The sequence below is a fragment of the Methylophaga sp. UBA3603 genome, from assembly GCF_002375335.1.
In the GTDB taxonomy this organism is placed as follows: Bacteria; Pseudomonadota; Gammaproteobacteria; order Nitrosococcales; family Methylophagaceae; genus Methylophaga.
In genome coordinates this window covers 207675-265120 of sequence record NZ_DFMC01000007.1, presented here as the reverse complement: position 1 = coordinate 265120, position 57446 = coordinate 207675, and the positions used below count along the sequence as shown (strand labels likewise).

Genomic DNA, 57446 nt, shown 5'->3' with positions numbered 1-57446 from the left:
TTCGCTAATATCGTAAAAAATGGTGATAAAGACATCGGCCTGACCATCATTAATTGCGGTGCTGGAAATTATCACTTGTTTGGCTTGTTGTTGCTGGGTCATCACTTTCACTTCAACCGCCTCACCACGATAGGGCAGTGGATGCTGCTCTGCCTGAGCTACAAAAGTCTCCCAAGCCAGTTTGCTGCGTTGACGATAGTTTGGATCGGGATAGGCTTTTTCCAGCCAGACCTTATGGCTGGGTAAGTCTTCCAGGTTATAGCCAAAGCTATCAACAAAGGCTTTGTTGAGATATTGAATCCTGCCTTTGCCGTCACTTAACATGTGCGGAATAGGAGAGGCATTAACAATACTGCGTAATTTGGATTCGTTTCGCGCTAATACCTGACCCGACTGTTTCAGTCTGAACACCCAGAATACAAACAGCAGAATAATCACGGCTATCGTCAGCAGTATTTTGAGCAGGGTTGACTGCGAAACGCCATTATTGATGGTTAGCCCCATCCAGGTCTGCTCAATTCGCTGACGTTCATCAGCTGATATATTGCTTAATACCTTGTTAATGATGGATTGCAGCTGAGGATGAGAAGGGTTTATCCCCATCCTGTATGCATTATATTGCTGAGTTTGTCCGGAAAATTGCAAGTTAATCAGGTTGGCTTGTTTGATGGCATAGTTGGCATATGCAGCATCTCCCACATAAGCATCGGCTTCGCCGGTACTGACCTTTTTTAAAGCTTCGAGTGTGGTTTCAGTGAATATAAGTTTTATATCAGGATGATTCCGGGCCAGATTTTCCTGAACATGGTAACTTTTTTCCACTGCGACAGTTTTGCCTCTCAGATTGTCCAGGTGACCGATATAGCCGAAGCGATTCGCATTGACGATGACCACTGGATTAGTGATATACGGCTGACTGAATAATAAATACTCTGAACGTTCGGGACTCATGTGCAAACAGGAAAGCATATCCAGCTCACCCCGTTGTGCCATTGCGAGAATTTCATGCCAGGGTTTATCGTCTATGATGTCAAATTCCACGCCAAGCTTGGCCTGTAATAGCTGAATATATTCAGCTGCCAAGCCTTGATAATTCCCTTTGCTGTTAATCCATTCGTAAGGTGCAAAATCCCGATCAATGCCGAGTTTGATGACAGGGTTATCCTCCAGCCATGATTGTTCTTCTGGGGTCAGTCGCAATGCAGCATTGGATTGATATATAAAGCCCTCTAATTGGGCCTCGGAGAGTGGTGGTGCAATATTCAGCCGTTCATATATCTGAGCACTGCGGCGAAGACGAGCCGGATCCAATTGGCCCAAAGGAATCAGGTCAGGCAATATCAGTTTCTGAATTTCTCTGGCTTCATGTTGTAGCTGTTCGCGACTGGCCTGGCTGTCATACTGATTGATTATCACATCAATAATTTCTTCAGGATTTTCCAGTGCGTAGCGCCAGCCTTTTAACGAAGCCCGTCGAAACCGCTCAGCGCGACCTGGATTATTGCGAAGCTCTCTATCCCCGGTAAACAAAATGTCACCATAAAAATCAAAACCATAGCTTTGGGGATTAATGATATTGACCTTAACGCCCAGCTGTTCCAATGTGAAAAGCTGATCAGTTCGATAAATTGAGATTGCATCAACCCGGTCATTGATAAAACTATCAAGTTGCAGATCCTGCGGGATGAGTTTGTAATCCTGTGGGGAAATACCGGCATCAGCAAACATAGCGAGGAAAACAGCATCGTTGCCGGCCGAATCGTCAAACATGATGCGTTTATCAAGCATTTCATACGGGCTGACAATGCCAGACTGGGTTTTGCTGACCAGCACTAATGCATCATGCTGAAAAATGGCAGCCAAGGCTCTAATGGGTGAGCCAGCAGCATATTCTGCCAGTAGTCCGATACCACCAATGCCATAATCTGCACGGCCACTGGTGACTTCATTGATAACATTAATACCGGGTTGGCGTTCTCGCAGCGTAACCTGCAAATCTTCCTGTTGGAAATAACCTTGCTGAATAGCGGCGTAATAACCGGCAAACTGAAATTGATGTCGCCATTTAAGTTGCAGCGTAACAGATTCCGTCGATGCAGCCTTGGCCTGGCCAAATAGACATACAAGCAGAATAAACAGCAGAAAAAAAGTAAACCTGTGAGGTATAACGTGCATGGGATCCGTTTTCGAATTGCTTGCCGATAATAGCAAGAATTTCAATTTGTTGGCGGATTATTGGCGAGCTGATGAGTGATTCAACAGATGGATTAGATTTAACCTGAGTTAAGAGGTATGCGCTCGTTGATGTTTGGTTTGAGTAAGTTTTTTTTACGGGAAAAAATATTTTCAGGCAGATAGGCCAGAAATAATAAAAACAGCGACACACTTGCCGGAATAAAACTTAAATCGGTTTTCCGAATATGCCGTTGGGAGAAATCGTCGTGCATTAGCGCAGTCAATAATGCCGTTGATGTTTGTAAATGATGGTAGTGAAATTTGGCCGGTTCCGCCAGTGATTTCAGATAGTCTTCTTTTACACTGGAAAGGTGTTCATTCCCAGCACGACTTTGATTTCCCCACGGGGCATTCCGAGGGACATAGCCTTCAATTTTGCTGGGATCTTCCGGTAAACCAAAAGTCGTTCCCTGTGGTACATCCTCCGCCGTATAGAAGCCAATCTGGATTCCATCTTCATCATATTTTGGGATCCGGCTTAATGCATGATCACCGGTACCCACTATGAGACCACTAATTGGCTGTTGATCATTATTCTCAGCAGATTGTAATTCTCCAAGATCCGGCGCATAACGCGAGTTCATTGGTGGTGCTTCCTGCCCATCGGTAAAAAAAACCAACGTGGCATCGGTTAATTCAACAGTGCGCATCAACTCCAACGTGTTGGCAAATGCCTGAATAATATTACTGTCGGCGACCCAGGCCATTCTCCAGTCAATACGTCTGATGCTCTCCCGGATTTCAGGATAGTCTGAACACACTTCCATGGGGGTATAGAGCAGCGTCGGCATACGTTCAGTAAACACGCCCAGCCCAACTCGTGAACCACAGGGAAGTTGTTGTATGGCAGCTAAAGCATCCGCTTTGACTTTTTCCAGCCGGCTAATCGGATCACCGTTATTATCACGATAATCTTCTACATTCATGCTGCGGGTGATATCTACCATAAAAAAATAATCATATTTTTTACTGGGAAATGGCAGGTTAGGTATTAAAACCGCAATAATCAGTAGAACTGCAGAGCTGCCCAGCAACCAGATAGATTTCATCAGACAATCCCTTAGGGTAAACCAATGGGAAAGCCGGGCATTGCCGACCATAACTCGGTACTGGCATCCTGAGACTCTTCACTGATGGTGACATCACCCAGTGGCAAATCCCGCGACAGACGTTGCGCAGCTTCCAGATTGTATTTAGCCTCCCAGAAGGAGGGCTGGTTTTTCAGTGCAGAGCGATAAAAGTCCTTTGCCACATCGGCCATCGCCACCGCCCGATCAACAGAAAGATTTTCTGCCAAATCGATAGCCTGAACCAAATAAAGATTGCCAAGGTTATAGTGGATATGGACAAGTTGCTGCTGATTAGCCAGCCGCTCAGTGCCGCTATAGGTTTCTACTGCTTCATCAAATAAGTTCAATTTACCTTGCAGATAGGCATAAGCGATTCTGACTTCAGGCGATTGCATATTCAATTTTTCATGATCAACCAGCTCACCTTTATTCAGCAGGAGGATTTGTTGGTTGATTTGCTGCTGTTGTTGCAAGGTATAGATACTGAATATCAGTGCTGTGATAACCGCCAATGCCAACAGGCTGATCAGATAAATAAAATTATTTCGCTTCAAAAACATCATTTTGCCTCCAGCGCTTTGATGCCCAGTAAAATAAGAACGGCAAGCAGGGCAGTCAAAAAACATAAGCGCGTCATATCGTTGCGGGGTATCAATTCGTTATAAACCAGTGGCAAGCTTTCCAGATTATCCAGCTGGTGAATGGCTGCTTCCATAGATTCCGGTGTATCCACCTCATAAGCGTGATATGGGATCGGCAGGGTACGGAAAAACTGATCAAGATAACGCTCTGGCATCACCCGGGGATTATCATCTCGAGCTGATTCAGGCTCAGAGGTGATACCTAATCCATTTTCGGTACGCAGAAAAAACCAATATAAACTTACCTGATAACGCTCAAACCACTCACGCAACACCCGCTGCGCACGATGATCAAGTGTTGCTGCGCCATCAGAGACCAATACAATGACGCGGGAACCGGTATGCGGTTGATCCTGAAAGTAACTCAGGCCCATGCCGAGCCCTTTGGCTACATTGGTAAATGCCAAGCCGGGACTGGTGAGACTGTTTATCGCTGCTTGAGTGGCGGACTTGTGCTCTGTGAGCGGGCTGATAAAAAAAGGTTGCGTACTAAACCCGACGACGCCAAATAAGTCGTGCGGCCTATTATTAACAAATTCGGACAATAAACGACGTGCAACCTGACTTTTGGCAGGCGTAGCATTATCGGGTACCTTACCGCCAAATGTTTCATTCATGCTGGCACTTCGATCGAGAACAAACACGATGTGCGCGCCAGTACCTGTTCGGGTAAAAGTTTTTTCCGTTTGGTAAAGTCCGGCTAACCCCAGCACGATGCTGATAAATGCCAGTACCCCTAAAAGTTTAATGAGTCGATTAATCCATCGAGTTGTATTGGATGGTGGAATTAGCCGATTCCAACTGGTGAGTCGTTTATTGAATATACCTGCGATAAATGGCAACAAGGCTAATACTAATAAAACGAGCACCCATGGATGGGCAAATGCGATGTTCATGATTTTTTCAGCGCCAGTTTTTCCGCACCAGCCAATTGTTTGCAGAGCTTCAGTAATTGGTCAAAGTCTCTCTCTGACGCTACCTTTTGCTCGGAGTAGAGCGCTTCAGTGGATAACTGGTAAAAACTATCAATTTGATCCTGATAGCCAGAAAACTCGTTATGTTTATCAATAAACTGATCTGTTTGGTGAGCAAACAATGCATGGCCAGCCAATCTGTTAAAAGCCCTATGTACCGCTTGTAAGGCATGATTAAATGCCGACTCGTCGTTATGGTGTTTGCGTAGCTTTTTGACCTGATGATAAGCCTGCTGAAACGGTGATCGTGTCAGTACAAACAGATATCCCTTAAGGCTTAACCATAAGATCGCCAGAATCAGTAGCGTAATCGCCAGTACCCAGATTTGTTGCTGCAAATCTTTGGTAGGGATAGTTGAGGGAGGTAAATCTGCCTTCATAAAGGCATTTTGGTTGGAGTCTTTGGCTACACCACGAGGCGCAATTTCTTTCAGCGGAGACATGGTGAAGTTCCAGGCCGGTATGGTGAGCGGCTCGGTTTTATCGCCAGTGTTAAAACTTACCGTTAATGGAGGCGTTGCTAATGCTCGGACATCCAGTGGGGCATAAAATGTCTGAAACGTGAAATGCAGTCTGTATTGACGTAACTCAGCACTTTCGCTGATGAGTTCATAGTCGCTGTCGAGTAATAACAACCAATAATCCAACTCCCCGTCGGGAGGAAGTGAGGCTGGCGTTAAGCTAAATTCTGCTGGTACCTGAACAATATAATAATGTTCAATAACATCACCGACCAGAATACCAAAATCTCTTCCCAATGATTGCTGCACAATGCCGGTACGGACTTGGTCAGCATACAAAGCTGTGTTGCAAAAAACAGCTAACAGAACAGCCATAAACATCGGCATGCACACTTTTTGTTTTAATCGCTTATGAATGGCCATGAAAGAATTCGCTTAATTGTTGTGCTGAAAATTGATCAATCATCCAAAACGCTCTGCAATTGTGCTTTTGAAATTGATTATTAAGAAAAATCTTCCGATCAGCGAAAGTCGATTCGATCAGTTTTTTCTGCTTGGGCGTCACAAAAATCAAACTGTTTTCACCCGTCTCAGCATCGTTGATCTGAACAAAGCGCCATAGTGGGTAGTCGTTGTATTCGGCAGAACGCCAGATAACAATCGGCACCAGATAGTGGCCTGATAAGCTATTGAGAATCCGGTAGAGTTTTTCATTACTCCAGTGAAAATCAGAAAGCAAAAATATTAAACAACGACGAGCGGGTAACAACCGCTCTATATCGTTAAAAGCCTCAGCTTCATTATGGTTTGCAGCCTGTCTGGTAGCAGACTCAAAATGCTGTGGCAGTATTTCGGCATTGGTAATGGACTGTATGGAATGACTCAACAAATAACTTTGATAATTATCATTTCTGGCCGCCACTGAATAAGCAATACTCTGTTCAGTTAAGCTGAGCAGTGGTGCTTTATCCTGAACAGTCATGGAATCAGATCCATCTACCAAAGTCATTACGTCCAGTTTGCTGCGTTGACGAAAGGTTTTGACGTAAATCGATTCAAACGGATCGGTCACGCTCATTGCAAGATCAATACGCGCAGGATTCGGGTCAGCTAAAAAGGGAGACTTTTTATAAAAATCACTGCCGGGCCCCTGACGTTTGCTTTTATGCTCACTTTCACGCAGTGCATTCAGCAGAAAGGGTGATCTGTAATCAAAGATCAGGTGTTGAATTTCGTGCTGATTCATGGGGATGGAATAGTATTCAGTACACCACTAATCAGTTCTTCGATAATCGCTTCACCGTTATAGTTGTAAACAGGGTTGATAAAAATACGATGTTTACTGATGGCGCGAATAACCGCATGGAAATCCTCTGGGGTAACGCTATTACGTTGATTGAGCCATGCATGAGCACGAGCACTTCTGGCAAGATAACTTATGCCACGTGGTCCCATACCTCCAAGTACTAACTTTTCTGTGTCGATATCGCTGATCTGGATACCATAATCCTGTGGTCTTCGAAGTGCCTGACACAGGTGAAAACCATAATCCTGAATAGTGTCACTGGAATGGATCTGAGACTGAATAGCCACAGCGATATCATTGAGCTGATGAAACGGCAGTACCGCTTTGTCAGCACTGTCGATGAGCTTGTCTGCATCATAATATCGGGTATTGAACATCAACTCTTTAAGCTGTGCTTCTGCTGTAGGTTGTTTTATGTGCAGTTCCATCATAAAACGATCCCGGGCAGCTGCCGGTAGTTCAAAGGTTTCGTCTTTTTCAATGCGGTTACGATCAGCAAAAACCTGCAGATGAGGAAAAAAGAACGTTTTATTAAAAGCGCTGACGCTACGTTCAGCCATTACCCGAAGTAGCAATGAATGTACTTGAGGTCTGGCACGATTGATTTCATTAAAGAAGAAGATCGATAAATTTTCGCCATGTTTGAGTAAAGGTCCTTCACTCACAGCCGGTTTACCATCATTGGCAATATGGGTGTAATAGACCAGGTCATGTGGCATTAAATCAATGGTGCCTTCAATACGCTCAAAATTGCCACCCAGACTTTCTGCCGTTGCTCTAAGCAAGGTCGTTTTACCGACGCCAACATCACCTTCAAGCAGGATATGGCCACGACAGAAAATAGCCACAACCATTAAATCAATGATGTGTTCCTGACCTAATATTGTCTGATTGATATTTTTTTGCAGGGTGATGGCTTGTTGATGCCAGTCGGTTAAAAGATTTTCGGAATTTTCAGCGACATTGCTCATGTGATGTATGCCCAAACTGACTCGCAGGTCAGAAACAAAACAAAAAAAGAGGCCAGTCGTTAAAACTGGCCTCAGCTTGGGTTTAGTAAGACCACTTACCCGTTTTTTTGAAGTTTTCTACGCGTTTAGCGTTACGAGCTTCCATTGCTTCCATTGCACTGTCTTGCTTATCCAGTTCAGTTTGGCTATGTTTTGGATCATATTTAGATCCTTTGATTTTTTCAGGAAACCCTGGTTTGGCTTCCCAGCATTTTCCTGCCTCTTGGCATTTTGTTCCGTCGTAAGCCATTGCTGACATACCAACAGATAACAATAGTGCTGTAGCGCCGGTTACGGCAAGTGTTTTAATTTTCTTCATATTTCTCTCCTTTTGGTTTTGACAACATAATGCTTGGTAACGTGGTTCCCTATGCTGGCTATGGCCACGCTACCAATCACTAATCTTTATAATCTGCCATTAGCATTTCTAAACTTGCTTAATTAATGGGTCTTATTGAAATTTTCTAATGCTTCTTTGAAATCTTCAGGTATTTCTGCAGGAACCAGATTGGCGCGTTCCTCTTCTGATAACCATAAGGCTTTTTCTGGTTCTCCCCAGTAAATACTGCGTACATACGCCATAACATGCAGTATTTCATCAATGCTTAAATTATTGCGTTGGGGACCCATCATTGAGCGGGCGCCGTCATAAATAATTTCAAAAAAACCTTTATCGTATCGTCCTGCAGGGTAAGTCCAATATGAATCCCCCAGAGCTGGTCCGAGTTTGCCTTCAGCATGGTGACCATGGCAGCCAGAACAGGCAGTCATAAATAAATTTTCACCCACTTTGATGGCTTCTTCATCTTGGTTATATTTATTTTCTGCTGTTTCCATAAAATGTTTTACGGCTTCAGTTTCTTCACCTTTTTTGCCAAAAGAGAAGTCGATTAATGCCCCGGTCGTTGCATTGCGAAATTGCACTTGAGCTTCCGCTGTCATTGGTGTCATGCTGACAGCTGTCAACATAGATAATCCTAGTAAACATGCTGTTTTACGACTAAAAAGTTTTACATTGCTAATCATAGTTTTTGTATAATCCTGTTTAATTAAAAGAGACTGCATGACAAGCTATCAAAGCAGCGGAATCCCTTCTTTTTTGAGGATGGCCGTTATCTTAGGTGCCGCATCTGCCAGGCCCTTATTAATGGCATCAAGCAAGGCTTTATCACCTTCACGCACCGCTACAGATTGATCGTAGTGCTGCACAATACCTTCACCACCTTCAATTTCTCCGAATTCAGGAGATAACACCATTTCTAATGGCGTATCTGAATCACGCACATAACGGGCTACTTCTGGAGCCCATAGATGAGCGATATCACCTTTACCTGAGGTCACTTCGCCGATCAGTTTTTTTGGTTCCAGACGAATATATTTATTGCGTGGGGATTTGAAACCTGACAGAGATTTGGTGTAATTGAAGTTGCCTTCATATTTACCCACTTCCCGTAACATCACTTCTGATGGGCTACCTGGCACTACTACAAAACGATTCAGTTTTTGAATGTCAGGACTATCCCAGTTACTGATGTCCAGATTTTTATCGGCGCGATAGACAAATACATAGCCGGACTTGTAGTAAGGGTCGCTGGTGGCAACACGAGGATCATCGCTATCAACCCCCATAACCACATCACATTCATTTTTTAATAAATGTTCGGTCACTAAAAAAATCGCTGCTTTGTCTGACCAGACAAATTCCAATGGCATATCCATGCTCTGTGCGAGCGTTTCGGCGATTTCATTTTCGAAACCTTGCTGCTGTTTGTTTGAGTAGGGCATTTCATTCGCCGCTGCACAGACTTTTAAGGTTTCCGGTAATCCGTTGTTTGCATGTGCTGGCGTCAGTACAGTCAACAGTGAAGCCATTATCAGGCTGCATTGCGTTAAACGTTTTGAACTGACTGCTTTGTTATTGGTTTTAGTATGGTTGTTTAACATGTCTTACACTCTCAGAAGGGGCTGGCAACACAGTCTTTGTGTTGCCAGCCGGATTGAATACGACGATATAACTTGATGAACTAAGCTATATTGCGAGTCAGTGATTACATTTCGTATTCACCAATACTCAGATCGTCGTAAGGTCCTTTACCATCCAGAGCAAAGACCATCAGACCACCACCCATTTGAGTGTTACGTGCCAGTTCTTTAAAGGCACCTACAGCACCCAGACCAGCTGATGGGTCATTCAAGTCAAACACCAGACCAACTGCAGGCCAACCACCTACACCATAATTAATGGCAACATATTGAATACCATCATGGGTGTAAGTCATTGGATGACCGATAGCGCCTGAAGGCAGTTTGAATTTCCACAACAGATCACCGTTGTCTGCATCACGAGCTTTGATGAAGCCATCGAGTGTGCCGTAGAATACCAAGCCACCAGCTGTGGCCATGGTTCCACCCCAGATTGAGAATTTCTCCATTTTCTCCCAAGCAAATTCACCAGTAATGGCGTTGTATGCTTTAACCTGGCCTGAACCAATACCACGTTGACGATCACCTTTAGGTCCTGGATAACTCCATACGTTTGCACCTACGAAGAATTGACCTGCACGGTAAGGCAGCATGAACGGTTCCCAATCCATACAAAGATGGTTGATACCTAAGTAGAAGTTTTGTCTTTCAGGATCGTATGAATCCATACCCTGGTTGTGGAAACCCATGGCTGAAGGACAGATATCGCGTGAACGATGACCCATTCTGGTACTGAATTCCGGGTCACGAATTGGCAGACCTGTTTCCAGATCCACTTTTTTCACCCAGTTTGCCGTTTCATCCATTTTGTCGGCAGAAACCAAATCACCAGTTTCACGATCCAGCGTATAGATAATGCCGTTACGATCAGGGTGAGTCAGCAATTTACGCATTTTGCCGTTTTTGTCTTTTTGCTCAGAAAGCATCATGACGTTAACGCCAGCGTAGTCCCATTCATCATGAGGTGTTTTTTGATAACCGAATTTGGCTAAACCCGTATCAGCATCACGACCCCAGATAGTCATAGTCCATTTGTTATCACCAGGACGCATGGTTTCGTTCCAAGGCGCAGGATTACCTGAACCGTAGTAGAACATTTCTAAATCAGGGTCATAGGCATACCAACCCCAGTTAGTACCACCACCAATTTTCCAGGCTTCGTCTTCCCAGGTTTTCAGACCCAGATCTTTTTGGCCGTAATGTGGGTTAGCACTGTTAAAGTCTTTCGCCAGGCCAATTTCTGAATCAGGGCCTGTTGCATACCAACGCCAAGCCATTTCACCAGTGTGAATGTCAAAGGCGGTAACATAACCACGAACACCCAGCTCAGCACCAGAAGAACCCTGGATGACAAGGTCTTTTACAACGAATGGTGCTTGTGTTTGGGTTTGACCAACACTGATATCACCATTCTCGACTTGCCAATGTAGCTCACCAGTTTCAGCATTTAATGCCACAACATGACCATCCAGCTGACTTTTTACGATCATTGCCGGAGTTTTATCATCGCCAGGCCAGTAAGCCAGACCACGGTTTACGACGTCACAACATGCAACTGCGCGAGCAGCAGGATCTTGTTTTGGCTTATGCTCCCAGACGATGGTGCCAGGATCATTCAGGTTAATCGCAAAAGTGTTGTTTGGAAAAGGTGAATGGATATACATCATGTCACCAATAACCAAAGGCGCACCTTCATGACCATTCAGCACACCAGTGGAGAATGTCCAAGATGGTGATAATTTGCTGACGTTCTTTTTGTTGATTTGTTTTGAAGTACTGTAATGATCTGCAGAATAGTTCTTACCCTGCATAACCCAGTTAGCTTCATCCTTTTGAAGTTCAACCAGCTTGTCATTGGCGAATGCAGCGCCTACTGTCATCATACCGATGACAGAGCTGACCAATGCAGCTGAACCGGTTTTTGTTAACCGGCTTAGTTTTTTCTCTCTCATATATCCTCCTATTTTAACTGGATGTCAGCTTTCGCTGACCCTGTGTCTCAGCACACATTCAAAATGCGGCTGTGCACCGTTGATATCATCAGTTTTTAGTAGGGGTATGGGATAGAGAGCCTTGCCACCTCTGTTATAGGGAAGTCATCACATAATTGTCAGGGTGATAAACTTTTGCCTTGATGTAAGGCCATTTTACGAAGTTATTGATTATTGGGTGGGTGGATCAAACCAATTTTCTGGGCCAGGAAAATAATATCTGCGAGCTTGGTTGTGCCAAGTTTACGCATCATATTGGTTTTATAATTTGATACCGTTTTAGGAGCCAAAGTAAGACTTTTTGAAATTTCCTCAATACTCATACCTTCAGCAACCATCCTGAAAACAGCAAATTCCTGATGTGACAGGGAATCAATTTTCTGATCCGTTTTAATCAATTTTTCCATTGCAATAGAACGTGCAACTTCGGCACCGAGATAATGACGTTTTTCTGCAACGGATTTTACCGCTTCAATCAGCACATCAGATGAGCATGATTTGGTGATGTAGCCAATCGCACCAAGCTCCAGGGCACGCATGGCCAAAGTGGTTTCTTCATGCATGCTGCAGACCAGAATACGGGCATCTTTATCTCGGTTACAGATCCTTCTGACACACTCTAAACCTCCGGTGCCTGGCATGGTTAAATCTATAATGCAGACTTTAGGTTGCAAAGCAATAAACGCCTGATACCCCTCTTCAGCATTTCCGGATTGTCCAATCACCTCGAAACCGGCCGACTCGAGTAATTGCTGATAGCCTTCTCTGAGAATGGCATGATCGTCTATTAATAGTATGGTGGTACGTTGTTTGTTCATTTCTTCTGATACCTCATTATTAGCATGTATTTTTTACGGTAAATTTTCATAACGGAATATGGAGTGCTAAAACTGTGCCTTTAGGATCTGCTGGATGCAGATTGAACTGGCCATTTAAAGCATGTACCCGCTCACGTATACCAATCAGTCCAAGTCCATTACCCATACCTTCATTGGGATCAAACCCTATTCCGTTGTCACGGATGGTCAGACTGATATCGTTACGTTGGGCTGATTTATTTTGGGTAATTAAATCGATATGAATTGAGCTGGCTTCTGCATGACGGGTAATATTGGTTAACGCTTCCTGCAGGCTGCGATAAATAGTTAATGCGGTGTCATAGTCAACAAGCTGATCATCTACTTCAATAGCGATATTGATCTCGTAATCTGGAAACGACATTTGCCATTGCCCAATCAGATCTTCAATGGCTGCTGAAAGTCCCACGGTTTCAAGGCCAGGAGGTTTTAAGCTGCGTAACTGTGAACGGGTAACGTTACGCAGAAAGCTTGCGCTGTCCTGGATGGTCTTGAGGATTGCTTGAAGTTTAGGATCTTCCGTTTTGTATTTGATGGCAACGGAAGCATTTACATCAATTGCGGCAAGATATTGTCCGAATACATCATGTAATTCTGAGGCAAGGTGATTACGTTCTGCTTCCCTGACCTGGGTAATATGTTTGATAAGAGCACGGTTTTGTAACAGTAACTTTGCATTATCAGCATTTTGCATTTCAAGTTTGGTTTTAATTTCAAGATTACGCTTCAGGGTGTCTTGCATTTCGATATAACGTCTTCGGCCAAACCACATCAATCCAATACTGAATACCAGCAACACAAAAATAATTTCATCCAGTTGATAAAACTCTCCTAATGCTGCCCAGTTAATCCAGCGTTCAGCCAAATCGAAATATCCAGCAACAAAATAGGTCAGTAGCGACGCGCCCACAATGACAACCAAATCAATTTTGCCCCTGTTGCTTTTATCGCCAGGGGATAATTTAGGTGACATCATGTAATTTCGCCCATATTTAATTTTGAGATAAACGACTATTTTATGACGATTATTTTTGATATGTATATGCCAATAATGATGAAAATTATAAAAAAATAAAAAACAGGAAAAAGTCATAACAATAACCGTGACATATTCCCTAATTGATGTGAGTCATCTGCTCTATTTTGCTAATGCAGACAATCTGTACGATAAGTCGAGATTTTATTGGAGCAAAATTTAATGAAAAAATTTTTAAAAACCGTTGTTATTTCTGCATTCATTGCCCTGTTCTCTCTGAACATTGCCTATTCTGAAGAGGCGTTAGCGTTACCTGTAGGTGAATTTGAGTTTGTGAAAATGTTTTCAGGTAAAGATTCTGGTTTTGTAAGAGAAAAACTGGGAGAGCCTGCAGAGATAGTGAAGCGAGAAAATGAAAGTGGAACGGTAGAGTTCTGGATTTATAAAAATATAGTTAAAGTTGGCAATACTGATAAAACATATAAATACACACAGGTTGGAATTATAAATAATTATATTGAGACTCTAGGTAATACAAACAGAAGTCCTAAGTAAATTTATTTTTTGATGAAAAAAGGTTAGAACGTGAATAAAATGATTAATAAACTATCGCTGGCAAGTTTGGGTTTAGTGCTCTTAAGCAGCAGTGTCTTCGCTCATGGACCAACGCCACAAAGGGTTGATGAACACATTACTATTGATGCAGAGGTTGCCACTGTCTGGCAAAAAGTTAATGCTTTTGACCAATTGGATAAATGGCATCCGGCAGTGGAATCAATCACCATGCAGGATGAAACGACAAGAATCGTGACCTTAAAGTCCGGCGGTGAAATTACCGAAAGTCTTGATGAATCAGATGCGGATCGTCATTACATCGGATACCGTTTATTAAAGGAAAATATTGAAGCCATGCCTGTCAGCTTTTATACGATTGGTATCGAAGTAGAGCCAAATGACACCGGAAGTAAAGTAAGTTGGAGTGGTCGTTTCTATCGTGCTGATACCGGCAATTTTCCGCCGGAAAATCTGAATGATGAAGCCGCTGTTAAAGCCATGACAGAATACGCAAAGACAGGGCTGGAAGGTTTAAAAGCCAGCTTGGAAAAATAATCAGTGATGTCCATTAAACCAATTGTTTTTTGCCTGGGAATATTCCCTGCTGTAGCACTGGCTGACGATTTTTATATCAGCAGCCAGTCCGGGAATCATCTTTCTCTATTTGATTCAAAAACAGATGAAATAACAAAAGCGGTAGAGGTTTCTAGTGGTCCGGTAATGGTTGCTGTCGATAAATCCAATGACGCTATTTATCTCTCACATCCTGAGCAAGGCAAATTGTCAGTAATTGATTTGAATAGTTTTGAATTGATCCATGAGATAAAAACAGGTGGTCAGCCTTTTGCTATGGTGCTTGATAGCCAAAAGTCTCAACTTTTTGTGACGGACTGGTCCAGAAATGCATTATTAGTGATTAACACTACCAGCAGGCAATTGGTGGACCTACTTGCGGTTGGGGAGAGCCCTGCCGGGATCGCAATAGATCCCGATGGACGCAAGGTGTTTGTGGCAAACCGTGAAAGCAATTCTGTAATGGTGCTTGATGCTGATACGCCGGACCTGCATGCAACCATAGAAACGGGTGAGCGTCCTTATGCAGTTGCCTTTAATCCAATTAATGGTCATCTGTACGTTACTTGCGTGAAAGATAATTCGCTGACAGTAATTGACACGAAAACCTATGAAAAAATTGCTGATCTCCAACCGGGTAAAGCGCCGTATGGTGTTACGGTGAGCGATGACGGAAAGCAGTTTTATGTTGTGAATCAGAATGACAACACGCTGGTGGAGTTTGATGCGGTAAGTCTGCAAATAACGCAGACGATCAAAACCGAAAAAATGCCGGAAAGTGTTGAGCTATCAAAGGATCAACAGCATGCTTACATCATTAATTGGTTTAGTAACTCATTATCGATTATTGATTTACAGCAAGGAAAACAAACCAGCTCAATCCCACTTAAGGAAGGGCCACGCAAGATTAGTCCGGCTCAATAGAAAATAGAAATCTAAAATCAGGAGCGGTATTTTATACCGCTCCGTTATAGTCCAGCTGTCGCCAGGCTTCATACAGAATAATGGCCGTAGCATTGGAAAGATTCAGGCTGCGGCTTTCTGGATACATCGGGATCCGAATTTTCTGCCTATCAGGCAAGTTGTCCAATAGCGTTGCTGGCAATCCACGTGACTCGGGACCAAACAGCAGAATACTTTCATCGATAAAGGTTGCCTGATGGTGAAACTGTTTCGCCTTAGTGGTGCAGGCAAACAAAGGTCGATTTTGCTGCCATTGTTGAAATGCTGCAAAATCAGCATGCACTTTTACCGGTGCAAATTCATGATAGTCCAGTCCTGCTCTTCTCAGACGTTTATCATCCAAAACAAAAGCCAGTGGCTCAATCAGATGCAGTTGTGCACCTGTGTTGGCGCATAGTCGGATAATATTACCGGTATTGGGCGGGATTTCAGGCTCATAGAGCGCGATGTGTAACACGATTAACTATGGCTGATCTGGATAGTTGGATCGACGTACAAGGTCAGTTTTTGTCCTGGCTGCAATAAAGTGCGATCACTTAAACCATTCCATTCCTTAACTTTATCCACCGTAACATTAAACTTACGTGAAATGGTCCAAAGTGAGTCACCATTACGAATAGTGTAATTGATGGCTTTTAGCTTAGAAACAGTTTGAGTGGGTTGCCAGATAATCAATTGCTGGCCTGAATGTAAAACATCCGAAGGGGTTTTTTTATTCCATTGGGTTAATTCAAACACATCAACAGTATGCGCTTTGGCAATGTTCCACCAGGTATCACCCGCTTTGACCGAATAATTAAATTTTTTCCCCTGCTGCAATTTCTGTTTCGCCAGAGCATTTGCCTCAGCTTCATCAGCCAGAGCAGTGGAAACAGGTATTAACAGGTGAGCTCCAGCACGGATAAAATTGCTGTTAATTTTATTCGCTTTTTTCAGCTCAGCAACCGTCGTGTGATGCATTGCGGCGATTTTGCTCAGTGACTCTCCGGGTTTTACTTCATGGCGTTTCCAGCGTAGCAGATCTTTTTCCGGAATATCCATTAATGCTGTTTCAAATGCACTTGCTTTGGTCGAAGGCAGTACCAGTTCATGGGGGCCTTGTGGTGCCGTTGCCCAGCGATTAAAGCCCGGGTTTAACAGATAAAGCTCATCAAGTGTGATATCTGCCAGATTGGCAGCGAGAGATAAATCAATCTGGCTACCGACATTTACTACGCTCAAATAGGGTTTGTTGGCCACTGGCGACAGTTGTAAGTCATATTGAGCAGGTTGTTTTACCAATTCTGCTACGGCCAATAATTTAGGTACATAAGCTGTGGTTTCTGCAGGCAACTCCAGCGACCAGAAGTCAGTCGGTAAACCGGCTTCTCTGTTACGTTTGATGGCACGACCTACTGTACCTTCACCGGCATTGTAAGCGGCTATGGCAAGTTCCCAATCGTTAAAGTCGTTATGTAACTTTTGCAGATAGTCCAGGGCCGCATTGGTGGATTGAATAACATCACGGCGACCGTCATACCACCAGTTCTGTTCCAGTCCAAATACACGGCCAGTAGCCGGAATAAATTGCCAGATACCGGCCGCTTGTCCAGATGAGAGTGCAAAAGGCTGGTAACCGCTTTCAATAATTGGCAATAAAGCAATTTCCAACGGCATATCGCGACTTTCAAGTTCTTCAACAATGTAAAAAAGATAGGGTCGAGCACGTTCGACAACTTTGTTGAAATAATCTGGATGGTTGGCAAACCAGGTAAGGCGACTTTGAGTTTCCGGATCCAGATCCTGATATTCAGCCAGTTGATAACCATTACGAATACGTTGCCAGACATCAGTGACTTTAGGATCAATTTCCGAATCTTCAAGCACCGATAAATCCAAATCCAGTGGACTCAGCTGTGTCAGCTGATTTTTTTTCCAGTTGGTGTGTTTTGTTAATGGACCATGAGAGGTTTTCTGAGACGGTTCTGCGCTGACAGTTTCAGTATGTTTGGGGGTTGTGCTACAGCCAGCGAAGAGTACCGAAAGCACTGCAAACAGGGGCCATAGACGATTTTTAGTTTTTAACATAAAGGTTTATCATAATGTCGTAAGCACATAATTGTGCTCAATATATACCGGAATAAACGGTTAAAGACCAGTCTTTAACTGCCCGGTTGTTTCTGCCCGCACCTGAATTCTCCTTATTTCAACGTCAATTCCTGAGTGCTTGTTTATTTTTCAAAGCTACTTCTGCTAAAGCGCAATAACATTTATAGAACAGTGATGAATTGAGCCTTTTGAATAAATACCTGACAGTGGATAGGTCTGGCTGTCCTGCTACGTTAAACTATCCTCTAATTTGAAATTAAAGGTTTCGCTACGTGACAGAATTTGCAGGACAACTAAACAAGATGCAGGCGACCCTGCCGGAAACTGATGGGCCAGTAAATTATCAAATGATTTTGGGTGAACATCAGATCCCGATGAATCCACTTATTGGAACGAATATACAGCTGATTTATGCGGGTGAGATTCGTTGCCAGAACTGCCAGCGAATGACCAAGAAAAGCTATAGTGGTGGGTTCTGTTTTCCCTGCTCACAAAAACTGGCGCAATGTGATTTATGCTTTATGAAACCTGAGTTATGTCACTTTGCTCAAGGGACCTGTCGTGAACCTGAGTGGGGTGTTCAGGTGTGTATGCAGGACCATATTGTTTATCTGGCGAATAGTTCAGGGATCAAAGTGGGTATTACCCGAATTTCGCAAATGCCGACACGCTGGCTGGATCAGGGAGCAACCCAGGCGTTGCCCATTTTTCGAGTGAGTAGCCGTTATCATTCCGGTTTGGTTGAAGTCCTGTTTAAAAATCATGTTTCGGATCGCACTGACTGGCGAAAAATGTTGCGCGGCCCTGCTGACACAATTGATCTGGCAGAGCAGCGTGATCAATTACAGGCTGAATGTGCCGATCAAATCCGGCTTTTACAGCAGGAGTTGGGTGAGGATGCCATCACCACACTGACAGATGGAAAAACCCTGGAAATAAGCTACCCTGTGCAGCAATATCCAGAAAAAGTCAGTTCTATGAATTTTGATAAAACACCTGAAATTGCCGGTAAATTATTAGGCATAAAAGGGCAATATCTGATTATGGATAAAGGCGTTTTAAATATCCGTAAATTTACGGGCTACCAAATAACAATGAAGGCTTGATTTGTATGTATCCGCTGCTACGAAATTTGATGTTTAAACTGGATGCTGAAACATCACATCATCTGGGCATGAACAGCCTGAAGTGGATGGAAATGTCTGGATTGTTGAGGCTGCTAATGCCCAAAATGCCGACGGTACCGGTGCATGTAATGGGATTACGTTTTCCTAATCCAGTGGGGTTAGCTGCAGGTCTTGATAAAAACGCTGACTACCTGGAAGCTTTATCTGTATTAGGTTTTGGTTTTATTGAAGTGGGTACTGTGACACCTCGACCTCAACCGGGTAATGCCAAACCCAGACTTTTTCGACTTCCAGAAGCACAGGCGATTATTAACCGAATGGGCTTTAATAACCTTGGTGTAGATCATTTACTGGAACAAGTTCAGGCCGCTCAAACTGATGCAATTATTGGTATCAATATTGGCAAAAACGTTGATACGCCGGTTGATAAAGCGCTGAATGACTATTTGATAGGATTGGAAAAATCTTATCCTCATGCCGATTACATCACTATCAATATCTCATCTCCTAATACTCCCGGTTTACGTAATCTGCAATTTGGCGAAGCACTGGATAATCTTCTGAGCGCTTTGAAAAATCGTCAGGCGGAACTTGCGGAAGAATTTCAGCGTTATGTGCCGATGGCGGTCAAAGTTGCACCGGATTTAACCCTGGAAGAAGTTCAGCAACTGTCTGAATGTTTCAGCCGGGTCGGGATTGATGCCGTGATTGCCACCAATACAACGCTTTCCCGCGAAGCTGTCGCAGGCTTGGCTCACGCTGATGAAGCTGGTGGCTTGAGTGGTAAACCGGTATTTGCCAAATCGACAGAAATTGTTCGACAATTCCGACAGGCTTTACCGGCTGATATGCCGATCATTGCTGCTGGTGGCATTATGAGCGCAGAAGATGCGATGCAAAAGCTGGAAGCGGGTGCTCAACTGATACAAATTTATAGTGGTCTGATTTATCAGGGACCAAAATTAATTCAAGATATCGTCAAAACCATTCAAAAGAGGAGATAACATGGAAACCGGAACAGGCAGCGTCATTGGTGACATTCTGCTGAATATTTTCTTTGCCGCTGTCATTGTCATTGTGGGTCGCACAGTGGTTAGCTGGTTAGTGAAGCTGTCTCGAAAAATTATGGTCCGGGCCAATATTGATCCGATCCTGATTAATTTTTCCAGCTCGATCATTAATATCCTATTGTTGCTGTTTGTGTTGATTGCGGCCTTGGATCAATTGGGTGTAAACACCACCTCGATGATAGCCGTACTGGGTGCTGCCGGCTTAGCTGTGGGATTGGCGCTAAAGGATTCATTACAGAATTTTGCTGCCGGCGTAATGTTGATCATGTATCGACCATTCAGAATTGGTCACTTTGTAGAGGTTGCTGGCGTACTCGGTATTGTTGAGCAAATCACTATCTTCAACACTGTGATGCGAACACCGGATAACCGTGAAGTGATTGTGCCCAATGGCAATATCTATGCAGGTGTTATTACCAACTACTCAGCCCGAGATACCCGCCGCATTGATATGGTGTTTGGTATCGGATATGACGATGATTTGCTCAAAGCCAAACAAATCATCACCGATATCGTCACGGGGCATGAATTGGTGCTTAACGATCCCGAGCCGATTATCCGTGTGGCCGAACTGGGCGATAGCAGCATTACTTTCAATGTCTGGCCATGGGTTAACGCATCGGATCTGGCCACAGTAAGAGCAGATCTGATCGAAACCATCAAACTGGCGTTTGATGCAAACGGCATCAGTATTCCCTATCCACAAATGGATGTGCATTTTAATAATGTAGATGCTGCCAATGAATCAAGCCAGACTAAAAAAGATGAATCAGCCTAGAAATCATCCTTCCAGGCGCGTAATACCTTAAATACCGCCAAAGGCGAATCAAGCGGCTGATCAGCGTAAGCTTCAGCCGCTTTTTTTATTGCGGCATCATCACACCGCAAAAATGGATTGGTGCGTTTTTCCACTTTTAGCTCTGATGGTACGGTGGCGATCTGCTGTTCTCTTAACGCTTCCGTTTTGGTTAAGCGTTCAAGCAGGTCGTTATTTGTGGGATCAACAGCTGTGGCAAACTGCAGATTGGCCAGCGTATATTCATGCGCACAATAAATGCGCGTATCGTCAGGTAATTGTTTTATTTTTTGCAGTGAATCAAATAGTTGTTCTGCTGTACCTCCAAGCAGGCGACCACAACCACCAGCAAATAATGTGTCGCCACAGAACAGGTTATCATCTACCAGATAGCTGATATGACCTGGAGTGTGTCCAGGAGTATCGATTACTCTGAAGTGCGGAAAAGATGAATGCAATTGTTGGTCAGCCTGGGCGTACAAAGGTGTATCGACTGTTTTGATGTGTTCACGTTGCGGTCCAAAAACGGGCAGATCATACAGGTCGTCGAGGCGACGGATACCGCCAACATGATCGTTATGATGATGGGTGACTAAGATGGCCGCAGGATGCAGATCGTTTTTTTCTACAAAGTTAATCACTGGACCCGCATCGCCCGGATCAACAATTAATACATCCTGATTCTCGGCTGACTGAATCAACCATATATAATTATCATTAAATGCCTTTACGGCATGAATTTGTAACATTATCTAACTCCGCCGGAATGGCCTATGTGTAATTATAAAGAGCAAGACCGCGAGATGACACAATGGTGGCAATCTTCGCTTGCCCGTTATATACAAAGCCAGGAACAGCAATGGCTAAAGTATCAACAGGCAAAGCTGCATGGTTTTTTTCAGCTGCAGCTTGGTGGACAAAGCCTTATTCTACCGACTTCCTTACGACCTTGTTATCAGGCATTAATGGGAAGCAGCGGACAATTTCATGCGCAAAGTGAGCAACTTCCATTTAAGTCTGACAGTGTTGATGTGATGCTGTTGCAGCATGTGGTGGAATTTTCCCGCCAACCGCATCAATTATTACGTGAAGCCGACAGAGTGTTAAACGAAGATGGCACACTGGTGGTGCTATGTTTTAATCCGTTTAGTGTATGGGGTTTACGTCGATTGTTTTCCTGGCAGGATAGTTTGCCGTGGCGGGGACAGTTTTTTTCACGTCAGCGCTTAAAAGACTGGCTGTCATTGTTGGATTTTGATGTAGTGGAAGCCCGATCGATCATTTATTGTCCCCCATGGCAAAATGAACGCTGGATAAAACGTGGTGGTTTTCTGGAAAGATGGGGGCGACGTCTCTGGCCATATCTTGGTGGCGTCACTGCAATTGTCGCAAAAAAACGCACTTTTCTGGTGACCCCATTACAAAGCCGGTGGCAAAATAGAAAATTATTTCCCAGACCACAACTGGTGAATCCCTCAGCAACACGAAAAGAGCATTAATGGAACACGTTGAAATTTTTACCGATGGTGCCTGCAGTGGTAATCCGGGGCCGGGAGGTTGGGGAACCATACTCCGTGCCAAAGATAACGAAAAGGAGTTATCTGGCGGTGAAAAACTGACCACCAATAATCGGATGGAGATGATGGCAGTCATAGCCGGTCTGGAAGCATTGAAAAGGCCTTGTCATGTCACCATTACCACTGACTCACAATATGTGATGAAAGGGATGACCGAATGGTTGAAAGGCTGGAAAGCCAAAAACTGGCGAACCGCCGCCCGGCAACCAGTGAAAAATGCCGATTTATGGCAACGCATGGATGCGGCCTCCCAGCCACATAAATTATCCTGGCAATGGGTTCGGGGTCATGATGGTCATCCGGAAAATGAACGTGCCGATCAGCTGGCGGTAGCAGCACGTACTCAAATCGCATTACAGGACTAACCGATGGCAGAGCAAACCAGTCAACGACAAATTGTTTTAGATACCGAAACCACTGGCCTCAGTACAGCAGATGATCATCGCATTATTGAAATCGGCTGCGTTGAATTAGTGAATCGACGGCTGACCGGTGAGACGTTTCATCAATATATAAATCCACAACGTGAAATCGATGCCGGAGCGATAGAGGTTCATGGCATTACCAATGAATCATTAGCCGATAAACCGTTATTTGCAGATATTGCTGCAGATTTTCTGCGGTTTATCGAAGGTGCTGAATTGATTATTCATAACGCCGCATTTGACGTTGGATTCTTAAATCACGAGTTAACCAAGTTAGGTCACACCGCCAAAATTGACGATATTTGTTCAGTGATGGACACGTTAAAACTGGCGCGGGATAAACATCCGGGTCAGAAAAACAATCTGGATGCGTTATGTAAACGCTATGGGGTGGATAATTCCAACCGGGAGTTACATGGCGCCTTATTAGACGCCGAAATTCTGGCAGACGTCTATCTGATGATGACGGGTGGACAGGTCAGCTTGTCACTGGCGGCAGAGCAATTCGAACCGCAACACGATGCTGAGAAAAATGAGATCACGACAATTGAACGTCCTCGTTCAGCATTAAAGGTCATTGAGGCTGACGCAACCGAGTTGGCAGCACATCAGGTGATGCTGGAAAAATTACAGGCCAGCAGTGATGGAAATTGTGTGTGGCTTAAATAAAGTTGAATTTGTTTTCACAAAAAGTTCTGTTCGCCGCTTGAAATCAGATTTTTGACCCCCAAATAGCAGCTTTGTGTTGAGCAAAGCGGAATCTGATTAATCATGAGCAACGAAGAAATCGAAAAGTCGACGGCGGAATCTGAGCCGGTCGAAACCTCACCCGAAACAGCTGAGTCAGCTCAGCCAGCGGAATCTGAAGCAGATGTTGTAAAACAGCTGGAAGATGCCCGCAACAAAGCCGATGAACATTGGAATGAATTATTGCGTGCCAGAGCCGATCTGGAAAATATGCGTCGCAGACACAGCCGTGATCTGGAAAACGCTCACAAACATGCGCTGGACAAATTCGTAACAGAGCTATTGCCTATCTGCGACAGCCTGGAGTTTGGTCTCAACGCAGCAAAAAATGAAGATGCCAAGCTTGAAACAGTGCGAGATGGCATGGAAATGACACTCAAAATGTTCATGAGCTCGATCGGTAAATTCGGTCTTGAACAACTTAATCCTGAGGGCGAGGCTTTCGATCCTGATCTGCATCAGGCCATGGCAATGCAGCCTGCAGAAGGCGTAGAAGCTAACCAGGTATTGAATGTCATGCAGAAAGGCTACCGTTTCAATGGGCGTCTGTTACGTCCTGCCATGGTAGTGGTTTCTCAATAACCGGACGAAATTTAAGGGCTTGAAATCAAAATTTCCTGCCCCATCTATTATCACAACGGCTGGAATAGCCAGACGAACTTAGTACGATGGAGAAAAGATTATGGGTAGAATTATTGGTATTGACTTGGGTACGACCAACTCATGTGTAGCGGTGATGGAAGACGGCAAAGCCCGTGTCATCGAAAACAGTGAAGGTGATCGCACAACCCCGTCAATTGTTGCATTCAACAAAGATAACGAAGTGATGGTAGGTCAGTCTGCCAAACGTCAGGCTGTCACTAACGCCAAAAACACTTTGTACGCAATCAAGCGTTTGATTGGCCGTAAATTTAAAGACGATGTAGTACAGCGCGATATTGATATGGTGCCGTATAAAATCGTTGAAGCGGATAACGGTGATGCCTGGGTAGAAGCCAATGGTAAAAAAATGGCTCCGCCTGAAATTTCAGCTCGCGTTTTGATGAAAATGAAAAAAACCGCTGAAGAATTTTTGGGTGAAGAAGTCACTCAAGCGGTTGTTACCGTTCCGGCCTATTTCAATGACTCACAACGTCAAGCCACTAAAGATGCTGGCAAGATTGCCGGTCTTGAAGTCAAACGTATCATCAACGAACCAACCGCTGCAGCGCTGGCTTACGGCATGGACAAAAAACGTGGTGATTCCACAGTTGTTGTATACGATTTGGGTGGTGGTACGTTTGACGTATCGATCATTGAAATTGCTGATATCGAAGGCGAGCATCAGTTTGAAGTACTGGCCACCAACGGTGATACATTCCTGGGTGGTGAAGACTTTGACCAACGTATCATTGATTATCTGGTTGCTGAATTCAAGAAAGATCAGGGCGTTGATCTGAGTAAAGATCCATTGGCCTTGCAACGTTTGAAAGATGCTGCCGAGAAAGCCAAAATTGAGCTGTCTTCCAGCTCACAAACGGATATTAATCTGCCTTACATCACTGCAGATGCCAGTGGCCCTAAACACATGGAAATCCGTTTGACCCGCGCCAAGCTGGAATCTTTGGTAGAAGACTTGATTTCACGCAGTATGGAACCTTGCAAAATGGCATTGAAAGATGCCGGCCTGAAATTGTCTGACATCAATGATGTCATTCTGGTTGGTGGCCAAACCCGCATGCCGAAAGTGCAAGAAGCGGTTAAAGAAATGTTTGGTAAAGAACCACGCCGTGACGTGAATCCGGATGAAGCGGTTGCCGTTGGTGCTGCGATTCAGGCTGCGGTATTGGCTGGTGATGTGAAAGACGTATTGTTGCTGGACGTTACCCCATTAAGCCTGGGTATCGAAACCATGGGCGGCGTAATGACCAAACTGGTTGAGAAAAACACCACCATCCCAACTAAAGCGAATCAGGTGTTTTCGACAGCAGATGATAATCAGCCGGCCGTTACCATCCATGTATTGCAGGGTGAACGTGAAATTGCCTCAGCCAATAAATCACTGGGACGTTTTGATTTAGCGGATATTCCACCAGCTCCACGTGGTACACCACAAATCGAAGTCACCTTTGATATTGATGCTAACGGTATTCTGAACGTGTCTGCTAAAGATAAAGCGACAGGTAAAGAGCAATCCATTGTGATTAAAGCTTCCAGCGGTCTGTCTGACGATGAAGTTGAAAAAATGGTTAAAGATGCTGAAGCGCATGCTGATGAAGACCGTAAGTTCCATGAACTGGTCACAGTACGCAACCAGGCGGATGGTTTGATTCATGCGACCAACAAATCACTGACTGATCTGGGTGATAAAGTGGAAGCTGATGAAAAAGCCAAGATTGAAGCGGCCATTGAAGAGTTACAACAGGCTCTGAAAGGTGAAGATAAAGCCGATATCGAAGCCAAAACCGCTGCGTTGTCAGAAGCTGCAGGCAAGCTGGCTGAACGTGCTTATGCTGAAAACGCAGAAGCTGGTGAAGGTGCCGCAACAGATGATTCCACAGCACAAAACGATGATGTGGTAGATGCCGAATTTGAAGAAGTCGATGACGACAAGAAAAATTCATAATCTTTCACACAATTAACTGAAAACAGGCGTAGGCATTGAGCCTACGCCTGTCTTGTTTAAGAGATACAAGAAAAACTAAACATGGCCAAAAAAGACTATTACGACCTTCTTGGTGTATCGCGCACTGCGACAGAAGCTGAAATCAAAAAAGCATATCGTCGTATGGCGATGAAATATCATCCTGATCGTAATCCGGATGATGCAACCGCTGAAGCCAGGTTCAAAGAGGCCAAAGAAGCTTACGAAATTCTGTCTGATTCCCAAAAACGTGCTGCTTATGACCAGTTTGGTCATGCTGGAGTAGATAACAGCTCAGGCGGTGGCGGGTTCAGAAGTTCGGGCGGTTTCAGCGATATTTTTGGCGATGTATTTAATGATATTTTCGGCGGTGGCGGTCCGGGTGGACAAAGCTTCCGTGGAGCCGATTTGCGCTATCGCCTGGATTTGACGCTGGAAGAAGCTGTTGCTGGAACGACTGCGAAAATTCGCATACCGGTCAATGTTGAATGTAAAACCTGTGATGGTTCCGGGGCCAAACCTGGCACACAACCTGTGACTTGTACGACCTGTGGTGGACATGGTCAGGTTCGCATTCAGCAAGGATTCTTCACTGTTCAGCAAGCCTGTCCACATTGTCGCGGAACGGGTCAGATGATTCAGGACCCTTGTCATGATTGTCATGGTCAAGGCGTCGTACAAGAGCATAAAACACTCTCCGTTAAAGTGCCCGCCGGTGTTAATACGGGTGATCGCATTCGTCTTGCCGGTGAAGGAGAAGCGGGAAGCCGTGGTGCTCCAGCCGGTGATTTATATGTCGAAGTAGCGGTTAAACGTCACGATGTATTTACCCGTGATGGTAATAATCTGTTTGCCGATGTACCCATCAGTTTCACCACCGCCTGTCTGGGCGGGGAACTGCAAGTGCCCACTTTGCAGGGTAAAGCTGTGCTGAAAGTGCCTGAAGGTACGCAAACCGGCCAGCAATTCAAGATGCGCGGTAAAGGTGTCAAATCAGTGCGTACCGGTGAAGTTGGCGATTTAATGTGTCGCGTGATTATTGAAACGCCGGTTAAATTATCAAAAAAACAAAAAGAGTTATTGCAGGAATTTGCCGAAACGATGGAAGGTTCCGGGGCAACCCACAGTCCAAAACATGAATCGTGGCTTGATGCTGTAAAACGTTTTTTTGAATAAGATATTTGCCAATAGGAAGCTGACTGGGCTATTTTTGCCAGCCAGCTTTTTTATTTTCTGATTTACCGCCATAAGGATATAAACCATGGCTATTAATATTGCTATTAACGGTGCCGCTGGCCGCATGGGCCGTTGCCTGATTCAAGCCGTCGCTGAAACAGATGGTTTGCAGCTATCTGCTGCCATTGATCGAGCGGAGTCATCATTAATTGGTGTGGATGCCGGTGAATTGGCTGGAGTCGGTAAATTAGGGGTAGTGTTGTCAGCAGATCTTGATCAAGCAACTCAGCAATCGGATGTGATCATAGACTTCACCATTCCTGAGGCCACCATGGCTCTCCTGCCGTTATGTGCAGAGAATCAGTGCCGCCCGGTGATTGGTACAACGGGTTTTGATGAAGCGCAAAAACAGATTATTCAGCAAACAGCCGGTCGCATTGCCACCTTACTAGCCCCCAATATGAGTGTTGGGGTGAATTTATCACTGAAATTACTTGATATGGCTGCCCGTGTATTGGGGGATAGCGTTGATATTGAGATTATTGAAGCCCATCACCGCCATAAAGTGGATGCACCTTCCGGTACTGCCTTAAGAATGGGGGAAGTGGTTGCAGATGCGTTGGGCCGCGATTTAAAAGACTGTGCTATTTATGGCCGTGAAGGCCGTACCGGCGAACGCGATCGCAATACTATTGGTTTTGCGACAGTCCGCGGCGGAGACATCGTTGGCGATCACACAGTGTTATTTGCTGCCGAAGGCGAACGGGTGGAAATTACCCATAAAGCATCAAGCCGAATGACCTTTGCCTACGGCGCCATGCGTGCATCCAAATGGCTGATGCAACAGCAAACCGGTCTGTTTGATATGCAGGATGTGTTAGATCTGCGGAATTAATTAATAGCGGGCGGCCTGTTCGCGCGCTGTTTTGGCACCAGCTTTATCGCCCTTTTTAGTGCGAATCTCCGCCAATAATAACCAGAAGCGTTTCAGCTCGGTATTATCGCCTTTGGCATAGGACAGACCTTTTAAAGCAACTTGTTCCGCAAGGCGAAAATCTTCCAGTTCATAGTGTGCTTTGGCTAACTGATAGTAGACTTTTGGATCGCTGGGGGCGATACGTTGGGCTCGCTGCAAACGTGATTGCGCTGCCGACATGTTTCCCTGCTGTTGATATTTTTCTGCATCACTTAATAACGCCAGCACGGCAGGATTGGTTGGTGCTGGAACAGGTATAGTGGCAGGTATATCAGTGCCTGTAGATTTGTCCGGTGGAAGTGGCATGGCTTGTGGATTAGCCTGCTGGCTTGGCACTGGACTGGTTTTTGCTGATTCAGTTGTTGGTGAAGATACGGGTACATCTCTGCTCTCCACCGCAGGTCTTTGGCTGACGGGTGTGGTACTACAGGCAGATAAAAACATGACCAGGCTGGCCATAATAAAAAGCATTTTGTGCATGGTTATTGGCATAACGGACCTATCTGAAAATATCTTTGACCCAATCGATTGACCGTTTGATTGGATTGTCGATAAAAGTTTCTTCCGGTGTGGTACAGGCAGCAGTTTCTGTCGGTTGTGTGCCACTGATAAACGGGATTTGGGTGGCATTCTCGCATAAACCATCGGCAAGTTTTCCGCTTAACGGATCAATCCAGAGCATTTCAATACCTTCAGGCATCACCGGTTCGTAGGATTGTAACGGTTCCTCTGCCATATACCGTGTCCAAGCACGTAAGGCCCCACTGGAACCAGTGATCGGCATCGGACTATTATCATCCAGACCCAGCCAGACTACAGCGAGACGGTTACCGGTAAACCCGGCAAACCAGCTGTCACGCTGTTGATCTGATGTTCCGGTTTTGCCGGCAGTATTGATATTAATCGGCAACTGTTGGTAAATGCTACGGCCGGTACCACTTCGGGTAACTTGCTGTAAATTGTACTGCAGCAAAAACATGGGTTTCTCATCAATACTTTTTTGTAATTGAAATGGATAGCTGGAAAGCGGTTCACCTGCGCTGTCGGTGACAGTCCGAATAGTACGAGGTGGAATTTGAAACCCGGTTGCAGCAATCGTCTGATACATGCTGGCAACTTCCAGTGTCGATAAACTCTGCGCACCTAATAATAATGATGGATATGCATCCATAGGTCGATCAACCCCGAGACGTTTCAGGGTGTCGATCACTTTTTCTACCCCCAGCTCCATGCCCAGTTGCGCGGTCGACAGATTATAGGAATGGGTCAAAGCCTCATGCATTGGGACTAGGCCATGGGGTTGTCCATCATAGTTCTTGGGGGACCAGGTTTGCTGGTTGGGCAAGGTCAGGCTGAAAGGTGAGTCGTCCAGTTCACTTATCAGGGTATATCCCTGCTCCAAAGCGGTAAGGTAAACAGCAGGTTTTACAAGCGAACCAATTGGCCGACTGGCATCTAAGGCACGGTTGAATCCCTGGTAGCGGGTATTACGATCGCCTATCAACGCCAGTACTTCCCCTGTTTGTGGATCAGTCACCACCATACTGCCCTGAAGTTTCGCCAGACTTTCACCATAGGTTCTGCCTAAATCTTCAATGGTGCTGACCAGAGAAGTTTCTGCTTTATGCTGACTGATGGGATCCAGACTGGTGAAAATCTTTAGCCCCTCTGAGCCAAGATCTTCATCTTTATATTCTCGGCGTAATTGCCGTTTTACTAAATCAATATAGGCCGGATAAGCCTCTTTCATCGAACTACCAGCCGGAACCACATCCAGCTCAGCCGTTGAGGCCAGCATGTATTCTTCGTCAGTGATTGAACCTTGCTGATGCAAAACACTCAGCACCAGATTCCGCCTGGCTTTGGCACGCTCAGGATTACGTCGTGGATCGTAATAGGATGGTCCTTTTACCAGACCGGCCAATAACGCCAATTGATGTAATTTGAGCTCCTGTATTGGCTGGGCAAAATAATGTGCCGCACCAAGTCCAAAGCCATGGATGGCACGATTGCCGGATTGACCCAGGTAGACCTCATTCAAATAGGCTTCGAGAATTTCGTCTTTGCTGTAATGAAATTCGAGGAGCATCGCCATTGGCAATTCCAGCATTTTGCGTAGCAAAGTACGATCGGCTGTCAGATAAAAGTTCTTAATTAATTGCTGGGTTAAGGTGCTACCACCCTGCACAAATGCCCCTGCACGAATATTGGCTAATGTTGCACGCGCAATACCTTTAGGTGAAATACCAAAATGATCATAAAAATCCCGATCTTCAATCGCGATTAATGCATCAATAAACGGCTGCGGCGCTTCTTCAAGCTGAATTAAATCTCTATCTTCATTATTGAGTGGATAAATACCGCCGATTAAGGCGGGTTCAAGCCGGATTAATGTTAGTGACTGCTGATCTGCTGAACGGATCTGACTTAAGCTGTCACCACTGAACTCTAAAATAAGTTGCCTGGCTGGTTCAAGTTCGTCAGGGAAGTGAAAACCTCGAGTCGACAACGTTGCCCGTGAAGCAGAAAAAGCGACTTCCCCTGGTGCGCTGACCTTATCAACAAACTGATAGCCCAACGCTTTAAGTTCTATTTTCAAATCGTTGAGTGACACTGGTGCGCCAACATATAACTCCAGTGGTCTGGCAAAGACTTTAGCGGGTAAAGCCCAACGTTTCCCCTCAAACTGACTGCGGATTTGCTGATCCAGATACAGTGTTGCCCCCCCTAGCAAAAGCAGAATAATAAACAGCAGCTTGAACAGTGTGCCTTTAGAAATTAAGGCTCTACGTTTTTTTTTAGAGCGAGGATTACGCCGCTGCTGGGATGGAGGGGGATTTTTTTTACTTACCATAACCTGAGGAGTGAGAGTAGAAAGAATGGCAGTCGAAACGTGTCAGGCAAACCATAAAGACTTTAGTTTGGCTGCAATATCGTCAATGTGCCGCTTATATTAGCAAAGTCTTTCAATAGTTACTTCTGTAATCATTATTTATGACTATGAAAGCGAAAAGTTGCTGACAATTCTGCTTGCTTCTATACTTCGGCAAAACTCATTAAAACAGACAAGGAGGTCTAACGTGTCAGAGTTACGTTATGACGTGATGCTTAGTGGACAATTATTGGATGGATTCAATATTGAGGAAGTGATACATAATCTAGCGAGATTACTTGCCTTAACAGAAAATGCTGTTAGCGAACTGTTCCAGCAGAAACATGCGATTGTGTTGAAGGGGGTGGGTTACGAGCAGGCTCAGCGACAACAGGAAGAGTTGCAGAGTGCCGGTGCCGAATCCTATTTGATAAGGCATGATAAAAAAGAACCACGACTGCCGGCTATGGAGCAGGCTGCAAAAAATGATGGTTTGGCTCCAACGCAGGATGTTGAGATAGCAGCTGAAGTTGAGCCTCGACAAAGGGCATTTTTTTTCAGTGGTCAAGGTGCTGAATATTTCCGGATTTGGATAGTTAATATCGTGCTCACGATTATGACTTTGGGCATATATTCAGCCTGGGCCAAAGTCCGTAATAAACAGTACTTCTATGCAAATACTCAGCTGGATGGAGCAAGCTTTAGCTATCAAGCCGTTCCGTTGCAGATTCTCAAAGGGCGACTGATAGCCTTTGCTTTTTTTGTGTTCTATATTGTTACCACTTCACTTTTCCCGGCTACAGGCGTGATATTTGGTCTACTGTTCATCGTGTTATTTCCCTGGCTGGTGGTAAAATCACTGACATTCAATGCTTTTTATAGTGAATATCGCAATGTGCGGTTTGGATTTGATGGCCAATATAGTGAAGCCTTCAAGGTTTATATTCTCTGGCCGATTCTCGGTTTAGTGACTTTTTCTCTGCTGATGCCTTATGCCATTTATAAACAGCAGTGTTTTCTGGTGAGAAATATGCGCTATGGTGATACGGCATTTGAGTTCGAACCTCAAGCCAGTGCCTACTATAAAATTGCTTTGGCGATGGTTGGCATCGTTCTTATGACGTCCTTTGGGGTATTTCTGCTGGTAACGCTTTTAAACCGGGAAGCCGTGGGGATTCTGACGATGCTGTTAAGCGTGATGATGTATCTCACGTTGTTTGTATTTTTTACCGTAAAGACGACAAATTTACGTTTTAACCATGCCACACTCTCTTCTCATGCTTTTTCTGCCAACTACACCACAGCGTCTTATATGTGGTTGGTTTTGAGTAATACTGTGGCGATTGTGCTCACTTTAGGCTTGTTTATTCCATGGGCAAAAGTTCGGGTAGCTGCGTATAAAGCGATACACACTAAAATGCTGGTGGCAGGCGATTTGAATCAGTTTTCAAATGATGTCAGTCAGCGTGTGGGACCATTGGGGGAAGGTGTCAGTGATGTGTTTGATATGGATGTCGGTTTTTAATAATGCAACCGCTTTGGCAGCGTGTACGGATCGATGGCTTCTGGTATGAAGAAGGTGTTTCCAGACAGCGCGCTGCATTTTTACGGCATATTTCCGAGCAGGATATTGAAGTTGTAGACCGGTCGGATGGCACTCAGTTGGCTTGCTGTTCACTGAATGAGCTGAAAATTTCCTCACGTTTGGGTAACACTAGCCGACAATTGTATTTTCAGCAAGGTCAGAAATTTGAAAGTCTGGATAATGAGACCATCGATCAGCTGCTTATTGTCAAAGGTCATGGCTTTTCCCGACTCATTCATCTGCTTGAAAGTCGCTGGCAACTGGTTTTCTTTGCGCTGATACTGTTTGTCGGGTTTGGCTACGTCATGATGCAATATGGTGTGCCAGCTGCAGCAAAAAAAATGGCTTTTTGGTTACCCTCAACTATTTCTGATAAGGCGGCAAGTCATACACTTCGGTTGCTGGATGAGACGGTTTTGTCTCCCTCAGAACTGCCTCAACAGCAACGAGACATACTTTTAGCAAAGTTTCAGTCGTTTAGTGAGCAAGCCGATACACCGATAAATATCCAGTTTCGACAAGGTGGTAATTTAGGTGCAAATGCCTTTGCCTTGCCGGATGGCACAATAGTGTTCACCGATGAGCTGGTGAAACTGGCAGAGCAACCTGAAGAGTTGATTGCGGTACTGTTGCACGAGATTGGCCATGTGGCCCACAGGCATGGAACCCAGTCGGTGATGCAGAGTTCATTGCTAGTGGTGATGGCAATGGCTTTTGTCGGTGATACATCAGGGATTGCCGAAGTCTTTATGGGCATGCCTATCGTGATGATGCAGAGTGCCTATTCAAGAGATTTTGAGCGCGAAGCGGATCGCTTTGCTTTGCGATATATGCACTCCAATCAGATAGCAGGCTTTCATTTGGCTGATCTATTGGATCGTATTGAACTCAATATCAGATGTCGTGCCTATTTTTTCTTACAAGCTGAAGATAACTCGCAATCATCCCTGTGTGAAACTCCTGGAGGCTTACAACAGGCTCAACAGAAAGGCTGGCTTGTCACACCAACTGCTGAGGCAGCGGGTTGGCAAAGTTATCTTGATTCTCACCCTGATAATGCTGAGCGCAGAGCAATGTTGGTCAATGAAGTCGCTGAATAAAGTATGCTGACTAAAACAAGTGCTGCGAATATATCGGTTTTGTCTCAATATACAAAAACCTAGCGAACTTATTCTGGCGAATTGGCTTATTTCGCATTATCTAAATTGTCTGGTAATATGCTGAACTCCAAATTGGTTTCGTGTGGTTAAATATCACCGAAATTGCCTAAAAACAGGAACTAAAGTGAGATCTTAATGGCTTTAGAGACACCCGTCTGTGACTTTGGCCAAGCGGCCATAGATTTTGCCCTGCCGGGCACAGACAACAAAATCTGGACACTGGAAGACTGTCGTGGTGAGAATGGTTTGTTAATCATGTTCATCTGTAATCATTGTCCTTATGTCAAAGCCATTATGGATAGACTGATCCGTGATACCAACGAACTTAAACAGCTGGGCATCAATTCTGTGGCAATTTCTGCCAATGATGTCGCTGATTATCCAGAAGACTCTTTTGACAACATGAAAACTGTTGCTGAACAAAACGGGTTTTCTTTCCCTTATCTGTATGACGAAAGCCAAGAGGTTGCTCAAGCTTATGGCGCGGTGTGTACTCCTGATTTTTTTGGTTACAACAAAGATTTGAAGTTGCAATACCGTGGTCGCCTTGATGCCAGCCGCAAAGAAGCCGCTCCAGCGGACGTACGCCGTGACTTATATGAAGCGATGAAACAAGTTGCTCAAACCGGTCATGGTCCAGAACAACAGATACCCAGTATGGGCTGTTCCATCAAATGGCGGGCAGCTTAATTTTTTTTAATAGGAGAACGTAGATAATGGCTACACGTAGACATTTAGCAAATGCAATCCGTGCGTTAAGTATGGATGCAGTGCAAAAAGCGAATTCCGGCCATCCGGGTGCCCCAATGGGTATGGCGGATATCGCTGAAGTATTGTGGAATGACCACATGAAACATAACCCGAACAACCCGAAATGGGCTGATCGTGACCGTTTCATTTTGTCTAATGGCCACGGCTCTATGCTGATTTACTCATTGCTGCATTTGAGTGGCTATGATTTGCCAATGGATTCCCTGAGAACATTCCGTCAATTGCATTCACAATGCGCGGGTCACCCTGAATACGGTTATGCTCCAGGTATAGAAACAACGACGGGTCCATTAGGCCAAGGTATTACCAACGGCGTTGGTTTTGCGATGGCTGAAAAGTTAATGGCACATCAGTTCAACAAACCTGGTCATGACATCGTTAACCACCATACCTATGTATTTATGGGTGATGGCTGTCTGATGGAAGGTGTTTCTCATGAAGCATGTTCTTTGGCCGGTACATGGGGCCTGGGCAATCTGATCGCATTCTGGGATGACAACAATATCTCTATCGACGGTCACATTGATGGCTGGTACACCGATGATACTGTTAAGCGTTTTGAAGCTTATGGCTGGCATGTTCAATCTGTTGATGGTCATGATGCTGATGCAATCAACAAAGCCATCGCAGAAGCGAAGAAAGTCACTGATAAACCATCATTGATCTGCTGCAAAACCATCATTGGTTATGGTTCACCAAACAAATGTTCAAGCCATGATTGCCATGGTGCAGCATTAGGTGAAGAAGAAGTTGAATTGACCCGTAAGCAACTGGGTTGGGAATACGAGCCATTTGTTATTCCAGAAGATGTTTATGCAGGTTGGGATGCTAAAGCGAAAGGCGATGCCGCTGAAGCTGAGTGGAACAAGAAATTCGATGCTTATGCTAAAGAATATCCAGAACTGGCAGCAGAATTTAAACGCCGTATGGCCGGTGAATTGCCTGCTGACTGGAAACAAGCATCAGCCAAAGTCATTGCTGATCTGAACGAAAAAGCAGAAAGTGTTGCTTCACGTAAAGCATCACAAAACGTTATCGCTGCATTGGCGCCTATTTTGCCAGAATTCATTGGTGGTTCTGCTGACTTAACCGGTTCAAACCTGACCAGCTGTTCAAGCTTTAAACATGTGTCTGGTAAAGAGATGGGTAACTACATTTCATACGGTGTTCGTGAGTTTGGTATGTTTGCCATCATGAATGGTATGGCATTGCACGGTGGTCTGCTGCCATATGGTGGTACTTTCCATATGTTCTCTGACTATGCCAAATCAGCGCTGCGCATGGCTGCCTTGATGAAAATTCGTACCATTGCGGTATTGACCCATGACTCTATCGGTCAGGGTGAGGATGGTCCTACGCATCAGCCAATCGAAAATACAGCTGGTCTGCGTTACATCCCCAACATGGATGTATGGCGTCCTGCTGATGAAACTGAAGTTGCGATTGCCTGGACTGCAGCTGTTGAGCGTATGGATGGCCCAACCAGTCTGGTATTGAGCCGTCAGGGTATTCCTGGTCGTAAACACGACACAGCTGCTTTTGATGCGATTCGTAAAGGTGCTTATGTGTTGTCAGAAGCCGAAGGCGGTAAAGCTGACGTGATTCTGATCGCAACTGGTTCAGAAGTGGATCTGGCCGTTAAAGCACAAGAAGCGCTGAAAGGCGACGGTGTAAATGCACGTGTTGTTTCTATGCCTTCAACGAACGTCTTTGATCGTCAGGATCAGGCTTATAAAGACAGCATCCTGACTCCAGGAGTGAAACGTGTTTCTGTTGAAGCCGGTGTAACTGACTTCTGGCGTAAATACGTTGGTCTGGAAGGCGGCACTGTTGGTATCGATACCTTCGGTGAATCTGCTCCAGGCGGTGTTTTGATGAAACACTTCGGCTTTACTGTCGAAAACGTTGTTAAAACCGTTAAATCAGTTCTGTAATTAAAGAACTGTTTTTAGCGAGCTAAATGGAGATGACCAGTAGATGCAAATCTACTGGTCATTTTTTTAAAAGGGTCTGTTTATCTTTCATCGCACCATTGCGGGAGGCGATGAAAGATAAGCAGTTCCAAGTCTCATAACTGCAATTTTCGGTAAGATTTCAGTTCTGAGGCATAATATCAAACCGATTCAAAGGAAACAGAATGACTATCAAGGTGGGTATTAATGGTTTTGGCCGTATCGGCCGTATGGCATTTCGTGCTGCAGCAAAAGATTTCCCTGAGATTGAAGTCGTGGCAATCAACGATTTACTTGATCCCGATTATCTGGCGTATATGCTCAAATTTGATTCTGTACATGGCCGCTTTGAAGGTGATGTTGAGGTGAAAGACGGTCATCTGGTTGTTAATGGTAAAACCATTCGTGTTACCGCTGAGCGCAACCCTGCTGATTTGAAATGGGATGAAGTTGGTGCCGATTTAATTATTGAATGCACCGGCTTTTTCCTGACGGAAGATTCCTGTCAGGCACATATTGCTGCCGGCGCTAAAAAAGTCGTGCAATCTGCACCTTCCAAAGATCACACGCCAATGTTTGTTTATGGCGTGAACCATGACAGTTATGCTGGTCAGGCAATTGTTTCAGCAGCCTCCTGCACAACTAACGCTTTGGCACCGGTTGCCAAGGTCCTGCATGACAGTTTTGGTATTAAGCGTGGTTTGATGACCACGGTGCATGCTGCCACAGCAACACAGAAGACTGTCGATGGCCCGTCAATGAAAGACTGGCGTGGAGGTCGCGGTATTCTGGAAAATATTATTCCGTCATCCACCGGCGCCGCAAAAGCAGTAGGCAAGGTGCTGCCGGAATTAAATGGAAAATTGACCGGGATGGCTTTTCGGGTGCCTACTTCAGATGTTTCCGTAGTCGACTTAACCGTTGAATTAAACAACGATGCCAGCTATGAATCAATTTGCGCAGCAATGAAAACTGCTGCCGAAGGTGAGTTGAAAGGTGTTTTGGGTTACACCGAAGAAAATGTGGTCTCCACAGATTTCCGTGGTCATACTGCACCTTCAAATTTTGATGCAGGTGCAGGTATTGCACTTGATGGCACCTTTGTAAAAGTCGTTGCCTGGTATGACAATGAATATGGATATACCTGCAACATGATGCGTTTGGTTGAGCATGTTGCGCGTTAATTCATTTTAGCCATTCAACAATTAATTCAAGGCTTCCTGTGAAGGAGGCCTTTTTTTATGTATTTTGAAGGCTATAATCAGAACTGGTTCACAAAATTTACACAAGAGGGCAATACCTTATGTCAGTAATAAAAATGGCCGATTTGGACTTGGCTGGAAAACGTGTGTTGATCCGACAAGATTTGAATGTTCCACTCAAATCAGGTGTTGTTGCAGATGGCACTCGTATCCACGCTTCTTTAGCGACCATAAATCTGGCATTGGAGAAAGGTGCCAAAGTTATGATTATGTCTCATCTCGGACGACCTACTGAAGGAGAATATGAACATAAATATTCATTAGCTCCGGTTGCCAATTATCTCTCGGCCCTCTTGGAAAAACCGGTACGTTTGGAACAAAACTGGCTGGAGCCAGAATTTATTCCAGTCGAAGTAGGTGAAGTTGTTTTGTGTGAAAATGTACGATTCAACATTGGTGAAAAAGCCAATAATGATGATCTGGCAAAACGTATGGCCAAGATGTGTGATGTGTTTGTTATGGATGCATTTGGCACCGCGCATCGTGCTCAGGCTTCAACACACGGTATTGCCAAATATGCCACGATTGCCTGTGCCGGGCCTTTATTATCTGCGGAACTGGAAGCTTTATCCAAAGCGCTGGATAATCCTGCCAGGCCAATGGTTGCTATCGTAGGCGGCTCAAAAGTGTCTACCAAACTTACGGTGTTGGAAAGCCTGTCGAAGAAAGTGGACCAATTGATTGTGGGTGGTGGTATTGCCAATACATTTATTGCGGCAGCTGGTCATAATGTAGGTAAATCACTTTATGAGCCGGATCTGATCGATACTTGTAAAAAGCTTTCAGCAGAAGCTGTGAGCCGTGGCGGCAATATACCCGTACCCAAAGACGTGGTCTGCGGTAAACATTTTGCCGAAAATGCAGAAGCGGAATTAAAAGCAGTAGATAAGGTAACGGATGACGACATGATTTTTGATATCGGACCAAAATCTGCTGCGGAGCTGGTTGAAATTATTAAACAAGCTGGTACGGTTGTATGGAATGGTCCGTTAGGTGTTTTTGAATTCAGCCAATTTGGTGAAGGCACCAAAGAAATAGCGATGGCAATAGCGGAATCAGATGCTTTCTCGATTGCTGGCGGCGGTGATACGTTGGCAGCAGTATCTAAATACAAAATTTGTGATGATGTTTCTTATATTTCTACCGGTGGTGGTGCTTTTCTGGAATTCCTTGAAGGCAAGAAGTTACCTGCAGTGGAAATTCTTGAGCAACGTGCCCGCGAGTAAATTAATGAGTAACTAATTATGGCTGCCCGTCGAAGAACGAAAATTGTTGCTACCTTGGGACCTGCAACAAAAGATCATGCCGTTCTTGACACGATGATATCGGCAGGCATGGATGTTGTACGGCTCAATTTCTCGCATGGTTCATCGCAATCGCATATTGATATGGCTGACAGGGTGCGTAACCGTGCCAGCGACTTTGGACGTGAGGTTGGCGTATTAGTTGATTTGCAGGGACCGAAGATTCGCATCTCTCGATTTAAGAATGGTGGTGTGAAACTAGTTGAAGGGGAAGCTTTTACTCTGGATGCGGCCCTGGCAGATAATAACGGTGATAGCAATCAAGTCGGGGTCGACTACAAATCACTCCCCCATGATGTTAAGCGTGGTGACACGTTGTTATTGGATGATGGCCGCATTGTGTTATGGGTTGAATCGGTTATTGATCAACAGATTCACTGTCGCGTTACCGTGGGAGGCATGCTCACAGACAATAAAGGTATTAACCGGCAGGGAGGTGGATTATCGGCATCAGCGCTGACAGCTAAAGATATGGCCGATATAAAAACAGCTGCTGAAATGCAGGCTGATTACCTCGCCGTATCTTTTCCCCGAAGTGCTGAAGATATTCATTTGGCACGTCGTCTGTTGCGTGAAGCCGGGGGCTATGGCGGGATTATTGCCAAAATTGAACGAGCTGAAGCGCTGGATGATATTGATGCCATTATTGAAGCCTCAGAAGGCATTATGGTCGCTCGAGGTGATTTAGGGGTGGAAATGGGGGATGCTGCATTACCGCCGATTCAAAAGCAGCTAATCGCTAAAGCCAGACGTATGAATCGATTGACTATCACTGCGACGCAAATGATGGAATCGATGATTGAAAGCCCCATTCCAACCCGTGCCGAGGTGTTTGATGTGGCCAACGCCGTGCTGGATGGTACCGATGCGGTGATGCTTTCCGGGGAAACCGCAGTCGGACATTATCCGGTTAAAGTCATTGAAGCCATGGATCGTATCTGTCTACAGGCGGAACAGCAACGTGAAATACGTGTTTCACGTCATCGCATGGATTCAAAATTCGCACGAATTGATGAGGCTATTGCGATGGCTGCGATGTATACGGCGAATCATATGGATGTTAAAGCTATTGCCACGATGACAGAATCCGGAGCCACGCCATTATGGATGTCACGTATTAGTTCGGGAATACCAATTTTTGCATTAACTCCTCATGTGGCTACCCGACGGCGGGTCACGCTTTACCGTGGTGTCTACCCGGTAAGTTTTGTGGTTGAACATACGGATCACGCGGCCTTGAACAAGGAGGCCATAGAAGAATTACAGCGTCGAGGTGTTGTCAAAGAGGGTGATATAGTGATTATCACCAAGGGAGACCTCGAAGTTCAAGGTAGCACCAGTGCAATGAAAATTGTCAAAGTTGGAACGTTGGTTGAACCACGTCCCTCAGGTAGCAGTTGTGAATAAATATGAATGGTTGGAGGTTAGCTAATGGCACTCGTTTCTATGCGACAGTTACTTGATTACGCGGCAGAGCATCAATTTGCCATCCCCGCATTTAATGTCAGTAATATGGAGCAGGTACATGCCATTATGCAGGCCGCTAATGCCGTCGACAGTCCAGTAATAATGCAAGGCAGTGCCGGAGCACGTGATTACGCTGGTGAGCCCTTTCTACGGCATTTGATTCTGGCTGCGATTGAAGCCTATCCGCATATCCCCCTGGTCATGCATCAGGATCATGGTGCCAATCCGTCGATATGTGCGCGTTCCATTCAATCCGGTTTCAGCTCGGTGATGATGGACGGCTCCCTGCTGGAAGATATGAAAACTCCTTCAGATTTTGACTACAACGTAAACGTGACCAGTAAAGTCAGTGAAATGGCCCATGCATGTGGTGTTTCAGTCGAAGGTGAGCTTGGCTGTCTCGGATCACTGGAGACCGGCATGATGGGCGAGGAAGATGGTCACGGTGCTGAAGGTAAATTAGATCATAGTCAGTTGTTAACCGATCCCGATGAAGCTGTTGAGTTTGTCAGGCAAACCCAGGTAGATGCGTTGGCGGTTGCCATTGGTACCAGTCATGGTGCATATAAATTTACCCAACCACCCACCGGTGAAGTGCTTGCCATCAGTCATTTGAAGACCTTGCAACAACGTTTGCCCAATACCCATTTTGTGATGCATGGATCCAGTTCTGTGCCGCAGGACTGGCTGGAAATCATTAATACCCATGGTGGAAATATTGGCCAGACCTATGGTGTGCCAGTGGAAGAAATTGTTGAAGGAATTAAATACGGTGTGCGTAAGGTAAATATTGATACTGATTTACGGATGGCTTCAACCGGTTCTATCCGCCAGTTTTTGAACGATGAAAAAAATGCAGCGGTGTTTGACCCGCGTAAATTTTATAAAGAAGCGACCAAAGCGATGCAGGCAATCTGTCAGGCACGTTATGAAGCGTTTGGCAGTGCCGGCCATGCCAGTAAAATCAAACCCATTTCATTACATGACATGGTAGAGCGTTATCGTAGTGGAGAACTTACTCCTAAGTTTAATTAACGTTGATTTGCTAGTGGCTTTTGCAGCATTTTCTGGAAATTGCTGAAGCTGGAAAATCGTGTCTCCTGACATTCGCTGCCAGTCTTTGCCGTGATTCAGGTAAAATAACTCACTTGCTAATAACAGGGCATCTTTCGTGTTACAACTTTTTGCTATCGCTGTAGGTGGCGCAGTTGGCGCTATAATGCGTTTTGCTATGTCTAACGGCGTTTATAAATTATTCGGTCGTGACTTTCCCTATGGAACATTAGCAGTGAATGTCCTGGGTTCTTTGCTTATAGGGGTGCTGTTCATTCTGCTGATTGAAAAACTTGCCGTAGCGGCGGAATGGCGTGCTGGTTTGCTGGTCGGATTACTCGGTGCATTTACCACGTTTTCAACCTTTTCTCTGGAAACCTTTACCTTGATGGAAAATGGCGCTTTTATCAAAGCGGGATTAAATGTATTTTTAAGCGTTGTATTATGCCTTGCGGCCACCTGGTTGGGTATTAGTCTTGGAAGACAGCTATGAATCTGACATTGGTAAGAATTTATTTATCTGATGGTCGGCATGAAGTACGGCAGGTCATTAAGTGGCTTGAGCAGAATAAAATTCGCTTTACCGTATTTCGCGGCATCGCGGGTCTGGGGTCAGATGGGTTAGTGCATAAAGCTTCATTATTGGATCTTTCGTCGGATCTGCCGATGGTTATTGAACTTTTTGATAAACCGGAACAAATAAACGATATCATCACCACAATAAAAACACTGGTTGAGGCTGATCATATTGTCAGCTGGCCAGTTCAAAGCGGAATTTAACATGTTAGACCTCAAATTATTACGTACCGAACCGCAGGAAGTTGCAAAAGGTTTGGCTCGTCGTGGCTTTCAGCTTGACGTTGGATTGCTGGAAACCCTGGAAGCAGAACGCCGTCAGGCACAGCTTGATGCGCAGACATTGCAAACTGAGCGCAATGCTCGTTCCAAAATGATAGGTAAGGCAAAAGCTTCCGGTGAAGATATTGCGCCATTACTGGCCGAAATTGATGATTTAGGCGATCAGCATAAAGCTGCCGAGGCGAGATTAGCTAAAGTTCTGGAACAGCTTAATGAGCTGGCAATGGGAGTGCCGAATATCCCGCAGGCCGATGTACCTGCCGGTAAAGATGAAAACGACAATGTAGAAGTCTCTCGTTGGGGTACGCCGCGTCAATTTGATTTTGAACCGAAAGATCACGTGGATCTGGGCGCCGGTCTGCAGCAGATGGATTTTGAAACGGCGGCCAAAATTACGGGTGCGCGTTTTGTAACGTTAACCGGACAACTGGCCCGTCTGCAACGGGCATTAATCCAGTTGATGCTGGATACTCATATTACCGAGCATGACTATACTGAAACCTACGTGCCTTATCTGGTCAACGCTGATTCATTGCGTGGTACCGGACAATTGCCTAAGTTTGCCGAAGATTTGTTTGCCGTTGATGATGGCCAGCTCTATCTGATTCCAACCGCTGAAGTTCCAGTAACCAACATTGTGCGTGACAGTATTGTTGATGCTGCACAGTTGCCATTGAAGTTTGTCGCTCATACACCGTGTTTTCGCAGTGAAGCCGGATCGCATGGGCGTGACGTGCGTGGTCTGATTCGTCAGCATCAATTCGAAAAAGTCGAACTGGTACAAATTGTTGCGCCAGAAGCATCAGCTGAAGCGCATGAGCAACTGACCGGACAAGCTGAAAAAATCCTGCAAATGCTGGATTTACCCTACCGCAAGATGCTGCTTTGTACCGGTGATATGGGCTTTGCATCTACTAAAACCTATGATTTGGAAGTCTGGTTACCCAGCCAGAATACCTATCGTGAAATCTCATCCTGCAGTAACTTTGGTGATTTTCAGGCACGCCGCATGCAGGCGCGCTGGCGGAACCCTGAAACGGGAAAACCTGAACTGGTTCATACGCTTAATGGATCAGGGCTGGCTGTCGGCCGGACCTTATTGGCCATTTTGGAAAATCATCAACAGGCCGATGGTAGCGTTATTATCCCCGAGCCACTTCGTGCCTATATGGGCGGTGTAGATAAAATTCATGGGTGACGAGTTTAGTCTGATCCAGAAGATCATTATCTGGACATTACCGGTTTTATTTGCGATTACCGTACATGAAGTCGCACATGGTTGGGCTGCGTTAAAACTGGGTGATAAAACGGCCCAGATGATGGGGCGTCTGACACTCAATCCAATCAAGCATATTGATCCGCTGGGTACTATTCTGGTTCCGGGGTTATTGCTTATGTTTACCGGATTCATGTTTGGCTGGGCCAAACCGGTACCGGTGACTTTTCAGAATCTGCGCAATCCAAAAAAAGATATGGCCTGGGTGGCTTTGGCTGGACCCGGAGCTAATCTGGTAATGGGGTTTTTATGGGCTATGGTCGCCAAGCTAGGCTTGGTGTTGGCCATGAATGACGTACTGATTTCCGGACCGATGATTTACATGGGTGTGGCAGGTGTATTAGTGAATGGCATGTTGATGTTGCTAAACCTGTTACCTTTGCCTCCATTGGATGGCGGCAGAGTATTAGTCAGCATTTTGCCGCCTAAGTTAGCTTGGCGAGTAGAAAAAGTTGAACCTTACGGCTTTTTTATCTTGCTGGCATTACTCTATTTTGGCATCGTTATGATGATTTTATGGCCTTTGATGCAGGCTTATATGGGATTGCTGGCATTTATTTTTGATATGCCAATGCAAGTATTCTTTATTTTATAAAACACTGAATTGAGCAAGCTCATCAGGAGATTATTTTGGACACGGTAGCGTATCAGTCACGTCGTATTGTTTCAGGCATGCGCCCGACAGGGCAATTGCACTTGGGGCATTATCATGGTGTGCTGAAAAATTGGATTAAATTACAACACGAATTTGATTGCTTCTTTTTCGTTGCTGATTGGCATGCGTTGACGACTCACTATGAAGATAGTCGAGTGATTGAAGAAAGTGTCTGGGAAATGGTCGTTGATTGGCTGGCTGCCGGAATTGAGCCATCATCCGCTTCATTATTCCTGCAATCACGGGTGCCGGAGCATGCTGAGCTGCATTTGTTATTATCGATGATCACGCCTCTATCCTGGCTGGAACGTGTACCAACGTATAAAGATCAACAAGAAAAGCTTAAAGAAAAAGATTTATCGACCTATGGCTTTTTAGGTTATCCGCTGCTGCAAAGTGCTGATATTTTGATTTATCGAGCAGGTCAGGTACCGGTTGGTGAAGATCAAGTGGTGCATGTTGAGTTAACGCGTGAAATTGCCCGTCGCTTTAATCATATTTACGGACGTGAAGCGGATTTTGAAGAAAAAGCCGAAGCAGCTGTAAAGAAAATGGGTAAGAAAAACGCCAAGTTATATAATCATTTGCGTAAAGCCTATCAGGAGCAGGGTGATGCAGAAGCGTTGCAGACTGCTCGTGAACTCTTAAAAAATCAGCAAAGTCTGGCGCTTGGTGATATGGAGCGTTTATTTGGTTTTCTGGAAGGTGGCGGTAAAGTTATCCTGCCCGAACCAAAAGCACTGCTGACACCAGCTCCTAAAATGCCAGGACTGGATGGACAGAAAATGTCCAAATCCTATGGCAATACCATTTCATTGCGTGAATCGGATCAATCTGTCGCCGAAAAAATTAAGCGCATGCCAACTGATCCAAACCGAGTACGGCGCACCGATCCGGGTGAACCCGATAAATGTCCGGTTTGGCAATTACATGAAGTCTATTCAGATGAAGGTCAGAAAAAATGGGTTCAGGAAGGGTGCCGCTCGGCTGGAATCGGTTGCCTTGATTGTAAAGGTCCATTGATCGATTCGGTGATTGCCGAACTCAAACCTATCCGTGAACGGGCAGATGATTTCAGCAGACATCCAGAAGATGTACGACGTATTATTGATGATGGCAGTGCTGCAGCAAGAGAAGTGGCTCAGGAAACATTGAGCGAAGTTCGTGCAGCAATGGGGCTGGCTTATAAATAGTCTACAGGGCCAAGTTATCTTTAATAGCTACCTCTGTTATGACTGAAAACCAGCCAAACAAGGTGAGAGAAGAGAGGTTGTGAGATAATTCCAGGTATCTCACCCCTAGTGGTGCTTGCGCTCAAAAACGCTCTCGGCGTTTTGGTAGTGGCCCACAATAAACGATTAACATATTAGACCGGTGCGCACCTCCCTAGACGCGCGGTATATCGTCCATTCGTGGACGGAAGTGGCACATTTTCAGTCACAACCCATAGGGCTGGGACGAGATTTGTCTACATCTGCGTTAGAAATGACCTATGTAGAATGAGTACATTTCATCATTTCCGCCTTGTTATAAACAAATCTCGTTTCCAGCAGTGTTGGCGATGAATAATAAACTGGCCCAAGGAAAAACTATTATGGCTGAAAGAATACAAAAAGTACTGGCACGTGCCGGCTATGGCTCACGACGTTTGATTGAGAGCTGGATCAAGGATGGAAAATTACAGGTCAACGGTGTTCCAGCAACGCTGGGTGATCAGATTACTGAAAAGGATAGAGTCACACTTGAAGGGCGACCTTTATCATCCAAGCGCATCTGGCAACAAAGCATGCCGCAGGTTTTGCTGTATCACAAACCGGTAGGTGAAGTGTGTACTCGCAATGATCCGGAAGGCCGCAGAACCATATATCAATCTTTACCTGTGCCTGAAGAAGGTCGCTGGGTCAGTGTGGGACGACTGGATTTGAATACCAGTGGTTTGATCATCCTGACCACAGATGGTGAATTGGCTAATCAGTTAATGCATCCATCCAATGAAATGGATCGTGAGTATGCAGTGCGTGTCCTTGGGGAAGTCACTTCGGAGATGATGCAAACCTTACGTGATGGTGTTGAACTGGAAGATGGTAAAGCCCATTTTTCAGATATTCAGCCAGGTGGTGGTGAAGGTGCAAACAGCTGGTTTCATGTGGTTATTCAGGAAGGACGTAACCGTGAAGTCCGACGACTGTGGGAAAGCCAAGGCGTGCAGGTAAGCCGTTTGGTTCGTCTGCGTTACGGTCCGGTCATCATGCCAAATAAACTAAAGCCTGGCCGCTGGATGATGCTGGAAGGCAAAGAATTGGAATATTTATATGAAGAAGCGGGTTTAAAAACAAAAACAACTAAACGCGGTAGTGTGGAAAAAGTGGCGGCAGTCAAGGATGTGGAAGTAGAAAAAACGCCAAAATCCAAGTGGCCAGATAAACCGGCAAAAAAGGCTTCACCCAGATCAAGAAAAGCTGATGATCAACCGGCTAAACGAGGCCCACGGATTCGTGGACGTAATGACCGTTAAAATATCTCGCGGGAAGATATGACCTGATTGCGACCAGCAAATTTTGCCTGATATAACGCCTCATCTGCTTTAAGAAACAAGTTATCGGCTGATTCACCGACACACAAATCTGCCAGACCAATGCTGACTGAAATGGGAAACTTCTGCTCGGTATTGGTCTGGTTCAACTCATTAATCGCCATGCGTAATCTTTCTGCCGCCTGCAAAGCCGCTTCATGATTGCTATGGCTGAGTACAATCGCAAATTCTTCACCACCAATTCGAAACAGTGCATCACTGCGACGTAAACTGGACAATAGGGTATCCGCTACCCGGCATAACGTATCATCACCTACCTGATGCCCAAAACTGTCATTAATTTTCTTGAAGTAATCAATATCAAGCACCATCAGCGATAGCGGCAGTTTTAGTCGATGAGCCAGATCTATTTCACGTTCAATGGTGTTTTTATAAGCCTGACGGTTAGGAAGCTGCGTTAACATATCCGTTAAAGCAGCATCTAATGCCCGAGCGTATTGCAGACTGTTTCTCAGTGGGTATACAAGTTTGCACAATAAATCCTCTACCAGATTGATTTCGCTATCGGAAAAGCGATATGCACGACTGACAGTCAATTGACCAAGATATTCATGATCAATTTCAAGCTGATAGTTACATTTATGATGACGTTTGGCACCCAATCTGAACTCAAATTTATTATCTGGATGCGTAAACTGAAGACCACTGTGTGCGAGTAATGGTTTGATTTGCTCGTCAAACAATCTGAGGAGCTGTCTGGTATCCAGTGTAGTTTGCAGAATTAAGGGGAGTTTTGCCAACGCATCTTCGCGTTCCACTGAAACAGGAGTCGCTTGTACAACTGAAACGGTATTCTGTTCCAGGCGACGCAAATTTGTAGTGTCTGAAGGCAATGAATGAATCATGAGCACGCTCGTAAATAAGATAATTTACAATAACCATGCTAAATATATGCCATGGTTAAATTAATCAATAAATACAACGTGTTATAGAGTTACGCCAAAACTTTGACGGGCAATTCCATCTGCGCATTCACACATTGGCCATGTAAATGGCCGCTTTGGTCACTGGCGAGATAGAGATATGCCGGTATGACCGCGCTTGGTTCGGGGAGGTGTTGAGGATCTGCTGCTGGATAAACCCGTGCATGCAATTTAGTTTTTACTTGGCCAGGTTCAATGCAATTCACCCTGACTTTCGCGGCAGCTTCCATTTCTAGGGCTAACTGGTGGCAAAAACATTCAATAGCCGCTTTGCTCAATCCATAAGCACCACGATAGGCCTTATCATGCTGACTGTCAGTAGTGAAAATAATAAAACTTTGCTGTTCGGTGGTTTGTAACAAGGGAAGACAGGCATGCGTCAGTAAAAAGGCGGCCGTCAAATTAACTTGAAGTGTTTCTGCCCATTGTTTGATGTCCTGATTGGCGATTGGAGCCAATTGTCCTACATCTGCTGCGCAATGCACTAATCCATCTAGTCGACCAAAAGTCGCTTTTATGGTCTGTGCAAGTTGCTGGTAGTCATCCGCTGTCGCACCTTTAAAATCCACTGGAAATATTGCGGGCTCAATGCCGCTTTCCTGCACAATGACATCGTACAATTTTTCTAACTGAGCAATATTTTTGTCTAGCAGAATAATCGTCGCACCATGTCTTGCATAGGCCAAAGCGACCTCGCTACCGATGCCGCCAAGGGCACCGGTAACAAGCACTACTTTACCGCTGAGTATGGACTGCTCAGCTTGTGACAACATACAGGTCTTTATTCAGATTTGGGAACAATACGTCCGTAGGTAACTTTACCATCAAGCAATTGTGCAATGATGGTGGCGTCATCGTTATGCCACTCAAGCGTTTCCATATTCATTTGGTCTAATATTCTTTCCTGAGCAATATCTGGTTCACCGTAAGCTGAGATTAGTTCGTCTCTGGTCATTCCAGCTTGGATACCGTCTTGGCTACCTTCGGAGGTTGCTTCTGTTGCTTCAGGAGCAGATTCAACAGTTGCAGGAGATGATGTCTCTGTTTCGCTACTATCGGTAACAGCAGTATCGCTTTCATCACTGCAGGCGATCAGTGCCAGACTCAGAAAAAGACCGGTAAAAATTAAACGCATACGATTTAACATGACATCCCCTCTTTAGGTTTAATGAACTAATCTTCAAGTATAACAAGCAATCGCAAGGATATCGACATGTTGTTAGGAGAATTTTCCCGCTAAAATTTTTTCAGCGGCCCGATAGCCATTCATAACAGCACTCTCTAGTGTTGCTGGATAGGGATTTTCAGCGTAATCACCAGCGATCCAAAGGCCACCAATGGTTGTTTTACAGCTTGGTCTTTGGTTGTTTTCAACCACTCCGCAACAAAATGTAGCTCTTTTTTCACGAATAACATGTGCGGTGTGATAGTTAGCCGGTAATTCCGGTAAAAGCTCTGTTAATGCTAAAACGACTTGTTCAGTCAGTTGCTGTTTAGTCAGTGATTCATGTTCTCCAGGGCCGCTGATAACGACGGCAATTAATCCCGGAGACTGATCTGACCTGTCAAAGACCCATTGGGGTAAGGTATTGCTCAAACCGATAATTGGTTCCTTTAGCCGGAATTGCGGTGAATACTGCAGATAGACTGTACTTATTGGATATTCAGAAACTGGTGGAAGATTAAGCTGCTCACCTAAAAGTTTATAGAGAATACCGGGGGAGACGGCGACAATAATATTATCTGCAGCAATATATTCTTTGTTACCGGTAATAACCCCAGCCACTTTGCCTGCATCAATAATAATTTTTTCAATACGACTCTGTAACCTAACTTCCCCGCCATGCTCGGTTATGAAACGTCTCGAAGGTTCAGGCAGTACATCACCCAGCGGCTTTTTCGGGATCAACAAATCAGCCGATTTTCTTTTTGTGGTAAGACTATCCCTGAGAGTTGCAGCAAAAACACTGGCTGAAGCCTGTTCTATCGGTGTATTTAAAATCGCCAGACATAACGGGCCCCATAACTGTGTGATAAGTCTTGCCGATTGGCCTGTCTGGCGGCACCACTGCTCTACAGTAATATTGTTTGTAAAAGAAGGAACGTTAATTTGACGTGCTAATCGTAAAAAAAGCCGTAATTCTTGCCAACCGAGACTGGAATAAAGTCTAGGTAAAAGAGCAAGTTGCCAGGGTAAAAGGCGATGTGCAGATAAATGTAATGGGAGGTACTTCGAATCAAGGATGTTTAGATCCAAAGCTGTACGCTGAAAAACGCTGTTTTCTTCAATACCGACTCGTTGAAGCAGATCGAGCATGTTTTGGTATGCACCAATCATTAGATGCTGACCATTATCTATTTCGAGATCTTGCCATTTGACGGTGCGGGCCCGCCCGCCAAGTTGTTTTGCTGCTTCGAACAGAATGGGCTTCTGCCCAGCTTCGGCTAAACGGACAGTCGCTGCAAGTCCGCTCCATCCACCACCAATAATGAGGGTGGGCATATTAATTCTGGCTTTTGGCGAGCTTTTTTTCACGTCGGTAAGTGCACCAGGCCAGCCATAATTTGCGAATCGGGGTAAGTGAGACTCGCTGTTTCATTACTTGGAAATTATCAATGGCAATTTCCTGCAAAGTAGTGCGATAAATTTCGGCCATAATCAGTGCGGTGCATTGATGATACCGATCCTGCGGGGGCAGTAGCTGCATCGCTTCCTGATAAAACTGCTCGGCACGCTGCGTCTGAAATTCGAGTAACTTTGTCAGCGCTTCGGTTTGTTCTAAATCTAGAATACTTTGTTCGCTGACACCAAACTGTTGCATTTCCTCCATAGGCAGATAAATACGGCCGCGCTCAGCATCTTCACGAACATCACGGATAATATTGGTGAGTTGAAAAGCCAGGCCCAGTTTCTCAGCAAATTTCAGCGTACTTCGATCGGAAAAACCAAATATCTGTGCTGAAAGTAAACCCACAACACTGGCAACTCGATGACAATATAAGGCCAGATTTTTATAGGCTGGATAACGATGTTCAGTTAAGTCCATTTCCATGCCATCAATGATTTCGTGAAAATATTCTTCATGCAGATCAAAATCCTGCAGGGTCTCAGCGAGGGCTTTTCCAACGGGATGAGTGGCTTGTCCGAGAAAGGTATTTGCTACTTCCTGACGCCACCAGGCGAGAGTTTGTGCAGCAACTAACGGATCACTTATCTCATCAACCGCATCGTCAACTTCACGACAAAAAGCATACAGAGCCATAATGGCATTGCGCTTTTTTGTGGGTAAAAAAAGGAAACTATAATAGAAGCTTGAACCACTTTTCGCCGCTTTATCCCGGCAATATTGTTGCGGTGTCATTTTAATAGCCGCTCAACAATTTTGCCGTTGACCAGGTGGGTGTCGATGATTTCATCGATATCCGCTTTATCATGATATTGATACCAGACACCTTCCGGATAAATCACCATGATCGGACCTAATTTGCAGCGATTCAGGCAACCTGAATTATTCACCCGGACTTTTTTCAGTTTGAGTTCTTTAACCCGTTGCTTGGCGTAATCACGCAGTGACTGTGCGCCGTGTTCTTCACAATAATCGCTGCCATCATCGCGTTGATGAGTGCAAATGAACATATGATATTTATATATTTCAGCCATACCCGTTCAGCCTAACCAAGCTAAGTTCAATATACAAAATGAATATCTACTCATAGCCGTATTTAAAAGTGGCGGGAAACAGCAAAATCAGCCAATCCGATTAAGGCCGCTTTGTATTGTGAATCTGGAACGATACTGAGATTGGCCTTGGCCTGCTCGACTTCCTTGCGGGCTGCCGCGGCAGTGTAGTCAATGGCGCCAGTGCTGTGGATAATGTCAATAATGTCATTGATTTTATCGCGTTGGCCATGTTCAATTGCTTCACGAATGACCGCGGACTGTTCCCTGGAGCCATTTTGCATGGCATAAATCAGCGGTAAAGTCGGTTTGCCCTCAGCAAGATCATCACCAATATTTTTGCCAATAGTTTCACTGGAAGCGCTGTAATCGAGTAAGTCATCCACCAATTGGAAGGCACTACCAAGGTGCATCGCATACTGTGCTAATGCCGTTTCGATTTCCGCAGAGGCATTACTGATTAACGCACCTAACTGACCAGCCGCCTCAAACAGTTTGGCGGTTTTATGATGAATGACCTGCAGATAGCGTTCTTCAGTGGTGTCTGCATCATGCACATTAAGTAGCTGTAAGACTTCACCCTCGGCAATCACGTTGGTGGTATGTGACAGGATCTGCATCAAGCGCATCGAATCCAGTTCCACCATCATTTCAAATGCGCGGGTATAAAGAAAATCACCCACCAATACACTGGCTTCATTTCCCCATACGCTGTTGGCCGTTTCCTGGCCGCGGCGCATCGTTGAATTGTCGACCACATCATCATGCAGCAGGGTCGCGGTGTGAATAAATTCAATGATGGTGGCAAGATTAATATGCGCAGTTGCCTGATGATTGCAGGCACGGGCACTTAACAAAGCAATAGCCGGGCGCAAGCGTTTGCCGCCACTATTGATGATGTAATGTCCAAGCTGATTAATTAATACAACCTCAGATTGCAGCCGATGTTGTATCATGGCGTCAACTGAATCCATATCCTGCTGGATGAGTGCGTAAATGGATTGTATATCCACGGGGCGTTTGTCTGCCTGTTCTAGATGAATTAAACGCGTACTTTCTCACGGGTAACAGCGATTCGCAAATAATTCAATTTGCATTTGATCTGAATGTAGAAAGCGGTTAAAATTCTCGGTCTTTTGTTGGGTTACCCACAATAACATTTATTTTTTTGGAGAAAGCGATGTACGCTATTGTCGCGACTGGTGGTAAGCAGTACCGAGTTAAAGAGGGCGAAAAGCTCCGCGTTGAAAAATTGCCAGGTGAAGTGGGTGATACCATTGAACTGGGTGAAGTTTTATTGATCGGTGAAGGCGAAGACATTAAAGTTGGCGCACCCTTCTTAGACGGCGCAAAAGTCACAGCAACTGTGGCCTCAGTTGGTCGTGCGGACAAAGTCAAAATCATCAAATTCCGTCGTCGTAAGCACCATCGGAAACAGATGGGACATCGCCAATCTTATACAGAAATCGAAATCACTGGCATCACTGCCTAAGATTTGACAAATTTAAAGAGGATTTAACATGGCTCATAAGAAAGCTGGCGGTAGTACCCGCAACGGTCGCGATTCCGAGTCGAAACGCCTTGGTGTAAAACGCTTCGGTGGCGAAGCAGTATTAGGCGGCAACATTCTGGTTCGTCAACGTGGTACCCGTTACCACGCAGGTCGTAATGTTGGAATCGGTAGAGACCACACCTTATTCGCGACAGCCAACGGTAAAGTGTTATTCGAAACCAAAGGTGCAAACAACCGCACATTTGTAAGCGTTATCGCTGAATAAAGAATTTGTTAGCCCGTTGGGGCAAACAGCTGAAAGCCCCGCTGATGCGGGGTTTTTTGTTTGTGGCAATTATTAAAAAATTATCTGGTCGGCAGTATGAAATTTGTTGATGAAGCGAAAATAAAAATCAGCGCGGGTGCCGGCGGTAATGGTTGCCTGAGCTTTCGTCGTGAAAAATATATCCCCTTCGGTGGTCCGGATGGTGGTGATGGTGGCGACGGTGGCGATGTGTATCTGCTGGCAGATACGCAAGTAAACACTCTTATCGATTTCCGCTATAAACGTAACTTTAAAGCCCAGCGTGGCGAACATGGCCGCGGCAAACTTTGCAGCGGTGCCCGTGGCGAAGATTTGGTTATTAAAGTACCCGTAGGTACCGAAGCCTGGGATGAAGACACCAATGAACTGATTGGTGACTTAGCCAAACATGGCGATAAGCTTATGGTGGCAAAAGGTGGCTGGCACGGCCTGGGAAATGCCCGCTACAAATCCAGTATCAATCGTGCGCCACGCCAAACCTCAGACGGAACCCCAGGCGAAGAGCGTACCTTACGCCTTGAAATGAAATTATTAGCCGATGTTGGGCTATTGGGTTTACCGAATGCCGGAAAATCCACCTTTATCAGTCAGGTTTCTGCCGCCCAACCCAAAGTAGCCGATTATCCTTTTACGACGTTGCATCCAAATCTAGGTGTGGTGACACTCAGAGATGTACGCAGCTTTGTTATTGCCGATATTCCCGGCCTGGTTGAAGGTGCAGCTGAAGGTGCCGGTTTGGGTATTCAGTTCCTTAAGCATTTAACCCGCACTCGATTGCTATTACATCTGGTTGATATGGCACCAGTTGATGTGAAACAGGATCCGGTAGAAAGCGTTAAAATTATTAACCGTGAATTACTCCATTACAGCGATGCCCTCGGCAAGCAGCCGCAATGGCTGATTCTGAATAAAATGGATTTGGTCCCGGATGATATCCGTGACGAACTCACACAGGAAGTGTTGACCCGTCTTGATTGGCAAGGACCTGTCTACAAAATCAGTGGACAGACTGGTGAAGGTTGCGCGCAGTTGTGTGAAGATATCATGCAATACTTGGATGATTTACGTCAGAGTGAGCAGCCTCCCGCTAAACCTATCGAGGAATAACTGTGGAAAATCCGCATCAGCAACTTTTATCAACCAAACGTTGGGTGATTAAAATTGGTAGTGCTTTATTAACCAAGCCCGGAGAAGGCCTGGATGTGGATCGTATTCGCTGGCTGAGTGGCGAAATTGCCGAGTTGAGAAGTCAGGGTAAAGAGATCGTTCTGGTCACCTCAGGCTCAGTTGCCGCGGGTATGCAAAGACTGGGCTGGCGAAAACGTCCACATGCTTTGCATCAGTTACAAGCTGCAGCCAGTGTGGGACAGATGGGGCTTATCCATGCTTATGCCACGGCATGTGAACAACACGGCATTCACACCGCACAAATTCTACTGACCCACTCTGATCTAGCGGATCGTGGCCGCCATTTGAATGCGCGTAGTGCATTGCATACTTTGCTTGAGATGGGCATTCTGCCGGTCGTTAACGAAAACGATACCATTGCCACTGACGAAATCCGATTTGGAGATAATGACACTCTGGCAGCCATGACCGCTAATCTGGTTGAAGCCGATGTTTTGGTTATCCTGACCGATCAGGATGGCTTGTTTGATAGTGATCCACGATTAAACCCCAATGCCAGAATGCTGGCAGCTTCTGCGGCCAATAATCCAAATCTGGATGGTATGGCCGGTGACAGTAAAGGCGAATTAGGCCGTGGTGGTATGGCAACCAAATTAGCGGCGGCCAGACGCGCGGCAAGATCCGGCGCGACTACGGTGATTCTATCTGGCAAACATCCACTGAATTTACGTCATCTGGCGGCAGGTCAGGGCGTGGGCACATTACTATGGCCCGACATTAAACCGATTAAAGCTCGTCAGCAGTGGCTTGCCGGACATTTGGTTCCTAAAGGTCGTCTGATGCTTGATGATGGAGCTGTCGCGGTAATAAAACAGCAAGGTCGAAGTATTTTACCGGTAGGTGTGCGTCAGGTAGATGGACAGTTTACCCGCGGTGAACTGGTTTTATGCACAGATCTGCAGGGGCGGGAAGTGGCTCGCGGCCTGGTGAATTACAGCGCTGATGAGGCCGTAAGGATTATGGGGCAGCCTAGTCAGGCGATTCAAAGCTTATTAGGATACGTTGATGAACCGGAATTAATTCATCGGGATAATCTGGTCGTCACGGGATAAATGACAGACATAAAAAAACCGGCGCGAGCCGGTTTTTTTTAGCTGATTCTATAGAACAGTCAATTACATTGCGCGGACAGCGTTGTTTAAACGGCTTTTGCCACGTGCAGCAGTATTTTTATGAATCAGGCCTTTACGAGCCATGCGATCCAGAACTGGAACTGCAGCTTGAAATGCAGCAACGGCTTGTTCTTTATCACCAACAGCAATCGCTTTTCTGAGTGCTTTTACTTTAGTACGCATCGCTGAACGCTGACTAGCGTTCAATTGACGGTGAGTTTCCGCCTGACGGGCGCGTTTTTTTGCTTGTGCTGAGTTTGCCAAAGTGTTTCTCCTAAGAATCAGCTATTTGTATATGAACCGGGCATTATCCTGATTTTGCTTCCATTTGTAAATGGTATGATGCTGTCTTTTTTCAAGCACGAGTGAATGATGCGAATTATATCAGCGAATTTGAACGGGATCCGAGCCGCTGCGCGAAAAGGATTTTTTGACTGGTTAAAAAAACAAGATGCCGATGTGGTGTGTATTCAGGAAACAAAAGCGCAAGTACATCAGCTGGAAGACAAGATTTTCACTCCTGAAGGCTACCACTGCTATTACCACGACGCGGTCAAAAAAGGTTACAGCGGCGTAGCAATCTACAGCCGTCTTCAGCCGGATGAAGTTATTACCGGTATGGGCAATGCCGAGTTCGATATAGAAGGTCGCTATATCGAAGCCAGATTTGGCAAGCTCAGCGTGATTTCCCTCTATCTGCCATCAGGAACATCTGGTGATGAACGCCAACAGGTTAAGTATCGCTGCATGGAGTTTTTCGAAAATAAAATGCAGGAAATGAAAGAATCCGGTCGTGATTACATTATTTGCGGCGACTGGAATATTGCCCATAAAAATGAAGATATCCGTAACTGGAAAGGCAACCAGAAAAACTCCGGCTTTTTACCGGAAGAACGCGCCTGGCTGGACAAGTTGTTTTATGAGATGAATTTTGTCGATGCTTTCCGTGAGTTACCACAAGCAGAGCATGAGTACACCTGGTGGTCGAATCGTGGACAGGCCTGGGCCAATAACACCGGATGGCGCATTGATTACCATATTATGAGCCCGAGCCTCAAAGGTAAAGTCAAAGCCACCGATATTTATCGGGATGAACGTTTCTCTGATCATGCGCCGTTGACCATTGATTACGATTACAAACTTAATGATTAATGAACTTTCAGTGTTTGTTTCTCTCTGATTAGCATCTATCTCAGAGAAACAAACCATGTTTTCATTATTCAAGTCGGACCCCGTCAAAAAATTAAAAAAGCAGCTTGCTCAAAAACAGGAGCAAGCCATGCTCGCACAGCGCAGTGGTGATATACGGAAATTTGCTACGCTTACCGAGGAGTCTCAAGTATTGGCAGATGAAATCAAGCGGCTTGAATCCTAATTGAGGGTAGGTTGGGTTGTGGTACGAAACCCAACAATCGGATTGAGATTTTCAACCTTGTCGTTGCCGCTGGGCGTTCATTTATTTTGCTTGCCCACAAATTCATCGGGAATGAATTTGGATGCCGGATGCACCCGAAGGGTGAGCGGCAGGGATGTCGCGAATCAAAATAAACGAACCAAACAAAAAGACAGTTTAGGATTCACATACATCGGTAACAGGTTAATTCAACTACATGGGTTATCCCCGATCGCTCAATAACTTGTATTGTGACTTTCAACTTAGCAATTTCGGACTAAAGCCCGAGTTCATTTCTTTTGTTTGCCCAAAAGAAACGAACCAAA

At 45.1% G+C, this 57446-nt stretch carries 59 protein-coding genes (1 of these 59 only partly in view); 33 read left to right on the top strand and 26 right to left on the bottom strand.

Features of this window, described 5'->3' with window-relative positions; genetic code table 11:
• The 13 genes from B4F66_RS04975 to B4F66_RS04915 form a co-directional block, all read right to left on the bottom strand.
• Window positions 1–2175: the 5' portion of an EAL domain-containing protein gene (locus B4F66_RS04975; RefSeq protein WP_292354502.1), read on the bottom strand. 2067 nt of this gene lie to the left of the window's left edge; only the first 2175 of its 4242 coding nucleotides appear in the window; it begins with the start codon at window positions 2173–2175; the stop codon falls past the left edge of the window.
• Window positions 2176–2273: 98 nt separating this feature from the next.
• Window positions 2274–3284: a vWA domain-containing protein gene (locus B4F66_RS04970; protein WP_292354504.1), complete on the bottom strand. Its 1011-nt coding sequence runs from the start codon at window positions 3282–3284 to the stop codon at window positions 2274–2276.
• Between the two features lie 11 nt (window positions 3285–3295).
• Window positions 3296–3868: an MxaK protein gene (locus B4F66_RS04965; RefSeq protein WP_292354506.1), complete on the bottom strand. Its 573-nt coding sequence runs from the start codon at window positions 3866–3868 to the stop codon at window positions 3296–3298.
• Entirely contained in the window at window positions 3865–4842 is a 978-nt protein-coding gene (locus B4F66_RS04960) for a vWA domain-containing protein (protein ID WP_292354508.1), read from the bottom strand. Before B4F66_RS04960 ends, B4F66_RS04965 begins: the two co-directional genes overlap by 4 nt.
• Window positions 4839–5756: a hypothetical protein gene (locus B4F66_RS04955; protein WP_292412822.1), complete on the bottom strand. Its 918-nt coding sequence runs from the start codon at window positions 5754–5756 to the stop codon at window positions 4839–4841. The genes B4F66_RS04960 and B4F66_RS04955 overlap by 4 nt, the downstream gene beginning before the upstream one ends.
• A 34-nt stretch (window positions 5757–5790) precedes the next feature.
• Window positions 5791–6627, bottom strand: a complete 837-nt coding sequence (locus B4F66_RS04950; protein ID WP_292354513.1) for a DUF58 domain-containing protein — start codon at window positions 6625–6627, stop codon at window positions 5791–5793.
• Window positions 6624–7658 carry an AAA family ATPase gene (locus B4F66_RS04945; protein ID WP_292354515.1) on the bottom strand — a complete coding sequence of 345 codons (1035 nt, stop codon included), beginning with the start codon at window positions 7656–7658 and terminating at the stop codon, window positions 6624–6626. Before B4F66_RS04945 ends, B4F66_RS04950 begins: the two co-directional genes overlap by 4 nt.
• An 82-nt stretch (window positions 7659–7740) precedes the next feature.
• Window positions 7741–8016 carry a methanol dehydrogenase gene (locus B4F66_RS04940; protein WP_292354517.1) on the bottom strand — a complete coding sequence of 92 codons (276 nt, stop codon included), beginning with the start codon at window positions 8014–8016 and terminating at the stop codon, window positions 7741–7743.
• Window positions 8017–8138: 122 nt separating this feature from the next.
• Window positions 8139–8762 carry a cytochrome c(L), periplasmic gene (gene moxG / locus B4F66_RS04935; RefSeq protein ID WP_292354519.1) on the bottom strand — a complete coding sequence of 208 codons (624 nt, stop codon included), beginning with the start codon at window positions 8760–8762 and terminating at the stop codon, window positions 8139–8141.
• Window positions 8763–8771: 9 nt separating this feature from the next.
• Complete coding sequence (moxJ, locus tag B4F66_RS04930) at window positions 8772–9569, bottom strand: methanol oxidation system protein MoxJ (protein WP_292354521.1); 798 nt, start codon at window positions 9567–9569, stop codon at window positions 8772–8774.
• A 176-nt stretch (window positions 9570–9745) separates the two neighbouring features.
• Window positions 9746–11632 (bottom strand): methanol/ethanol family PQQ-dependent dehydrogenase, encoded by a 1887-nt coding sequence (locus B4F66_RS04925; RefSeq protein ID WP_292354523.1) that lies wholly within the window; start codon window positions 11630–11632, stop codon window positions 9746–9748.
• Between the two features lie 203 nt (window positions 11633–11835).
• Complete coding sequence (locus B4F66_RS04920) at window positions 11836–12489, bottom strand: response regulator transcription factor (protein ID WP_292354526.1); 654 nt, start codon at window positions 12487–12489, stop codon at window positions 11836–11838.
• A 46-nt stretch (window positions 12490–12535) separates the two neighbouring features.
• On the bottom strand, window positions 12536–13504 hold the full coding sequence (locus tag B4F66_RS04915; protein WP_292411205.1) for a sensor histidine kinase: 969 nt from the start codon (window positions 13502–13504) through the stop codon (window positions 12536–12538).
• Between the two features lie 222 nt (window positions 13505–13726).
• Between B4F66_RS04915 and B4F66_RS04910 the strand changes: the two genes are divergently transcribed.
• From B4F66_RS04910 to B4F66_RS04900, 3 genes are read left to right on the top strand one after another with little or no spacing between them, the layout of a single operon-like run.
• The gene (locus B4F66_RS04910) at window positions 13727–14059 is read left to right on the top strand and encodes a hypothetical protein (RefSeq protein ID WP_292354530.1); all 333 of its coding nucleotides are present in this window, start codon (window positions 13727–13729) and stop codon (window positions 14057–14059) included.
• 39 nt (window positions 14060–14098) lie between these two features.
• On the top strand, window positions 14099–14614 hold the full coding sequence (locus tag B4F66_RS04905) for an SRPBCC family protein (RefSeq protein ID WP_292354685.1): 516 nt from the start codon (window positions 14099–14101) through the stop codon (window positions 14612–14614).
• A 6-nt stretch (window positions 14615–14620) separates the two neighbouring features.
• Window positions 14621–15556: a YncE family protein gene (locus B4F66_RS04900; protein ID WP_292354532.1), complete on the top strand. Its 936-nt coding sequence runs from the start codon at window positions 14621–14623 to the stop codon at window positions 15554–15556.
• 31 nt (window positions 15557–15587) lie between these two features.
• On the opposite strand, the gene trmL is transcribed toward B4F66_RS04900, so the two are convergent.
• Window positions 15588–16052: a tRNA (uridine(34)/cytosine(34)/5-carboxymethylaminomethyluridine(34)-2'-O)-methyltransferase TrmL gene (gene trmL / locus B4F66_RS04895; protein WP_292354534.1), complete on the bottom strand. Its 465-nt coding sequence runs from the start codon at window positions 16050–16052 to the stop codon at window positions 15588–15590.
• 2 nt (window positions 16053–16054) lie between these two features.
• A complete protein-coding gene (locus B4F66_RS04890) occupies window positions 16055–17662 on the bottom strand; it encodes a LysM peptidoglycan-binding domain-containing protein (protein ID WP_292354536.1) in 1608 nt (535 codons plus the stop codon).
• Between the two features lie 323 nt (window positions 17663–17985).
• On the opposite strand from B4F66_RS04890, the gene B4F66_RS04885 reads away from it, so the two are divergent.
• From B4F66_RS04885 to B4F66_RS04875, 3 genes are read left to right on the top strand one after another with little or no spacing between them, the layout of a single operon-like run.
• A complete protein-coding gene (locus B4F66_RS04885) occupies window positions 17986–18789 on the top strand; it encodes a DUF2797 domain-containing protein (protein WP_292354686.1) in 804 nt (267 codons plus the stop codon).
• Between the two features lie 5 nt (window positions 18790–18794).
• Window positions 18795–19814 carry a quinone-dependent dihydroorotate dehydrogenase gene (locus B4F66_RS04880; RefSeq protein WP_292354538.1) on the top strand — a complete coding sequence of 340 codons (1020 nt, stop codon included), beginning with the start codon at window positions 18795–18797 and terminating at the stop codon, window positions 19812–19814.
• Between the two features lies 1 nt (window position 19815).
• Complete coding sequence (locus B4F66_RS04875) at window positions 19816–20658, top strand: mechanosensitive ion channel family protein (RefSeq protein WP_292354540.1); 843 nt, start codon at window positions 19816–19818, stop codon at window positions 20656–20658.
• On the opposite strand, the gene gloB is transcribed toward B4F66_RS04875, so the two are convergent.
• Window positions 20655–21425, bottom strand: a complete 771-nt coding sequence (gene gloB, locus B4F66_RS04870) for a hydroxyacylglutathione hydrolase (RefSeq protein ID WP_292354542.1) — start codon at window positions 21423–21425, stop codon at window positions 20655–20657. The genes B4F66_RS04875 and gloB overlap by 4 nt on opposite strands.
• A gap of 24 nt (window positions 21426–21449) precedes the next feature.
• On the opposite strand from gloB, the gene B4F66_RS04865 reads away from it, so the two are divergent.
• The 7 genes from B4F66_RS04865 to dapB all read left to right on the top strand — a co-directional run bounded on the left by B4F66_RS04865 (window position 21450) and on the right by dapB (window position 28119).
• Window positions 21450–22175: a class I SAM-dependent methyltransferase gene (locus B4F66_RS04865; protein ID WP_292354544.1), complete on the top strand. Its 726-nt coding sequence runs from the start codon at window positions 21450–21452 to the stop codon at window positions 22173–22175.
• Window positions 22175–22618, top strand: coding sequence for a ribonuclease HI (gene rnhA, locus B4F66_RS04860; protein ID WP_292354546.1), 444 nt, complete (start codon window positions 22175–22177; stop codon window positions 22616–22618). The genes B4F66_RS04865 and rnhA overlap by 1 nt, the downstream gene beginning before the upstream one ends.
• 3 nt (window positions 22619–22621) lie before the next feature.
• Entirely contained in the window at window positions 22622–23347 is a 726-nt protein-coding gene (dnaQ, locus tag B4F66_RS04855) for a DNA polymerase III subunit epsilon (RefSeq protein WP_292354548.1), read from the top strand.
• 102 nt (window positions 23348–23449) lie between these two features.
• Complete coding sequence (gene grpE, locus B4F66_RS04850; protein ID WP_292354550.1) at window positions 23450–24007, top strand: nucleotide exchange factor GrpE; 558 nt, start codon at window positions 23450–23452, stop codon at window positions 24005–24007.
• A 100-nt stretch (window positions 24008–24107) separates the two neighbouring features.
• Window positions 24108–26030: a molecular chaperone DnaK gene (dnaK, locus tag B4F66_RS04845; RefSeq protein WP_292354552.1), complete on the top strand. Its 1923-nt coding sequence runs from the start codon at window positions 24108–24110 to the stop codon at window positions 26028–26030.
• A gap of 81 nt (window positions 26031–26111) precedes the next feature.
• Window positions 26112–27224 (top strand): molecular chaperone DnaJ, encoded by a 1113-nt coding sequence (gene dnaJ / locus B4F66_RS04840; RefSeq protein WP_292354554.1) that lies wholly within the window; start codon window positions 26112–26114, stop codon window positions 27222–27224.
• Between the two features lie 85 nt (window positions 27225–27309).
• The gene (gene dapB / locus B4F66_RS04835; RefSeq protein WP_292354556.1) at window positions 27310–28119 is read left to right on the top strand and encodes a 4-hydroxy-tetrahydrodipicolinate reductase; all 810 of its coding nucleotides are present in this window, start codon (window positions 27310–27312) and stop codon (window positions 28117–28119) included.
• On the opposite strand, the gene B4F66_RS04830 is transcribed toward dapB, so the two are convergent.
• Window positions 28120–28680 (bottom strand): tetratricopeptide repeat protein, encoded by a 561-nt coding sequence (locus B4F66_RS04830; RefSeq protein ID WP_292411141.1) that lies wholly within the window; start codon window positions 28678–28680, stop codon window positions 28120–28122.
• Between the two features lie 19 nt (window positions 28681–28699).
• Window positions 28700–31054: a penicillin-binding protein 1B gene (mrcB, locus tag B4F66_RS04825; RefSeq protein ID WP_292354560.1), complete on the bottom strand. Its 2355-nt coding sequence runs from the start codon at window positions 31052–31054 to the stop codon at window positions 28700–28702.
• A gap of 226 nt (window positions 31055–31280) precedes the next feature.
• Here mrcB and B4F66_RS04820 point away from each other — a divergent pair, with 226 nt between their 5' ends.
• From B4F66_RS04820 to rluB, 14 genes are all read left to right on the top strand, one after another.
• Window positions 31281–32597 carry a YjgN family protein gene (locus B4F66_RS04820; RefSeq protein ID WP_292354562.1) on the top strand — a complete coding sequence of 439 codons (1317 nt, stop codon included), beginning with the start codon at window positions 31281–31283 and terminating at the stop codon, window positions 32595–32597.
• Window positions 32598–32599: 2 nt separating this feature from the next.
• Complete coding sequence (locus B4F66_RS04815; protein ID WP_292354563.1) at window positions 32600–33757, top strand: M48 family metallopeptidase; 1158 nt, start codon at window positions 32600–32602, stop codon at window positions 33755–33757.
• A gap of 195 nt (window positions 33758–33952) precedes the next feature.
• Complete coding sequence (locus B4F66_RS04810) at window positions 33953–34507, top strand: thioredoxin family protein (RefSeq protein WP_292354565.1); 555 nt, start codon at window positions 33953–33955, stop codon at window positions 34505–34507.
• Window positions 34508–34533: 26 nt separating this feature from the next.
• Window positions 34534–36522: a transketolase gene (gene tkt, locus B4F66_RS04805; protein WP_292354566.1), complete on the top strand. Its 1989-nt coding sequence runs from the start codon at window positions 34534–34536 to the stop codon at window positions 36520–36522.
• Window positions 36523–36725: 203 nt separating this feature from the next.
• Window positions 36726–37724 (top strand): type I glyceraldehyde-3-phosphate dehydrogenase, encoded by a 999-nt coding sequence (gene gap / locus B4F66_RS04800; protein ID WP_292354568.1) that lies wholly within the window; start codon window positions 36726–36728, stop codon window positions 37722–37724.
• Window positions 37725–37843: 119 nt separating this feature from the next.
• Window positions 37844–39028: a phosphoglycerate kinase gene (locus B4F66_RS04795; protein ID WP_292354570.1), complete on the top strand. Its 1185-nt coding sequence runs from the start codon at window positions 37844–37846 to the stop codon at window positions 39026–39028.
• An 18-nt stretch (window positions 39029–39046) separates the two neighbouring features.
• Window positions 39047–40513, top strand: a complete 1467-nt coding sequence (pyk, locus tag B4F66_RS04790) for a pyruvate kinase (protein WP_292354572.1) — start codon at window positions 39047–39049, stop codon at window positions 40511–40513.
• Between the two features lie 24 nt (window positions 40514–40537).
• A complete protein-coding gene (fba, locus tag B4F66_RS04785; RefSeq protein WP_292354574.1) occupies window positions 40538–41608 on the top strand; it encodes a class II fructose-bisphosphate aldolase in 1071 nt (356 codons plus the stop codon).
• Between the two features lie 136 nt (window positions 41609–41744).
• Entirely contained in the window at window positions 41745–42119 is a 375-nt protein-coding gene (crcB, locus tag B4F66_RS04780; protein ID WP_292354576.1) for a fluoride efflux transporter CrcB, read from the top strand.
• The gene (locus B4F66_RS04775) at window positions 42116–42406 is read left to right on the top strand and encodes a putative PII-like signaling protein (RefSeq protein WP_292354578.1); all 291 of its coding nucleotides are present in this window, start codon (window positions 42116–42118) and stop codon (window positions 42404–42406) included. Before crcB ends, B4F66_RS04775 begins: the two co-directional genes overlap by 4 nt.
• Before the next feature lies 1 nt (window position 42407).
• Window positions 42408–43682, top strand: coding sequence for a serine--tRNA ligase (serS, locus tag B4F66_RS04770; RefSeq protein ID WP_292354580.1), 1275 nt, complete (start codon window positions 42408–42410; stop codon window positions 43680–43682).
• A complete protein-coding gene (locus tag B4F66_RS04765) occupies window positions 43675–44355 on the top strand; it encodes a site-2 protease family protein (RefSeq protein WP_292354582.1) in 681 nt (226 codons plus the stop codon). Before serS ends, B4F66_RS04765 begins: the two co-directional genes overlap by 8 nt.
• 35 nt (window positions 44356–44390) lie before the next feature.
• Complete coding sequence (locus B4F66_RS04760; protein ID WP_292354584.1) at window positions 44391–45608, top strand: tryptophan--tRNA ligase; 1218 nt, start codon at window positions 44391–44393, stop codon at window positions 45606–45608.
• A gap of 401 nt (window positions 45609–46009) precedes the next feature.
• Entirely contained in the window at window positions 46010–46930 is a 921-nt protein-coding gene (rluB, locus tag B4F66_RS04755; RefSeq protein ID WP_292354585.1) for a 23S rRNA pseudouridine(2605) synthase RluB, read from the top strand.
• Here the strand turns inward: rluB and B4F66_RS04750 are convergent.
• The 7 genes from B4F66_RS04750 to ispB form a co-directional block, all read right to left on the bottom strand.
• Window positions 46927–47853, bottom strand: coding sequence for a GGDEF domain-containing protein (locus B4F66_RS04750; RefSeq protein ID WP_292354587.1), 927 nt, complete (start codon window positions 47851–47853; stop codon window positions 46927–46929). The genes rluB and B4F66_RS04750 overlap by 4 nt on opposite strands.
• 89 nt (window positions 47854–47942) lie before the next feature.
• Window positions 47943–48704 (bottom strand): SDR family NAD(P)-dependent oxidoreductase, encoded by a 762-nt coding sequence (locus B4F66_RS04745; protein ID WP_292354589.1) that lies wholly within the window; start codon window positions 48702–48704, stop codon window positions 47943–47945.
• 8 nt (window positions 48705–48712) lie between these two features.
• Window positions 48713–49078 carry a hypothetical protein gene (locus B4F66_RS04740; protein WP_292354591.1) on the bottom strand — a complete coding sequence of 122 codons (366 nt, stop codon included), beginning with the start codon at window positions 49076–49078 and terminating at the stop codon, window positions 48713–48715.
• A 72-nt stretch (window positions 49079–49150) separates the two neighbouring features.
• Entirely contained in the window at window positions 49151–50434 is a 1284-nt protein-coding gene (gene hpnE, locus B4F66_RS04735) for a hydroxysqualene dehydroxylase HpnE (RefSeq protein WP_292354593.1), read from the bottom strand.
• A gap of 1 nt (window position 50435) precedes the next feature.
• Window positions 50436–51293: a presqualene diphosphate synthase HpnD gene (gene hpnD / locus B4F66_RS04730; RefSeq protein ID WP_292354595.1), complete on the bottom strand. Its 858-nt coding sequence runs from the start codon at window positions 51291–51293 to the stop codon at window positions 50436–50438.
• Complete coding sequence (locus tag B4F66_RS04725; protein WP_292354597.1) at window positions 51290–51592, bottom strand: (2Fe-2S) ferredoxin domain-containing protein; 303 nt, start codon at window positions 51590–51592, stop codon at window positions 51290–51292. Before B4F66_RS04725 ends, hpnD begins: the two co-directional genes overlap by 4 nt.
• Window positions 51593–51654: 62 nt before the next feature.
• Window positions 51655–52623, bottom strand: coding sequence for an octaprenyl diphosphate synthase (ispB, locus tag B4F66_RS04720; protein WP_292354599.1), 969 nt, complete (start codon window positions 52621–52623; stop codon window positions 51655–51657).
• Between the two features lie 167 nt (window positions 52624–52790).
• Between ispB and rplU the strand changes: the two genes are divergently transcribed.
• From rplU to proB, 4 genes are all read left to right on the top strand, one after another.
• Entirely contained in the window at window positions 52791–53102 is a 312-nt protein-coding gene (gene rplU / locus B4F66_RS04715) for a 50S ribosomal protein L21 (protein WP_069295453.1), read from the top strand.
• 28 nt (window positions 53103–53130) lie between these two features.
• Complete coding sequence (rpmA, locus tag B4F66_RS04710) at window positions 53131–53388, top strand: 50S ribosomal protein L27 (protein ID WP_292354602.1); 258 nt, start codon at window positions 53131–53133, stop codon at window positions 53386–53388.
• Between the two features lie 96 nt (window positions 53389–53484).
• The gene (gene cgtA / locus B4F66_RS04705; protein ID WP_292354604.1) at window positions 53485–54534 is read left to right on the top strand and encodes an Obg family GTPase CgtA; all 1050 of its coding nucleotides are present in this window, start codon (window positions 53485–53487) and stop codon (window positions 54532–54534) included.
• 2 nt (window positions 54535–54536) lie between these two features.
• Window positions 54537–55667 carry a glutamate 5-kinase gene (gene proB / locus B4F66_RS04700; protein ID WP_292354606.1) on the top strand — a complete coding sequence of 377 codons (1131 nt, stop codon included), beginning with the start codon at window positions 54537–54539 and terminating at the stop codon, window positions 55665–55667.
• 63 nt (window positions 55668–55730) lie between these two features.
• Here proB and rpsT read toward each other — a convergent pair whose 3' ends face one another.
• Entirely contained in the window at window positions 55731–55991 is a 261-nt protein-coding gene (rpsT, locus tag B4F66_RS04695) for a 30S ribosomal protein S20 (protein ID WP_292354608.1), read from the bottom strand.
• A gap of 108 nt (window positions 55992–56099) precedes the next feature.
• On the opposite strand from rpsT, the gene B4F66_RS04690 reads away from it, so the two are divergent.
• Window positions 56100–56879 carry an exodeoxyribonuclease III gene (locus tag B4F66_RS04690; protein WP_292354609.1) on the top strand — a complete coding sequence of 260 codons (780 nt, stop codon included), beginning with the start codon at window positions 56100–56102 and terminating at the stop codon, window positions 56877–56879.
• 55 nt (window positions 56880–56934) lie between these two features.
• The gene (locus tag B4F66_RS04685; protein ID WP_292354611.1) at window positions 56935–57102 is read left to right on the top strand and encodes a DUF6435 family protein; all 168 of its coding nucleotides are present in this window, start codon (window positions 56935–56937) and stop codon (window positions 57100–57102) included.
• Window positions 57103–57446: the final 344 nt, after the last annotated feature.

Excerpts from the sequence above, each read along its gene's own strand:
- B4F66_RS04970 (WP_292354504.1), bottom strand. The coding sequence starts at position 3,284 with ATGAAATCTATCTGGTTGCTGGGCAGCTCTGCAGTTCTACTGATTATT.
- B4F66_RS04965 (WP_292354506.1), bottom strand. The coding sequence starts at position 3,868 with ATGATGTTTTTGAAGCGAAATAATTTTATTTATCTGATCAGCCTGTTG.
- B4F66_RS04960 (WP_292354508.1), bottom strand. The coding sequence starts at position 4,842 with ATGAACATCGCATTTGCCCATCCATGGGTGCTCGTTTTATTAGTATTA.
- B4F66_RS04955 (WP_292412822.1), bottom strand. The coding sequence starts at position 5,756 with ATGGCTGTTCTGTTAGCTGTTTTTTGCAACACAGCTTTGTATGCTGAC.
- B4F66_RS04950 (WP_292354513.1), bottom strand. The coding sequence starts at position 6,627 with ATGAATCAGCACGAAATTCAACACCTGATCTTTGATTACAGATCACCC.
- B4F66_RS04945 (WP_292354515.1), bottom strand. The coding sequence starts at position 7,658 with ATGAGCAATGTCGCTGAAAATTCCGAAAATCTTTTAACCGACTGGCAT.
- B4F66_RS04940 (WP_292354517.1), bottom strand. The coding sequence starts at position 8,016 with ATGAAGAAAATTAAAACACTTGCCGTAACCGGCGCTACAGCACTATTG.
- moxG (WP_292354519.1), bottom strand. The coding sequence starts at position 8,762 with ATGCAGTCTCTTTTAATTAAACAGGATTATACAAAAACTATGATTAGC.
- moxJ (WP_292354521.1), bottom strand. The coding sequence starts at position 9,569 with ATGGCTTCACTGTTGACTGTACTGACGCCAGCACATGCAAACAACGGA.
- B4F66_RS04925 (WP_292354523.1), bottom strand. The coding sequence starts at position 11,632 with ATGAGAGAGAAAAAACTAAGCCGGTTAACAAAAACCGGTTCAGCTGCA.
- B4F66_RS04920 (WP_292354526.1), bottom strand. The coding sequence starts at position 12,489 with ATGAACAAACAACGTACCACCATACTATTAATAGACGATCATGCCATT.
- B4F66_RS04915 (WP_292411205.1), bottom strand. The coding sequence starts at position 13,504 with ATGATGTCACCTAAATTATCCCCTGGCGATAAAAGCAACAGGGGCAAA.
- B4F66_RS04910 (WP_292354530.1), top strand. The coding sequence starts at position 13,727 with ATGAAAAAATTTTTAAAAACCGTTGTTATTTCTGCATTCATTGCCCTG.
- B4F66_RS04905 (WP_292354685.1), top strand. The coding sequence starts at position 14,099 with ATGATTAATAAACTATCGCTGGCAAGTTTGGGTTTAGTGCTCTTAAGC.
- B4F66_RS04900 (WP_292354532.1), top strand. The coding sequence starts at position 14,621 with ATGTCCATTAAACCAATTGTTTTTTGCCTGGGAATATTCCCTGCTGTA.
- B4F66_RS04890 (WP_292354536.1), bottom strand. The coding sequence starts at position 17,662 with ATGTTAAAAACTAAAAATCGTCTATGGCCCCTGTTTGCAGTGCTTTCG.
- B4F66_RS04885 (WP_292354686.1), top strand. The coding sequence starts at position 17,986 with ATGCAGGCGACCCTGCCGGAAACTGATGGGCCAGTAAATTATCAAATG.
- B4F66_RS04880 (WP_292354538.1), top strand. The coding sequence starts at position 18,795 with ATGTATCCGCTGCTACGAAATTTGATGTTTAAACTGGATGCTGAAACA.
- B4F66_RS04875 (WP_292354540.1), top strand. The coding sequence starts at position 19,816 with ATGGAAACCGGAACAGGCAGCGTCATTGGTGACATTCTGCTGAATATT.
- gloB (WP_292354542.1), bottom strand. The coding sequence starts at position 21,425 with ATGTTACAAATTCATGCCGTAAAGGCATTTAATGATAATTATATATGG.
- B4F66_RS04865 (WP_292354544.1), top strand. The coding sequence starts at position 21,450 with ATGTGTAATTATAAAGAGCAAGACCGCGAGATGACACAATGGTGGCAA.
- rnhA (WP_292354546.1), top strand. The coding sequence starts at position 22,175 with ATGGAACACGTTGAAATTTTTACCGATGGTGCCTGCAGTGGTAATCCG.
- dnaQ (WP_292354548.1), top strand. The coding sequence starts at position 22,622 with ATGGCAGAGCAAACCAGTCAACGACAAATTGTTTTAGATACCGAAACC.
- grpE (WP_292354550.1), top strand. The coding sequence starts at position 23,450 with ATGAGCAACGAAGAAATCGAAAAGTCGACGGCGGAATCTGAGCCGGTC.
- dnaK (WP_292354552.1), top strand. The coding sequence starts at position 24,108 with ATGGGTAGAATTATTGGTATTGACTTGGGTACGACCAACTCATGTGTA.
- dnaJ (WP_292354554.1), top strand. The coding sequence starts at position 26,112 with ATGGCCAAAAAAGACTATTACGACCTTCTTGGTGTATCGCGCACTGCG.
- dapB (WP_292354556.1), top strand. The coding sequence starts at position 27,310 with ATGGCTATTAATATTGCTATTAACGGTGCCGCTGGCCGCATGGGCCGT.
- B4F66_RS04830 (WP_292411141.1), bottom strand. The coding sequence starts at position 28,680 with ATGCACAAAATGCTTTTTATTATGGCCAGCCTGGTCATGTTTTTATCT.
- mrcB (WP_292354560.1), bottom strand. The coding sequence starts at position 31,054 with ATGGTAAGTAAAAAAAATCCCCCTCCATCCCAGCAGCGGCGTAATCCT.
- B4F66_RS04815 (WP_292354563.1), top strand. The coding sequence starts at position 32,600 with ATGCAACCGCTTTGGCAGCGTGTACGGATCGATGGCTTCTGGTATGAA.
- B4F66_RS04810 (WP_292354565.1), top strand. The coding sequence starts at position 33,953 with ATGGCTTTAGAGACACCCGTCTGTGACTTTGGCCAAGCGGCCATAGAT.
- tkt (WP_292354566.1), top strand. The coding sequence starts at position 34,534 with ATGGCTACACGTAGACATTTAGCAAATGCAATCCGTGCGTTAAGTATG.
- gap (WP_292354568.1), top strand. The coding sequence starts at position 36,726 with ATGACTATCAAGGTGGGTATTAATGGTTTTGGCCGTATCGGCCGTATG.
- B4F66_RS04795 (WP_292354570.1), top strand. The coding sequence starts at position 37,844 with ATGTCAGTAATAAAAATGGCCGATTTGGACTTGGCTGGAAAACGTGTG.
- pyk (WP_292354572.1), top strand. The coding sequence starts at position 39,047 with ATGGCTGCCCGTCGAAGAACGAAAATTGTTGCTACCTTGGGACCTGCA.
- fba (WP_292354574.1), top strand. The coding sequence starts at position 40,538 with ATGGCACTCGTTTCTATGCGACAGTTACTTGATTACGCGGCAGAGCAT.
- B4F66_RS04775 (WP_292354578.1), top strand. The coding sequence starts at position 42,116 with ATGAATCTGACATTGGTAAGAATTTATTTATCTGATGGTCGGCATGAA.
- serS (WP_292354580.1), top strand. The coding sequence starts at position 42,408 with ATGTTAGACCTCAAATTATTACGTACCGAACCGCAGGAAGTTGCAAAA.
- B4F66_RS04765 (WP_292354582.1), top strand. The coding sequence starts at position 43,675 with ATGGGTGACGAGTTTAGTCTGATCCAGAAGATCATTATCTGGACATTA.
- rluB (WP_292354585.1), top strand. The coding sequence starts at position 46,010 with ATGGCTGAAAGAATACAAAAAGTACTGGCACGTGCCGGCTATGGCTCA.
- B4F66_RS04750 (WP_292354587.1), bottom strand. The coding sequence starts at position 47,853 with ATGATTCATTCATTGCCTTCAGACACTACAAATTTGCGTCGCCTGGAA.
- B4F66_RS04745 (WP_292354589.1), bottom strand. The coding sequence starts at position 48,704 with ATGTTGTCACAAGCTGAGCAGTCCATACTCAGCGGTAAAGTAGTGCTT.
- B4F66_RS04740 (WP_292354591.1), bottom strand. The coding sequence starts at position 49,078 with ATGTTAAATCGTATGCGTTTAATTTTTACCGGTCTTTTTCTGAGTCTG.
- hpnE (WP_292354593.1), bottom strand. The coding sequence starts at position 50,434 with ATGCCCACCCTCATTATTGGTGGTGGATGGAGCGGACTTGCAGCGACT.
- hpnD (WP_292354595.1), bottom strand. The coding sequence starts at position 51,293 with ATGACACCGCAACAATATTGCCGGGATAAAGCGGCGAAAAGTGGTTCA.
- B4F66_RS04725 (WP_292354597.1), bottom strand. The coding sequence starts at position 51,592 with ATGGCTGAAATATATAAATATCATATGTTCATTTGCACTCATCAACGC.
- rplU (WP_069295453.1), top strand. The coding sequence starts at position 52,791 with ATGTACGCTATTGTCGCGACTGGTGGTAAGCAGTACCGAGTTAAAGAG.
- rpmA (WP_292354602.1), top strand. The coding sequence starts at position 53,131 with ATGGCTCATAAGAAAGCTGGCGGTAGTACCCGCAACGGTCGCGATTCC.
- cgtA (WP_292354604.1), top strand. The coding sequence starts at position 53,485 with ATGAAATTTGTTGATGAAGCGAAAATAAAAATCAGCGCGGGTGCCGGC.
- B4F66_RS04690 (WP_292354609.1), top strand. The coding sequence starts at position 56,100 with ATGCGAATTATATCAGCGAATTTGAACGGGATCCGAGCCGCTGCGCGA.
- B4F66_RS04685 (WP_292354611.1), top strand. The coding sequence starts at position 56,935 with ATGTTTTCATTATTCAAGTCGGACCCCGTCAAAAAATTAAAAAAGCAG.